74 protein-coding genes, 2 tRNA genes and 1 pseudogene (1 of these 77 only partly in view) are annotated in these 52,020 nt (G+C 69.3%); 52 read left to right on the top strand and 25 right to left on the bottom strand.

What is annotated here, in order from left to right; translation table 11 throughout:
* From VGL30_RS00575 to VGL30_RS00530, 10 genes are all read left to right on the top strand, one after another.
* On the top strand, positions 1-755 hold the 3' portion of the coding sequence (locus VGL30_RS00575; RefSeq protein WP_331535683.1) for an LL-diaminopimelate aminotransferase. Its footprint begins 466 nt before the window's first position; 755 of the gene's 1,221 nt are visible here — the last part of the coding sequence; the start codon falls outside the window, past its left edge; it ends in the stop codon at positions 753-755.
* The gene (locus VGL30_RS00570; protein ID WP_331535681.1) at positions 752-2,053 is read left to right on the top strand and encodes a homoserine dehydrogenase; all 1,302 of its coding nucleotides are present in this window, start codon (positions 752-754) and stop codon (positions 2,051-2,053) included. Before VGL30_RS00575 ends, VGL30_RS00570 begins: the two co-directional genes overlap by 4 nt.
* A gap of 38 nt (positions 2,054-2,091) precedes the next feature.
* On the top strand, positions 2,092-3,045 hold the full coding sequence (gene glpX, locus VGL30_RS00565; protein ID WP_331535679.1) for a class II fructose-bisphosphatase: 954 nt from the start codon (positions 2,092-2,094) through the stop codon (positions 3,043-3,045).
* Between the two features lie 15 nt (positions 3,046-3,060).
* Positions 3,061-4,860, top strand: coding sequence for a single-stranded-DNA-specific exonuclease RecJ (gene recJ / locus VGL30_RS00560; RefSeq protein WP_331535677.1), 1,800 nt, complete (start codon positions 3,061-3,063; stop codon positions 4,858-4,860).
* Between the two features lie 128 nt (positions 4,861-4,988).
* The gene (locus VGL30_RS00555) at positions 4,989-6,215 is read left to right on the top strand and encodes a glutamate carboxypeptidase (RefSeq protein WP_331535675.1); all 1,227 of its coding nucleotides are present in this window, start codon (positions 4,989-4,991) and stop codon (positions 6,213-6,215) included.
* Positions 6,216-6,272: 57 nt separating this feature from the next.
* Positions 6,273-6,347 (top strand) — tRNA-Glu (locus VGL30_RS00550).
* A gap of 249 nt (positions 6,348-6,596) precedes the next feature.
* Positions 6,597-7,211 (top strand): cold shock domain-containing protein, encoded by a 615-nt coding sequence (locus VGL30_RS00545; RefSeq protein WP_331535673.1) that lies wholly within the window; start codon positions 6,597-6,599, stop codon positions 7,209-7,211.
* A gap of 26 nt (positions 7,212-7,237) precedes the next feature.
* Positions 7,238-7,732 carry a DUF192 domain-containing protein gene (locus VGL30_RS00540; protein ID WP_331535671.1) on the top strand — a complete coding sequence of 165 codons (495 nt, stop codon included), beginning with the start codon at positions 7,238-7,240 and terminating at the stop codon, positions 7,730-7,732.
* Positions 7,729-8,142, top strand: a complete 414-nt coding sequence (locus tag VGL30_RS00535; RefSeq protein ID WP_331535669.1) for a PaaI family thioesterase — start codon at positions 7,729-7,731, stop codon at positions 8,140-8,142. The genes VGL30_RS00540 and VGL30_RS00535 overlap by 4 nt, the downstream gene beginning before the upstream one ends.
* Before the next feature lie 73 nt (positions 8,143-8,215).
* Positions 8,216-8,292 (top strand) — tRNA-Pro (locus VGL30_RS00530).
* Between the two features lie 33 nt (positions 8,293-8,325).
* Here VGL30_RS00530 and VGL30_RS00525 read toward each other — a convergent pair.
* The 19 genes from VGL30_RS00525 to VGL30_RS00435 all read right to left on the bottom strand — a co-directional run bounded on the left by VGL30_RS00525 (position 8,326) and on the right by VGL30_RS00435 (position 18,967).
* Positions 8,326-9,387, bottom strand: a complete 1,062-nt coding sequence (locus tag VGL30_RS00525) for a tyrosine-type recombinase/integrase (RefSeq protein ID WP_331535667.1) — start codon at positions 9,385-9,387, stop codon at positions 8,326-8,328.
* Positions 9,374-9,574 (bottom strand): hypothetical protein, encoded by a 201-nt coding sequence (locus VGL30_RS00520; protein ID WP_331535665.1) that lies wholly within the window; start codon positions 9,572-9,574, stop codon positions 9,374-9,376. Before VGL30_RS00520 ends, VGL30_RS00525 begins: the two co-directional genes overlap by 14 nt.
* 79 nt (positions 9,575-9,653) lie before the next feature.
* Positions 9,654-10,304 carry an HNH endonuclease gene (locus VGL30_RS00515; protein ID WP_331535663.1) on the bottom strand — a complete coding sequence of 217 codons (651 nt, stop codon included), beginning with the start codon at positions 10,302-10,304 and terminating at the stop codon, positions 9,654-9,656.
* Positions 10,301-10,540, bottom strand: a complete 240-nt coding sequence (locus tag VGL30_RS00510) for a hypothetical protein (RefSeq protein WP_331535661.1) — start codon at positions 10,538-10,540, stop codon at positions 10,301-10,303. The genes VGL30_RS00515 and VGL30_RS00510 overlap by 4 nt, the downstream gene beginning before the upstream one ends.
* A complete protein-coding gene (locus tag VGL30_RS00505; protein ID WP_331535659.1) occupies positions 10,537-11,046 on the bottom strand; it encodes a hypothetical protein in 510 nt (169 codons plus the stop codon). Before VGL30_RS00505 ends, VGL30_RS00510 begins: the two co-directional genes overlap by 4 nt.
* Complete coding sequence (locus VGL30_RS00500) at positions 11,039-11,323, bottom strand: hypothetical protein (RefSeq protein ID WP_331535657.1); 285 nt, start codon at positions 11,321-11,323, stop codon at positions 11,039-11,041. Before VGL30_RS00500 ends, VGL30_RS00505 begins: the two co-directional genes overlap by 8 nt.
* A 152-nt stretch (positions 11,324-11,475) precedes the next feature.
* On the bottom strand, positions 11,476-11,712 hold the full coding sequence (locus VGL30_RS00495) for a hypothetical protein (protein ID WP_331535655.1): 237 nt from the start codon (positions 11,710-11,712) through the stop codon (positions 11,476-11,478).
* A gap of 322 nt (positions 11,713-12,034) precedes the next feature.
* A complete protein-coding gene (locus VGL30_RS00490; protein ID WP_331535653.1) occupies positions 12,035-12,355 on the bottom strand; it encodes a hypothetical protein in 321 nt (106 codons plus the stop codon).
* Positions 12,355-12,843: an NADAR family protein gene (locus VGL30_RS00485; RefSeq protein WP_331535651.1), complete on the bottom strand. Its 489-nt coding sequence runs from the start codon at positions 12,841-12,843 to the stop codon at positions 12,355-12,357. Before VGL30_RS00485 ends, VGL30_RS00490 begins: the two co-directional genes overlap by 1 nt.
* 32 nt (positions 12,844-12,875) lie before the next feature.
* Positions 12,876-13,550, bottom strand: a complete 675-nt coding sequence (locus VGL30_RS00480; protein WP_331535649.1) for a hypothetical protein — start codon at positions 13,548-13,550, stop codon at positions 12,876-12,878.
* Between the two features lie 175 nt (positions 13,551-13,725).
* Positions 13,726-14,220 carry an ASCH domain-containing protein gene (locus tag VGL30_RS00475; RefSeq protein WP_331535647.1) on the bottom strand — a complete coding sequence of 165 codons (495 nt, stop codon included), beginning with the start codon at positions 14,218-14,220 and terminating at the stop codon, positions 13,726-13,728.
* An 89-nt stretch (positions 14,221-14,309) separates the two neighbouring features.
* Complete coding sequence (locus VGL30_RS00470; protein ID WP_331535645.1) at positions 14,310-15,212, bottom strand: hypothetical protein; 903 nt, start codon at positions 15,210-15,212, stop codon at positions 14,310-14,312.
* 5 nt (positions 15,213-15,217) lie between these two features.
* Complete coding sequence (locus VGL30_RS00465) at positions 15,218-16,900, bottom strand: ParB/RepB/Spo0J family partition protein (RefSeq protein WP_331535643.1); 1,683 nt, start codon at positions 16,898-16,900, stop codon at positions 15,218-15,220.
* Positions 16,897-17,487 carry a 3'-5' exonuclease gene (locus VGL30_RS00460; protein WP_331535641.1) on the bottom strand — a complete coding sequence of 197 codons (591 nt, stop codon included), beginning with the start codon at positions 17,485-17,487 and terminating at the stop codon, positions 16,897-16,899. The genes VGL30_RS00465 and VGL30_RS00460 overlap by 4 nt, the downstream gene beginning before the upstream one ends.
* Positions 17,484-17,891: a hypothetical protein gene (locus tag VGL30_RS00455; protein ID WP_331535639.1), complete on the bottom strand. Its 408-nt coding sequence runs from the start codon at positions 17,889-17,891 to the stop codon at positions 17,484-17,486. The genes VGL30_RS00460 and VGL30_RS00455 overlap by 4 nt, the downstream gene beginning before the upstream one ends.
* Entirely contained in the window at positions 17,892-18,047 is a 156-nt protein-coding gene (locus tag VGL30_RS00450; RefSeq protein WP_331535637.1) for a hypothetical protein, read from the bottom strand.
* Positions 18,044-18,313 (bottom strand): hypothetical protein, encoded by a 270-nt coding sequence (locus VGL30_RS00445; RefSeq protein ID WP_331535635.1) that lies wholly within the window; start codon positions 18,311-18,313, stop codon positions 18,044-18,046. The genes VGL30_RS00450 and VGL30_RS00445 overlap by 4 nt, the downstream gene beginning before the upstream one ends.
* Entirely contained in the window at positions 18,313-18,579 is a 267-nt protein-coding gene (locus VGL30_RS00440; RefSeq protein WP_331535633.1) for a hypothetical protein, read from the bottom strand. The genes VGL30_RS00445 and VGL30_RS00440 overlap by 1 nt, the downstream gene beginning before the upstream one ends.
* Before the next feature lies 1 nt (position 18,580).
* The gene (locus VGL30_RS00435) at positions 18,581-18,967 is read right to left on the bottom strand and encodes a hypothetical protein (protein ID WP_331535631.1); all 387 of its coding nucleotides are present in this window, start codon (positions 18,965-18,967) and stop codon (positions 18,581-18,583) included.
* Between the two features lie 261 nt (positions 18,968-19,228).
* Here VGL30_RS00435 and VGL30_RS00430 point away from each other — a divergent pair, with 261 nt between their 5' ends.
* Positions 19,229-19,696, top strand: a complete 468-nt coding sequence (locus VGL30_RS00430) for an HIRAN domain-containing protein (RefSeq protein WP_331535629.1) — start codon at positions 19,229-19,231, stop codon at positions 19,694-19,696.
* 9 nt (positions 19,697-19,705) lie between these two features.
* On the opposite strand, the gene VGL30_RS00425 is transcribed toward VGL30_RS00430, so the two are convergent.
* Entirely contained in the window at positions 19,706-20,299 is a 594-nt protein-coding gene (locus VGL30_RS00425; RefSeq protein ID WP_331535627.1) for a S24 family peptidase, read from the bottom strand.
* Positions 20,300-20,465: 166 nt separating this feature from the next.
* On the opposite strand from VGL30_RS00425, the gene VGL30_RS00420 reads away from it, so the two are divergent.
* From VGL30_RS00420 to VGL30_RS00390, 7 genes are all read left to right on the top strand, one after another.
* On the top strand, positions 20,466-20,660 hold the full coding sequence (locus VGL30_RS00420) for a hypothetical protein (protein ID WP_331535625.1): 195 nt from the start codon (positions 20,466-20,468) through the stop codon (positions 20,658-20,660).
* Positions 20,661-20,874: 214 nt separating this feature from the next.
* On the top strand, positions 20,875-21,261 hold the full coding sequence (locus tag VGL30_RS00415; RefSeq protein ID WP_331535623.1) for a hypothetical protein: 387 nt from the start codon (positions 20,875-20,877) through the stop codon (positions 21,259-21,261).
* Positions 21,258-21,980, top strand: a complete 723-nt coding sequence (locus tag VGL30_RS00410) for an ArsR/SmtB family transcription factor (RefSeq protein WP_331535621.1) — start codon at positions 21,258-21,260, stop codon at positions 21,978-21,980. The genes VGL30_RS00415 and VGL30_RS00410 overlap by 4 nt, the downstream gene beginning before the upstream one ends.
* 30 nt (positions 21,981-22,010) lie before the next feature.
* The gene (locus VGL30_RS00405; protein WP_331535619.1) at positions 22,011-22,685 is read left to right on the top strand and encodes a hypothetical protein; all 675 of its coding nucleotides are present in this window, start codon (positions 22,011-22,013) and stop codon (positions 22,683-22,685) included.
* A gap of 7 nt (positions 22,686-22,692) precedes the next feature.
* Positions 22,693-24,768, top strand: a complete 2,076-nt coding sequence (locus VGL30_RS00400) for a DNA cytosine methyltransferase (protein WP_331535617.1) — start codon at positions 22,693-22,695, stop codon at positions 24,766-24,768.
* Complete coding sequence (locus tag VGL30_RS00395) at positions 24,765-25,013, top strand: DUF3310 domain-containing protein (RefSeq protein WP_331535615.1); 249 nt, start codon at positions 24,765-24,767, stop codon at positions 25,011-25,013. The genes VGL30_RS00400 and VGL30_RS00395 overlap by 4 nt, the downstream gene beginning before the upstream one ends.
* Positions 25,006-25,509, top strand: coding sequence for a hypothetical protein (locus VGL30_RS00390; protein WP_331535613.1), 504 nt, complete (start codon positions 25,006-25,008; stop codon positions 25,507-25,509). The genes VGL30_RS00395 and VGL30_RS00390 overlap by 8 nt, the downstream gene beginning before the upstream one ends.
* A gap of 13 nt (positions 25,510-25,522) precedes the next feature.
* On the opposite strand, the gene VGL30_RS00385 is transcribed toward VGL30_RS00390, so the two are convergent.
* Positions 25,523-25,816: an addiction module antidote protein gene (locus VGL30_RS00385; protein WP_331535611.1), complete on the bottom strand. Its 294-nt coding sequence runs from the start codon at positions 25,814-25,816 to the stop codon at positions 25,523-25,525.
* A 1-nt stretch (position 25,817) separates the two neighbouring features.
* Entirely contained in the window at positions 25,818-26,108 is a 291-nt protein-coding gene (locus VGL30_RS00380; protein ID WP_331535609.1) for a type II toxin-antitoxin system RelE/ParE family toxin, read from the bottom strand.
* An 80-nt stretch (positions 26,109-26,188) separates the two neighbouring features.
* On the opposite strand from VGL30_RS00380, the gene VGL30_RS00375 reads away from it, so the two are divergent.
* From VGL30_RS00375 to VGL30_RS00235, 29 genes and pseudogenes are all read left to right on the top strand, one after another.
* Positions 26,189-26,422 carry a hypothetical protein gene (locus VGL30_RS00375; protein WP_331535607.1) on the top strand — a complete coding sequence of 78 codons (234 nt, stop codon included), beginning with the start codon at positions 26,189-26,191 and terminating at the stop codon, positions 26,420-26,422.
* Positions 26,419-27,144: a hypothetical protein gene (locus VGL30_RS00370; RefSeq protein ID WP_331535605.1), complete on the top strand. Its 726-nt coding sequence runs from the start codon at positions 26,419-26,421 to the stop codon at positions 27,142-27,144. Before VGL30_RS00375 ends, VGL30_RS00370 begins: the two co-directional genes overlap by 4 nt.
* Complete coding sequence (locus VGL30_RS00365) at positions 27,141-27,287, top strand: hypothetical protein (protein ID WP_331535603.1); 147 nt, start codon at positions 27,141-27,143, stop codon at positions 27,285-27,287. The genes VGL30_RS00370 and VGL30_RS00365 overlap by 4 nt, the downstream gene beginning before the upstream one ends.
* Entirely contained in the window at positions 27,280-27,633 is a 354-nt protein-coding gene (locus tag VGL30_RS00360) for a hypothetical protein (RefSeq protein WP_331535601.1), read from the top strand. The genes VGL30_RS00365 and VGL30_RS00360 overlap by 8 nt, the downstream gene beginning before the upstream one ends.
* Before the next feature lie 57 nt (positions 27,634-27,690).
* Positions 27,691-27,954 (top strand): annotated as a pseudogene (locus VGL30_RS00355) (DUF2312 domain-containing protein); the annotation flags it as partial.
* Between the two features lie 42 nt (positions 27,955-27,996).
* Positions 27,997-28,215, top strand: coding sequence for a DNA translocase FtsK (locus tag VGL30_RS00350; protein WP_331535700.1), 219 nt, complete (start codon positions 27,997-27,999; stop codon positions 28,213-28,215).
* Entirely contained in the window at positions 28,212-28,466 is a 255-nt protein-coding gene (locus VGL30_RS00345; protein WP_331535599.1) for a hypothetical protein, read from the top strand. Before VGL30_RS00350 ends, VGL30_RS00345 begins: the two co-directional genes overlap by 4 nt.
* Entirely contained in the window at positions 28,466-29,374 is a 909-nt protein-coding gene (locus VGL30_RS00340) for a hypothetical protein (RefSeq protein ID WP_331535597.1), read from the top strand. Before VGL30_RS00345 ends, VGL30_RS00340 begins: the two co-directional genes overlap by 1 nt.
* Positions 29,371-30,393, top strand: a complete 1,023-nt coding sequence (locus VGL30_RS00335; RefSeq protein ID WP_331535595.1) for a helix-turn-helix domain-containing protein — start codon at positions 29,371-29,373, stop codon at positions 30,391-30,393. The genes VGL30_RS00340 and VGL30_RS00335 overlap by 4 nt, the downstream gene beginning before the upstream one ends.
* Positions 30,393-30,923, top strand: a complete 531-nt coding sequence (locus VGL30_RS00330; protein ID WP_331535593.1) for a hypothetical protein — start codon at positions 30,393-30,395, stop codon at positions 30,921-30,923. The genes VGL30_RS00335 and VGL30_RS00330 overlap by 1 nt, the downstream gene beginning before the upstream one ends.
* A 186-nt stretch (positions 30,924-31,109) precedes the next feature.
* Positions 31,110-31,961: an AAA family ATPase gene (locus VGL30_RS00325; protein ID WP_331535590.1), complete on the top strand. Its 852-nt coding sequence runs from the start codon at positions 31,110-31,112 to the stop codon at positions 31,959-31,961.
* Positions 31,962-32,087: 126 nt separating this feature from the next.
* Entirely contained in the window at positions 32,088-32,570 is a 483-nt protein-coding gene (locus VGL30_RS00320; protein WP_331535588.1) for a hypothetical protein, read from the top strand.
* Position 32,571: 1 nt separating this feature from the next.
* On the top strand, positions 32,572-34,245 hold the full coding sequence (locus tag VGL30_RS00315) for a terminase large subunit (protein ID WP_331535586.1): 1,674 nt from the start codon (positions 32,572-32,574) through the stop codon (positions 34,243-34,245).
* Position 34,246: 1 nt separating this feature from the next.
* Positions 34,247-35,611, top strand: a complete 1,365-nt coding sequence (locus VGL30_RS00310) for a phage portal protein (protein WP_331535584.1) — start codon at positions 34,247-34,249, stop codon at positions 35,609-35,611.
* Between the two features lie 8 nt (positions 35,612-35,619).
* Positions 35,620-36,447 carry a S49 family peptidase gene (locus tag VGL30_RS00305; protein ID WP_331535698.1) on the top strand — a complete coding sequence of 276 codons (828 nt, stop codon included), beginning with the start codon at positions 35,620-35,622 and terminating at the stop codon, positions 36,445-36,447.
* 114 nt (positions 36,448-36,561) lie between these two features.
* Complete coding sequence (locus VGL30_RS00300) at positions 36,562-37,878, top strand: phage major capsid protein (RefSeq protein WP_331535582.1); 1,317 nt, start codon at positions 36,562-36,564, stop codon at positions 37,876-37,878.
* 61 nt (positions 37,879-37,939) lie between these two features.
* Complete coding sequence (locus tag VGL30_RS00295; protein WP_331535580.1) at positions 37,940-38,389, top strand: hypothetical protein; 450 nt, start codon at positions 37,940-37,942, stop codon at positions 38,387-38,389.
* A gap of 55 nt (positions 38,390-38,444) precedes the next feature.
* On the top strand, positions 38,445-38,675 hold the full coding sequence (locus VGL30_RS00290; RefSeq protein ID WP_331535578.1) for a hypothetical protein: 231 nt from the start codon (positions 38,445-38,447) through the stop codon (positions 38,673-38,675).
* 8 nt (positions 38,676-38,683) lie between these two features.
* Positions 38,684-39,268: a head-tail connector protein gene (locus tag VGL30_RS00285; RefSeq protein WP_331535576.1), complete on the top strand. Its 585-nt coding sequence runs from the start codon at positions 38,684-38,686 to the stop codon at positions 39,266-39,268.
* Between the two features lie 6 nt (positions 39,269-39,274).
* The gene (locus VGL30_RS00280; protein WP_331535574.1) at positions 39,275-39,649 is read left to right on the top strand and encodes a hypothetical protein; all 375 of its coding nucleotides are present in this window, start codon (positions 39,275-39,277) and stop codon (positions 39,647-39,649) included.
* A gap of 78 nt (positions 39,650-39,727) precedes the next feature.
* Positions 39,728-40,141 carry a hypothetical protein gene (locus tag VGL30_RS00275; protein WP_331535572.1) on the top strand — a complete coding sequence of 138 codons (414 nt, stop codon included), beginning with the start codon at positions 39,728-39,730 and terminating at the stop codon, positions 40,139-40,141.
* A 3-nt stretch (positions 40,142-40,144) separates the two neighbouring features.
* Positions 40,145-40,486, top strand: coding sequence for a phage head closure protein (locus tag VGL30_RS00270; protein ID WP_331535570.1), 342 nt, complete (start codon positions 40,145-40,147; stop codon positions 40,484-40,486).
* Positions 40,479-40,931 (top strand): HK97-gp10 family putative phage morphogenesis protein, encoded by a 453-nt coding sequence (locus VGL30_RS00265; RefSeq protein WP_331535568.1) that lies wholly within the window; start codon positions 40,479-40,481, stop codon positions 40,929-40,931. The genes VGL30_RS00270 and VGL30_RS00265 overlap by 8 nt, the downstream gene beginning before the upstream one ends.
* A gap of 3 nt (positions 40,932-40,934) precedes the next feature.
* The gene (locus VGL30_RS00260; protein WP_331535566.1) at positions 40,935-41,201 is read left to right on the top strand and encodes a hypothetical protein; all 267 of its coding nucleotides are present in this window, start codon (positions 40,935-40,937) and stop codon (positions 41,199-41,201) included.
* Between the two features lies 1 nt (position 41,202).
* Positions 41,203-41,613, top strand: a complete 411-nt coding sequence (locus VGL30_RS00255) for a DUF3168 domain-containing protein (protein ID WP_331535564.1) — start codon at positions 41,203-41,205, stop codon at positions 41,611-41,613.
* Positions 41,614-41,724: 111 nt separating this feature from the next.
* Complete coding sequence (locus tag VGL30_RS00250; RefSeq protein WP_331535562.1) at positions 41,725-42,141, top strand: phage tail tube protein; 417 nt, start codon at positions 41,725-41,727, stop codon at positions 42,139-42,141.
* A gap of 1 nt (position 42,142) precedes the next feature.
* Positions 42,143-42,583 carry a hypothetical protein gene (locus VGL30_RS00245; protein WP_331535560.1) on the top strand — a complete coding sequence of 147 codons (441 nt, stop codon included), beginning with the start codon at positions 42,143-42,145 and terminating at the stop codon, positions 42,581-42,583.
* 47 nt (positions 42,584-42,630) lie between these two features.
* A complete protein-coding gene (locus VGL30_RS00240) occupies positions 42,631-42,807 on the top strand; it encodes a hypothetical protein (protein WP_331535558.1) in 177 nt (58 codons plus the stop codon).
* Positions 42,808-42,870: 63 nt separating this feature from the next.
* On the top strand, positions 42,871-43,329 hold the full coding sequence (locus VGL30_RS00235; protein WP_331535556.1) for a hypothetical protein: 459 nt from the start codon (positions 42,871-42,873) through the stop codon (positions 43,327-43,329).
* 14 nt (positions 43,330-43,343) lie between these two features.
* Here VGL30_RS00235 and VGL30_RS00230 read toward each other — a convergent pair whose 3' ends face one another.
* The 3 genes from VGL30_RS00230 to VGL30_RS00220 form a co-directional block, all read right to left on the bottom strand.
* On the bottom strand, positions 43,344-43,559 hold the full coding sequence (locus tag VGL30_RS00230; protein ID WP_331535554.1) for a hypothetical protein: 216 nt from the start codon (positions 43,557-43,559) through the stop codon (positions 43,344-43,346).
* 86 nt (positions 43,560-43,645) lie between these two features.
* Complete coding sequence (locus tag VGL30_RS00225) at positions 43,646-44,011, bottom strand: helix-turn-helix domain-containing protein (RefSeq protein WP_331535552.1); 366 nt, start codon at positions 44,009-44,011, stop codon at positions 43,646-43,648.
* A gap of 11 nt (positions 44,012-44,022) precedes the next feature.
* A complete protein-coding gene (locus VGL30_RS00220) occupies positions 44,023-44,325 on the bottom strand; it encodes a type II toxin-antitoxin system HigB family toxin (protein ID WP_331535550.1) in 303 nt (100 codons plus the stop codon).
* A gap of 135 nt (positions 44,326-44,460) precedes the next feature.
* On the opposite strand from VGL30_RS00220, the gene VGL30_RS00215 reads away from it, so the two are divergent.
* From VGL30_RS00215 to VGL30_RS00195, 5 genes are all read left to right on the top strand, one after another.
* Entirely contained in the window at positions 44,461-48,531 is a 4,071-nt protein-coding gene (locus VGL30_RS00215) for a hypothetical protein (protein WP_331535548.1), read from the top strand.
* A complete protein-coding gene (locus VGL30_RS00210) occupies positions 48,531-49,580 on the top strand; it encodes a hypothetical protein (protein WP_331535546.1) in 1,050 nt (349 codons plus the stop codon). The genes VGL30_RS00215 and VGL30_RS00210 overlap by 1 nt, the downstream gene beginning before the upstream one ends.
* 3 nt (positions 49,581-49,583) lie before the next feature.
* Positions 49,584-50,459 (top strand): hypothetical protein, encoded by an 876-nt coding sequence (locus VGL30_RS00205; protein ID WP_331535544.1) that lies wholly within the window; start codon positions 49,584-49,586, stop codon positions 50,457-50,459.
* Entirely contained in the window at positions 50,460-51,164 is a 705-nt protein-coding gene (locus tag VGL30_RS00200; protein ID WP_331535542.1) for a hypothetical protein, read from the top strand. It abuts the gene before it with no gap.
* Positions 51,165-51,186: 22 nt separating this feature from the next.
* Positions 51,187-52,020 (top strand): hypothetical protein (locus VGL30_RS00195; protein ID WP_331535540.1); only part of this gene is annotated, 834 nt, incomplete at its 3' end.

The raw sequence follows: 52,020 nt of genomic DNA, 5'->3' as shown, positions 1-52,020 counted from the left end.
TCAGCGCCGCGATGCGCCATTCCACGCCTGCGCCCAGCGTGCTGATCCTGTCCTACCCCTCGAACCCGACGGCCCAATGGGTGGACCTCGACTTCTACAAGGACGCTGTGGCCCTGGCGAAGAAGCACCAGCTGCTGGTGCTGTCCGACATCGCCTATTCGGAGATCTACTTCGAGGACAACCCGCCGCCGTCCATCCTGCAGGTGGAGGGGGCGCGGGACATCGCCGTCGAGGTCAACTCGCTGTCCAAGACCTACGCCATGGCCGGCTGGCGCGTGGGCATGGTGGTGGGCAACGAGCGGATGTGCGCGGCGCTGGCCCGGGTGAAGTCCTACCTGGACTACGGCGCCTACACCCCGATCCAGGTCGCCGCCGCCGCGGCGCTCAACGGCCCGCAGGACTGCGTCGCCGAAATCCGCGCGATCTACAAGTCGCGCCGCGACACCCTGGTCTCCTCCATGCAGCGCGCCGGCTGGGACATTCCCGCCCCGCCGGCCTCCATGTTCGCCTGGGCCCCGCTGCCCGAGCCTTTCAAAGAGGCGGGCTCCATGCTGTTCACCAAGCTGCTGGTGGAGGAGGCGGGCGTCGCCGTCTCGGCGGGCGTCGCCTTCGGCGAATACGGCGAGGGCTGTGTGCGCATCGGCCTGGTGGAGAACGAACAGCGGATCCGCCAGGCGGCCCGCAACGTGAAGCGCTTCCTGGCGCGCGCGCCGGAGCTGCTGGCGCGGCCCCACAACGCCATGGCCGCCCAATGAGCGTACCGCCCGGCGGCAGGGTCTGGCGCGTCGGCGTGGCGGGGCTCGGCAACGTCGGCGCCGGCGTCCTGGGCTTCCTGGCGGAGCGGCCGGACTTCGCCCCGGCCGGCGGGCGCGTGGTGGTGAGCGGCGTCTCCGCCCGCTCGCGCTCGCGGCCGCGCCCGGTCAACATCTCCGGCCTGGCCTGGTTCGACGACCCCGTGGCGCTCGCCGCCTCGCCGGACACGGACATCTTCGTGGAGCTGGTGGGCGGCTCCGACGGCCCGGCCAAGGCCGCCGTCGAGGCCGCGCTGAAGGCGGGCAAGCCGGTGGTCACCGCCAACAAGGCCCTGATCGCCGAGCATGGCGCGGAGTTGGCCGCCCTGGCGGAGGAGCAGGGCGTTCCCCTGCTGTTCGAGGCCGCCGTCATGGGCGGCACGCCGGCCGTGAAGATGCTGCGCGAGGCGATGGTCGGCGACGAGGTCCGCTCGGTGGCCGGCATCCTCAACGGCACCTGCAACTACATCCTGACGGAGATGCAGAACAAGGGCGGCGCCTTCGCCGACGTCCTGGCCGAGGCCCAGCGCCTGGGCTACGCCGAGGCCGATCCCATCATGGACGTGGGCGGCTTCGACGCGGCTCACAAGATCACCATCCTGGCGGCGCTGGCCTTCGGCTGCGCCCCCAACTACGCCGCCGCCGAGATCGAGGGCATCGAGCAGGTGGCCCTGGTGGACATCCAGCTCGCCAAGGACCTCGGCTACCGGATCAAGCTGGTCGCCTCCGCCGACCGCACCGAGGACGGCGTGCTGGTGCGCGTCCATCCGACCCTGGTGCCCCTCGACCATCCGCTGGCGCTGGCCGGCGGGGCGCTCAACGCGCTGTTCATCGAGGGAACGCGCATCGGCCGGATCTTCATCCAGGGGCCCGGCGCGGGTTCCGGCCCCACCGCCGCCGCCGTCGCCGCCGACATCGCCGACGTGATGGCCGGCGCCGTCCGCCCGGTCTTCCAGGCGCCCGCGCGGGCGCTCTCGCCCTTCACGCCGGTCGATCCGGCCCGTAGCATCGGCCGCGCCTACCTGCGCTTCCTGGTCAGGGACGAGCCCGGCGTGATCGCCGCGGTCTCCGAGACGCTGGCCGAGGCCGGCGTCTCCATCGAGAGCTTCCTGCAGAAGCCGGTCGAGGACGCCGCGGGCGTGCCCATCGTGCTCACCACCCATTCCGTCGCCGAATCCGTGCTGAAGGCCGCCATCGACCGCATCGCCGAACTTCCGGCCGTGATCGACCGCCCGCGGCTTTTACGCATCGCACGCATCTGAGAATCCGGGGATGTTCCCCCCGCTAAGGAGACCGATCGATGAGTTCCGAAGTGCTTCACGGCGGTCTGGTGCTGGACGCCGTCCGCGTCACGGAGATCGCCGCCATCGCGGCCTGGAAGCTGGCCGGCCGCGGCGACGAGAAGGCCGCCGACCAGGCGGCCGTCGACGCCATGCGCACGGCGCTCAACGACCTTGAGATCGACGGCGAGATCGTCATCGGCGAGGGCGAGCGCGACGAGGCGCCCATGCTCTACATCGGCGAGAAGGTGGGCCGCGGGAAGGGCCCGAAGGTCGATATCGCCCTCGACCCGCTGGAAGGCACCACGCTCACCGCCAAGGCCATGGCCAACGCCCTGGCCGTCATGGCCTGGGCGCCCAAGGGCACCCTTCTGAACGCCCCAGACACCTACATGGACAAGATCGGCTGCGGGCCGGGCTACCCCCAGGGCGTCATCGACCTCGACGCCAGCCCCGCCGACAACGTCAGGGCGCTGGCCAAGGCCAAGGGCGTCGATCCCACCGAGATCACCGTCTGCGTGCTCGACCGCCCGCGCCACGCCGACATCCTGGCCAGCCTGCGCTCCGTGGGCGCCCGCATCCACCTGATCACCGACGGCGACGTGGCCGGCGTGATGAACACCGCCGATCCCGAGACCGGCGTCGACCTCTACCTGGGGCAGGGCGGCGCGCCGGAGGGCGTGCTCGCCTGCGCGGCGCTGAAATGCGTCGGCGGCCAGTTCCAGGGCCGGCTGGTGTTCCGCAACGCCGACGAGAAGGCCCGCGCGGCCCGCATCGGCATCACGGACTTCGACAAGAAGTACGATCTGCACGAGATGGTGCGCGCCGACGCCATCTTCGCCGCCACCGGCGTCACCAGCGGCGCGCTGCTGGACGGCGTCCGCGTCGCCGACGGCTTCGTCCACACCCACACCCTGGTGATGAACTCCGCCACCCGCACCGTGCGCGAAGTCCGCATGAAGCGGCCGGTGTGATGAAGAGGAGAAGCCTTGCCTGACGGCTCGCCCGCCACCGGCTACCTAGGCGTCGCGCGCTCGCTCACCGGCCGGCGCTGGCGCGAGCGGGCGGCCGATCCGGAGACGGCGCGCCGCCACCAGCTGGACCTCGGCCTTTCCGAGCCGCTGGCCGGCGCGCTGGCGTCCCGCGGGGTCGAGGCGGGGGAAGGCGAGGTCTATCTCAACCCCACCCTCAAGGCGCTTTTTCCCGACCCCTCCAGCTTCGCCGACATGGACCGCGCGGCCCAGGTGCTGCTGGACGCGCTCGAGCGCCGGCGGCCGATGGTGGTGTTCGCCGACTACGATGTGGACGGCGCCTCGAGCGCGGCCCTGCTGGTCCGCTGGTTCCGCGCCATGGGCGCCGACCTGCCGATCTACGTCCCCGACCGGGTCGCCGAAGGCTACGGTCCGTCGCCCGCGGTCTTCCGCCGCCTGCGCGAGCAGGGCGCCGAGGTGGTGGTCACCGTCGACTGCGGCGCCGCGGCCCACGACGCCATCGCCTGCGCCGCCGAGATCGGCCTCGACCTGGTGGTCGTCGACCACCACCTGATGCGCGACGAGATCCCCGTCTGCGCGGCGCTGGTGAACCCCAACCGGCCCGACTGCGCCTCGGGGCAGGGGATGCTGGCCGCCGCCGGCGTCACCTTCGTCCTGCTGGCCGCCCTCAACCGCGAGGCCCGCCGCCGCGGCCTGTTCGAAGGCCGCGGCGAGCCCGACCTGTTCCGCTGGCTGGACCTCGCCGCCCTGGGCGCGATCTGCGACGTCACCCGCCTGGCGGGCTTCAACCGGGCGCTGGCGGCGCAGGGCCTCAAGGTCATGTCCGGCTGGGCCAACCCGGGCCTGAAGGCGCTGATGGAGGTGGCCAAGGCCTCCGGCCCCGCCAGCGCCTTCCACGCCGGCTTCGTGCTCGGGCCGCGGATTAACGCCGGCGGCCGCATCGGCCGCTCCGACCTGGGCGCGCGGCTGTTGTCCACAGACGATCCACAGGAAGCCCACAGCCTGGCCGTCGAGCTCGACGCCCTCAACGCCTCGCGCAAGGAGGTGGAGCGCGAGGTGCAGGAGGCCGCCGTCCGCCTGATCGAGCACGAGAGCAACCAGGCCGACGCCTCCATGCTGCTGGTCGCCGCCGACGGCTGGCACCCCGGCGTGATCGGCATCGTCGCCGGCCGCCTGCGCGAGCGCTACCGCAAGCCGGTGATCGTGGTGGGGATCGACCGCGCCGCCAACGTCGGCAAGGGCTCCGGCCGCTCCCAGCCCGGCGTCAACCTCGGCCGCGCCGTCCAGGCCGCCTATGACGCCGGCCTGCTGCTCTCCGGCGGCGGCCACGCCATGGCCGCTGGCCTCGCCGTGCGCCCCGACACGCTTCCGGAGCTGCGCGCCTTTCTCTGCGAGCGGCTGGCCGAGGAGCAGGCCATGGCCGCCGCCGAGGACGCCCTCGACGTCGACGCCCTGGTCACCACCGCCGGCGCCGACCGCGCGCTGCTGGCCGAGTTCCAGCGCATGGCCCCGTTCGGGTCCGGCAATCCCGAGCCGGTGTTCGCCATCGCCGACGCCCGCATCGAACGACCCATGGCCCTGCGCGGCGGCCACGTTCGGGTGACGCTGACCGACCGCAGCGGGGGCAAGCTCAAGGCGGTCGCCTGGCGCTGCGAGGACACCGAGCTCGGCCGCCGGCTGATGTGCGAGGGCGGCGGCGTGCACGTCGCGGGCCGGCTCAAGCCCGACGACTGGCAGGGCCGCGTGAGCGTCGAGCTCGAGATCGACGACGTCGCCGACCCCCGGCGCGAGGGGTGAGGATGATCAAGCCGATCGCGTCAAACCCCGCTCATCCCGGCGAAAGTCGGGACCTAAGCGGACTCGCAGCGATCCTTGGCGGCTCAGCTTGGGTCCCGACTTTCGCCGGGATGAGCGGTTGTTGGGCCATGACCCTCGCAGTCCTGATGCTTGCGACGCCCGCCCAGGCCGCCCCCAGGCCCGCGCCCCGCGACGCGCAGGTCTGGGCCGCCGCGCAGGCCGCCAGGGCCGCCCAGCTCGACCTCATCAAGGCCGCGGTGAACATCGATTCCGGCACCGGCGACGTCGAGGGTGGCCGCAAGGTCGCGGGGCTTCTCGTCCCGCGCCTGCAGGCCCTGGGCATGACGGTGGAGACCATTCCCGCCGAGGCGCCGGGCCTGGCCGACAACGTCGTCGCCACCCTGCAGGGGGCCGGCAAGGGCCGCATCCTGCTGATCGGCCACCTCGACACGGTCTTCGAGCCGGGAACCGCCGCCCGGCGACCCTTCCGCATCGACGGCGACAAGGCCTACGGCCCCGGCGTCTCCGACGAGAAGGGCGGGGTGGTGCAGGCGATCTACGCCCTGCAGATCCTCCACGACCTGAAGTTCCGCGACTTCGGGACCATCACCTTCCTGATGGAATCCAGCGAGGAACGCGGCTCGCCGGGAACCCGCCGGCTCATCGACCGGCTGGTCCGCGCCCACGACGTGGAGCTCAACCTCGAGCCCGGCGACGCGCCCGACGCGATCACCGTCTGGCGCAAGGGCAGCGCCACCTACCAGATCGCGGTGAAGGGCCGCGCCGCCCATGCCGGCGTCGCCCCGCAGGACGGCCGCAACGCCGCCGTCGAGCTGATCCACCAGCTCGCCGCCATCGAACAGTTCCCCCGTTCCGGCCCCGGACTGACCGCCAACCTCACCATCCTCAAGGCCGGCTCGCGCGACAACATCATCCCCGAGGACGCGATGGGCCGGGTCAACGTCCGGGTCCGCGACAAGGCCGACTTCGACCGCGTGGAGGCCGCCCTCCAGGCCGCGGCCGCCACCACCGTGGTCCCCGACGCCACGGTCGCCGTGACCCGCGAGAGCGCCTATCCGCCGCTGCCCGACAATCCGCAGACCCAGGCGCTGGCCGCCCGCGCCCAGGCGATCTACGCCCGCCTGGGACGCACGCTCGCCACCGGGGGCAACGGCGGCGCCTCCGAATCGGCCCTGGCGGCGGAGGCCGGCACGCCCGCCCTGGACGGCCTGGGCCCGGTGGGCGGCGGCTTCCACGCCGAGCGGGAATTCCTCGACCTCGCCACCGTGACGCCGAGGCTTTACCTCCTGACCCGGATGATGATGTCCTTGGGCGCAGATCCGCCCGCCAGATAGCCGCTCTGGCCATTGCGCGGCTCCGGGAAGGCGGATATAGAGCCGCCCTCGCGCCGCGGTCCCTTCGTCTATCGGTTAGGACGCCAGGTTTTCAACCTGGAGAGAGGGGTTCGACTCCCCTAGGGACTGCCACGCGAGATCCCCCCCACATCTGCCGCCGGTCAGGCTGCGCGGCGCCTGTCGCTGCAAAGGTTTTGCGCAGGCGAGCCGCCGTTCGCGGCGCCCAGGTCCGCCGCGCCGGGCCTCGCCGGAAACTCGCGAAATCCCGCCTTGCTGTCGCCCAAATCGTAAATCCCCGATTGACGGAACGCTGTTTCCAAAGACAAATGTTAACTTGGCCCTATTCCGATTGGTCGGCGGGGAGTGCGGGCCGAGGGGCAAATGGCTGGTTTCGAATTGGAAGGGCTGGATACGCACGCCGAAACGGTGCGGATCAGCGGTCGCGTGAAGTGGTTCGACACGGGCAAGGGGTACGGCTTCATCGTCCCCGACGACCCGGCGCAGACGGACCTCAAGGACGTTCTCCTGCATGTGACGTCCCTGCGCAACTGTGGGCGCGAGAGCGCGCTCGAGGGCTCCACGATCGTCTGCGACGTGGTCCGAAGGCCCAAGGGCTGGCAGGTCTGCGAGGTGGTCGAACTGGACGAGACGTGCGCCCCGCCGCCGACGGAGCGCCGCCGCCATGAGGGCGAGGGCGTCGGCCAGGGCTTCCGCCGCGAGGGGTTCGACCGCGGGTTCCAGGCGGTCCGCGGTACCAAGCGCCCGGTGCCGGCCCGCGGCCCGCTCGAGCGGGCCAAGGTGAAGTGGTTCAACCGCTCCAAGGGCTACGGCTTCGTGGTCCGCGAAAGCGAGCCAGGCGACATCTTCATCCACATCGAGACCCTGCGCCGCTCCGGCATCGAGGATCTGCAGCCGGGCGACGACGTGCGGGTGCGGTTCGCCGAGGGCCCGAAGGGTCTGGTGGTGGCCGAGGTGGAGTCGATTGGGCTAGCCTAGGCGCTCCCTTTTCCCCGGAGTCGCCCGTGTTCCAACCCAGATTCGCCCGGCGCGCCGCCGCCGCGTTCGCAGCCCTGGCGGCGTCGATGCTGCTGGCCGGCTGCGCCACGGCCAAGCCCGCCGCCTGTACGCCCCAGCCCGCGCTCAAGACCGAGCCGATGGACCTCGTCACCAGCCGCGGGCGCACCCGGCTCGTCGTGGAGATGGCCGAGACCCCGCACCAGCATGAGGTCGGCATGATGTGCCGCTCGGCCCTGGCCGCCGACCGCGGCATGCTGTTCGACTTCCACACGCCGCACGAGGTGGCTTTCTGGATGCACAACACCCTGATTCCGCTGGACATGGTGTTCATCGGCGCCGACGGCCGCGTGTTCTCCATCGCCAGCGCCCGGCCGCGCGACGACACGCCCGTGCCGGCCGGCGGCCCGGTGCGCGCGGTCCTGGAGATCCCCGGCGGCCGCGCGGCCCAGCTGGGCCTTCTGCCCGGCGACCGCGTCTTGCACCGGATCTTCCCGAAATGACCGAGCCGGGAGCGCAAGCCCAGCCGCCCGACGGCTTCGAGCCCGCCGTCTCCCGCGCGCCGTTCGCGCAGCACAACGGCCCGTTCTTCGACCGCGCCAGCCCCGAAGGCCTGCCCCAGCGCGCCTTCCACGTCCTGCGCCGCCACACCAACGGCCTGGGGGTCGTGCACGGCGGCATGCTGGCGACCTTCATGGACGGCGTGCTGGCGATGTCGCTCCCCCGCGGCGGGGTGACCGTGAACCTGTCCCTCGACTACCTGCGCATGGCCCGGGCCGGCGACTGGATCGTCGGCGAATCGCGCCTGCTGCGCGCCGCCGGCGATCTGGCCTTCGTGGAGGGCCGCGCCTTCGTCGGCCCGCACGACGTCGTCCGCGCCTCCGGCGTCTTCAAGCTGATGCGGCGGGCCTGATCCCGGAGGGCGGCGCTCGCGTTCCGTTTGCAGGACGGCGGAAACCCTTCTATGTCAGCCCTTCCGCAGGTCCCGGGGTGTAGCGCAGCCTGGTAGCGCATCTGCTTTGGGAGCAGAGGGTCGGAGGTTCGAATCCTCTCGCCCCGACCAGCACTTAGCTGGAATTGGACCTGGCGGTTTTGATCATGGTTTTGCATCCTTCGTTCGCGAGGCGTGCTCGTCCATGCGGCGGATGCGGTCGAGCAGCAGCTCGTCCTTCTTCACGTAGCGGTCGATCAGGGTCTCCACGTAGTCCTCGGACCAGCCCATGACCTCGGCGATCTCGCGGATCGTCAGGCCCGATCCGTAGAACTTGGTGGCGGCCGTGCCGCGCAGGTCATGGAAGTGCAGGTCGTCGATCCCGGCCTTGTCGCAGGCCTTCCCCCAGCTGGAGCCGAACCCGGTGCGCCACGGCTGGCCTTCGGTCGTCACCAGGTAGGTCGTGGCGGCCTTGCGTTTGGGCAGGGCGTCCAGGTACTCGCGCAGCTCGGCGTAGAGCGGAATGATCACAGCGCGGCCGGGGCGCCCATTGCGGCCCTTGTTCGAGCGGATCTCCAGGCTGTTGGGCTTGCGGTGCGCCGGGCCCAGCCGCAACAGCACGGACCGGCGCAGGCCCGTGAGCCCGGCCAGGGTCGCGGCCTCGACGATCTCTTTCGAGGCGCTCTCCGCCAGCTTGGCGAGGTCGGCCGCGCGCCAGATCAGGCCGCTGCGGTCGCTGTCGTAGATGCCGACGATGCCGGCGCAGACGTTGTTGAGCAGCTTGCCCTCGGCCTGACCGAAGCTCAGCAGCCGCGAGAGCACCTGCACGCCCATGTCGGCCGCGCGCGGGGTGGCGGCGTGGCGGTCGCGCCACTTGGTGATGATCGGCCGGATCTGCGGGCGGTCGAAGTGCTCGATGCGCAACTCGCCGAATTCGGTCTGGATGCGGTCGAGCCAAGTGGTCCAGCTGGCCTTGGTCTTGGCGCTGATCGGCTTGGGCCCGCGGCCGTTCCAGGCGTCCGAGGCGCGGAACATGGCGCACAGCCCCGAGAGGCGGCTCCTGTCGCCGGTCTTGCGGCTGTCGTGGGCGTTCCTGAGGTCGGCGAGGAATTCGGCGCTGCCGGGCTCACCGCGCAGCCTGGGGGCGCCCTTGCCCCTCCATGCGTAATAGTAGGTGCGGCCCTTCGCGCGAACGACGTAGACGCCCTTGAGGTCAATCATAGCCATGCCGCTTGCCCCACTCCGCCAGCTCGTCGTCGAGCGGGGCGGTCGGGGCCAATTCGTTGCCGTTCGCCGGCAGCACGTCAACACTGCCGTCAGGGCGCAGGCGGAAGCCGCCGAAGGGTACGCCCTCAGCCTCCATCGCCTTTTTGGCGCGGCGCATCTGCGCCTGACTGACGGCGGGCTTGTTCACGGCAGGATTCGCCAGCCCACAGCCTTGAGGGCGCGGACGGTGCGCTCGACCTCGGATTGGGTGAAGGCGGCCTTGCGGGTCACGGGCGTTTCCGAAGCTGCCGCGCGCGGTGCTCGACCTTCGCCAGCGTCAGCAGGGCGGGCTTCATCTCCAGGGCCGCGCCGTCGTAGGCCGGGCGCCGCTTGTGCGGACCGCCGTTCAGGGCCGGGAGCAGGGCGCGGGGCACGAGCTCCCAATTGGCCGGATCGGTGTTGGTCCGGTCGCTGTCCAGGGCCTTCAGGCAATAACCGTCCGGCACGGCGCCGCGGGCGGCCTCCCACAGCCAGACGTGCTTGAGCACATATCGCCGCTCGTAGCCGGTATAGGGGTTCGTCTCCTTGACGCTGATCTCGATGTAGCCGTCGACGGTGACACGCTCGTGGCCGGCCCACTTGGTGTTGTGAGGCAGGCCGCCCTTCTTGAACTGCGTCTTGCGCGCGTTGGGGTGACTACCGCCCGTCCCGGGCGCGCAGGCCTTGCCTTTGTTCGCCGGGGCCGAACCCTTCTCGAAGCAGCCGGTCCGCCCGGTCTTCCAGCCCCTGCGCTTGCGCGGGGCGTGGAGGTTCGGCGCCGACACGTCACGCCCGAACGCCTCGCAGAACGCGCGGTGATAGTCGCCGATCGGCAGAAGCCGGTTGGCCTCCAGCCAGGCCATCTCGGCGGCGCTATAGCTGATCCAGTGGCCCTTCACGGCTTGTCCGCCCCGATCATCGGCAGGTGCGGCCGGAAACGCTCCCCGTGGGTGGCGAGGATGGTGACCGCCTTCAGCTGCAGGTCGGCGTTGCGGACGATCTGCTCGGCGACGTCGACGATCGCATCCGTGCGGCTGACCTCCTGCGCGATCTGCTCGGCGGTGAGGCTCTCGTCCGACAGCCGCTCGAGCTGGGCGAACAGGTGGTCGTTGAGGTCGGCGAGCTTGTTCTTCACCCCGCCCCCCCTTGCTGAGATTGGTCGGCTGCTTGAGAGTCGAGACGGGCGTCGCCGTAGCCCCGGGATGGCCCCTGTTCTCCCTCTCGTGGCTCGTCTTGGTCACGGGGCGGAGGGCTTCGCTGTTCCTGAGCCTGCGCCAGCTTGGCGTGGAGGATCGCAGAAAGGATGGCGAGGGCGGGTGTGGCGGGACTTTCGCCGGCGCCCAGCACTTCGTCTGACCCGAACAGCAACTGCGCCCCATACAGCGCCTCAGTGCCGCGCAGCTGGCCCTTTCCGACAAGCCACCAGCACCCGAGCAGCACCCGTTCAGCCAGGGCGAGAGCGGCGTCTACGGAGGCGGTAAGTGGCGGCAGATAGTTGAAGTCATCGCCGCACGGCTTCGGGTTTATCTCAACGCTGTAGGTTACGGTGATGCGCATGGCGCGAGCGATGTCGGCATCCAGCTCTAGACATGGTCCCGTCGCCGCCTCAACCCGCTCGATGAGACCTTGAAGATCAGACATTGCGGTCGTCCGCTCCCTCTATCGCCGGGCGGGGGTCCTCTTGGTCACGGGGGCGGAGGGCTTCGCGAGCGCGCCTAAAGTCGCCGTAGGTCAGGCCGAACTTTATCGCGCAGGTTTCGTTGTCGGGCGCGCCGCAGCCCTTGAAATTTTCCGCGATGGTCGCGAACGGCTCCAGCGCCTCCCGCATCCCCTGCTCGCGGATGTTGGCGGCTTGGAGTTGGGCCTCGGCGGGGTGGGGCGGATATTCGTCAACCGGGAAATGGGCAACGATACTCACGCGCTCCGCTAGCGAGAACCGATCATCCTTTGCCTGCCGCACAAGCCATCGAACCCATCCTCGCGCTACGTCGCGATCCTCCTGAACTGCGTGAAACTTCGCAGCTAAGGCTCGCCGGGCTTCGGCCTCCAGCCGTTCCGCGTGATCACCCATTACCAATCGCCCCCATCGTTCGGGATACTGACGCTATCGAGAAGGTAAGCCGGGTCCACGGCCTCGTGACCGCCACCGCCGCCGTGAATATGTTCGCCGTCAGGGCCGGCTCGCATGATGTGCAAGTCGCCGGACCCGGCGAATAGCCAGATCGACTTCGGCCAGGACTTGGCGAGGCGTTTTAAGGCCCTGATCGCCCGCCGCTCTTCTGGCGTCGGCTCGATGTCATCACCCATCGGACCGGTCTTCCAGCGTGGCGGTCCCGCTTGTTGCTAAAGCGTGCCGTTCGCGTGCGATATCGCGCTCTTCCTCAGTGCAGTCGCTGCGGTGCTCGGGGCAGGCGTAGAACGCACCCTCTCCAGTCGGCGAGCCGTCGTCGCGTGCATAGACGAAACCCCACCCGAAGCGCTTCATGGTGGCGTAGTCCGTGTCTGGAATTTCGTTTTCGCATGGGCATCGGGTGGCGTGACCCTCAGGCCAACATTGAACACCGTTGGCCCTGGCCTTCTGTGCGGGGTCAGGCGTCATGGTCGGCTCCGGGGTGGTGGGGTTGGGGCTTCACGAAACCTCTCCGTCGGTGATGTAGCCATGCCAGCCGGAGCATTGACCGTCACCGCGCTTGTGGGCCGGCGTGTTGAGGCTTGGCGTGAGCGAGAGGGTGTCCCAGTCGCGGTGCGGCCCCTGCGTCGCCGTCCAGATCCGCTCCGAGCACTTGTTGCCCTGCGCATCTGTCCACTCAACGTCGCCATGCGGTCTCGACCAGATGGCGTGCCGCAGGCGCAGCTTGCGACAGGTCGGGCAGAGGAATGTGAACCGCTGATAGCCGCGCGCGTTCGGCGACCAGTTTTCCATGATCGGCTCAAGTTCGGTCAGGCGCATCACCCCTCCTCCCGAGGCGCTGAGGTTTTGAGGAGGGCGGCTCCTGATTGCTCCTTGGCGGATCGCAACTCTGAACGTAGCTCCATCCAGAGTTTTCCCAACATATTGAGGCCCGTTTTGTCTTCGCCCCAACCCCAGTAGTCGTCGCGCCAGGAATCCTCGATCAGTTCACGGTCGCCGGTCGCCAGGAGTTTGCGGCGGACGTACTCGTGCTGGGACGCCTTTTGGCGCAAGATTTCCAGCATAAAGCCCACCTTCACTTCGTCCCAATCAGGCCGGCGGCAGTGCTTCATCTCCTGAGCAGTCTTGAAGGCCTCGTGCGCCGATGGTGCGCGGCGGATACGGCGTCGAAGCGGGATGTTCTCGTCGCCGGGGAATTTTAGCCAATGGTAGAGCGCTTCCGACGTATCGAAGCGCAGCCCGTCCCACATCAGCGTGAACGCTGAGAAGTTCGACAGCACGTAGAAGTCTTGCTCGTAGAAGAACACCTGAGCGTCCGTGTCGAGTTTGTGAGTTTCCATCACCCCTCTCTCCGAGGCGCTGAGGCTTTGCGAACGGGTGTCCCCGCTGTTTTCACACCCGGCGGGGACTTGATAGCCGAGCATCCGCAGATTGTGCAGCGGGTCATCTCCCGCAGCGCGCTATTGCGCTCGTCCTCCAGCTCGGCGATGCGGTCTTTGGCCGCTTGGAGTTCGGAGGCGGCGGCTTCGGCGCGAACCTCTGCAAGCCTGCGCAGCGCATACTCGGTGGCGCGAGCAATGGAGGCCTCGTCAGCGACCTCGTTCAGCTTGACGAGCTCGTCGCCACCGCGTTCGCGCAGCCCTTCTAACCAACCACGATGATGGGCGTCGGTTGCGGCTTCATCGTCGTTCCGATGGCAGCTATCAACCAAGCTGAGGGCGGCGATGTCGTCGGCGGAGAGCGTGCGGCCTTCCTTGAAGCCATAGACCTGCATCGTCGCGTCTTCGAGGGCGTCCCACTCCTCCTCGGAGCGGTCGATCATTTCGTCGATCTTCGGCTTTAGTAGCTCGGCGATGCGGTCCTGATCTGTGTGGATATAGAGCGGCTGCACAAGGTTCCCCGCGCCCTCGGCTTCTCGCCGTGCCTGCGCTTCGGAGTGGCAGAGTATCCACCCATCCGCGAAGTCTTTGACGCGCCATGCAACTGGCGACAGAGGGGGGTTGTCCGTTGTCATGGCTGGGGGCTTCTGGGTTGGGGATGGGGTAACGGCTCGGTCTTCCCTGCGAACGCCGTTCGCGCCTGGCTTCCCGCTGCTGTGATGGTGACCACCGCCTCCCAGCGCTTGGGCGCGTCCGCAGGGTCACGCATATGGGCCCGGCCTCTCGGCGTCCGCCCGGGGGTCTCGTCCATCACGCCCACCCGACGCGCGCGCAGATCTCGAGATGATCCAGCCGCCGGCCGACCCGTGCGTCGAGATCTTCCGGCGGCGTCCAGTTGAACAGTCCCTGTCGCCCGATGGCCGGGATCGGCTCGCCAAGCGGCCGGACGTCGGCGAGCGCCCAGGCGAAGCGGCCGGCGGTATAGTCGCCTGACGCTTCGTCGGCGCGCGTGATGTGTTCGACGACGGCGTCGGTGCGGCGGCAGGTCCGCAGTCGCGCGATCGCCACCACCATGCCCAGCGGGCATTGCTCCCACCAGGCCTGGCCGATGGCGCGGTGGCAGAGCCGCGCCGGCGCGCCGGCATAGTCGATGGTCTTGGCGGCGTGGATCGCGATCGGGCCGCGGTGCTCGGTGGACCAATGGCGTGTCTCGTGGGCCTTGAGCCCGAGCGCGACGAGGGTCGCCCATGGCTGCCAAAGGGAGATCGCCTTCATGGTCCGGGTGTCGCCGAAGAGGTCGCTCACGTGGTGTTCCTGTGGTTCGGGGTCTTGGCGCAGGGGGCGGCCCGGTGGGCGCGAGGCCGAAGGCTACGAGCCCCACCGGGCCGCCAGGCTCAGCCGGCGGCGCTCATCAGCTCGAGCAGCTTCTCGGACTGACGCACATAGGACTGTCTGCGGGCGCCCCAGTAGGCCGCCACCACCGCCGCCGCCACCACCACCACCGCCGCCGCCTCCGCCGCCGCCGCCGCCGCCGCCGCCGCCACCACCGCCGCCGCCTCCGCCGCCGCCGCCTCCGCCGCCGCCGCCTCCGCCGCCGCCGCCTCCGCCGCCACCGCCTCCGCCACCACCGCCTCCGCCACCACCGCCTCCGCCACCGCCACCGCCACCGCCGCCGCCGCCGCCTCCGCCGTCGCCGCCTCCACCGCCGCCTCCGCCGCCGCCGCCACCGCCGCCGCGTCGAGCGCGTCGAGCGCTTTGCGGCGGACCGCCCAGGCGCCGTCGCGGATCGCCCGCGCTTCGGGGAGCAGGGCGCGGAAGGCGGCCCGGTCGAACGGGGCGCCGCGCGCCAGGGGTTCGAACAGCGCCAGCAGGCGCCCGCGAAGGGCCTCGACGTCCGGGTTGGTGGTGGCCGGGACCTCGCTGGTCAGCAGCCACTGGACCATCCGCCAGGGCACCGCCGACAGGTCCGCGCCGGGCCGGGCCGCCGCCAGGAACCGTTCCGGCCAGCTTCGGGCCTCCTCGACGGGCAGCCCCTCGAAGATCCGGTCCTCCAGGTGCGCGAGGGCGCGCGGAAGGCCCAGCTCGGTCTCATAGGCGGCATGGCTGCCGCTGTGCAGGGTGCACCCGACGGCGCAACCCTTGCCGTCCTTCCAGTAGCCGTAGCCCTGGACCAGCTGGTCGGCGGCGGCGTGCTCGCGCACCCGCTTGAGGTAGGTCTCCTTGATGGCGAGGTCGCCGTGGAAGGCGACGAACGCCGGGAATTGCAGGGCGGCGGTCTGGTGTTCGGTCTCGCTCATGGGGGTCAGCTCCAGGTCTTGTGAGAGTGGCCGCAGGCGGCGTTGAGGGCGAATGCGATCAGCTCGGCGCGGGCCGTGGCCAGGGCGTCGGGAAGCTCGCGGTCGTGATCGCAGACCGCAGCGTCATGGCCCTCGGCCCCGCTGACGCAGCCGGCCTCGACCGTGTTGGCGCGGAACGGCCCGGCGATGCCGGCGGCGTCGGCCAGGTCTCGGAAGTGCAGCTGGCCGTTGTTGCCGAACAGCCCGGTCGCTATGCCCGCGCGGACTTTCGCTAGAATCTCCGCAGCTTCGGCGGCTTGCCTCGCGTCCTCGTCATCCTCCCCCTCGGGCATCCCCTCCGCCGGCGGCGTTAAACCGGCGGAGGGGCGCTCGGGCGCCGACGGGGATGCAGGCCGTGGCGCGGGAGCCGGGGAAGGGACTGCGGCAGGAATGTCGTCGCCACCGGCGGCCGCAGGGGTCGGGGTGTTGAGCCAGTCCGTGGCGTAGCGGCCGGATTGTTCGGTCTCGCGGATTCGCTCCGACGGCCAGCCCATGGCGGCCAGGGCGGCGAAGTGGGCGTCGGCGTGGATCTCCGGCGCGAGGTGCGCTTCGGCCAACAGACGGCAGCCCCTCGGCGTGACGCTCGCCCCGATATGGCCGTCGCCCATTGACGTCATGGCCAGACCGGCCTTGATCAGGTTTCCCCAGTCGCGGTCGAGATAGATCTGTTGAGTGGCATCGACGGACCCCGCGAAAAACCCGGAGCCTGTGGCCGAATACTTCGCGCGAACCTCAACGAGCCGCAAATATTCCGTTGGGCGAAGGTCGGGTTTGAGCGCCGCCGGCGCGGGGGCGCGCTCCGTCAGCTGTTCGATAGGCTCGACCACCTCGGCCTGCGGCTCCGGCGCCGCCGCCTTCGGGGTGCGCACCCGCTCGCGCGCCTGTTCCCAGGTGATCAGCCCGCCCTCCAGGTCGGCGAGGTCTTCAGGCGGCAGCTCGGCCAGCACCTGCAGGCGCACCTGCACGTGGCGCTGCGTGCGCCCGACCCGCCGGGCGATGTCGGCGGTGCCCATTTCGTGCAGCTCCATCAGCCGCCTGAAGGCCTGGGCTTCCTCCAGCGGCGGCAGGTCGCGCCGCGCCAGGTTCTCCATCACCGCCTCGGTCAGCGCCTGGGCGTCGTCCAGATCGCGCACCGCGCAGGGCAGGGGATAGTCGGCGCCTACATCGCCCTGCTCGATCAGCCGGCCCACGGCCCGCCAGCGGCGCTCGCCCGAGACGATGCGGAACGGGGCGCCCGGCTCGGCCGGCGGGCGGACCGTCAGGTTCTGCTGGATGCGCCCCGCATCGAGGATGGCGGAGGCCAAGGCGGCCTCGTCGTCCAGGTCGAAGGTCTTGCGCGGGTTGAGCCGGTCGGGCGCCAGTTCGGCGTGCACGAAGGTGCGGAACCCGGCCGGCGCGGCCGGGGCCTCGGCGCGGTCGAGGGCGGCGAGGGTGCGATGACCAAGGTCGATCAGCACGGGGATGGCATGGCCCGGCGCCCCATCGATGTCGATCAGGCCCTCACGCTCCAGGGCCTTGAGGGACTTGCGCAGGTTGTCGGCGTCGCGGCCGATCAGCCGCGCCAGCCCGCCGACGTTGCCGAAGCCGCCGGCCGACAGCGCCCGCAGCACCTCGGCGTTCTGCACCGCCAGGGCCGTCAGCACGGTCATGCGGCGGCCTCAGGGGGTTTCACCAGGGTCGGGGTCTGGCGCTCGCGCAGGATGGCGTAGGCGCGGGCGACCGCATCAGCCTGGGCCTTGGCGTCGTCGAGGGCGTTGTGGTGCGTGCCGCCGTCGCGCTCGGGCTTGACGCCGGCCAGGTCGAAGATGGTCCGGGTGCAGCGGCTATCGTAGAACTGCCAGGGCGGCTCGATCCCGCAGACCCGGTAGGCGGCGCTCAGCAGCGGCTCGTCGAAGTTGCCGCCATGCCCCCAGAAGCGGGTCCCGCCGACCCGGCGCCAGAAGGCGCTGAACGCGTGCAGGGCCGCGACCATGGGCATGCCGGGGACCGTGAGCGCCTGGCGGGCGGCCTCGCTCCGCCCCAGCCACCAGAGGACCGTTTTCGCGTCGAGCGTCAGGCCGCAGCGCTGCGCGTCGGCCGGGTCGATCACCGCATAGAAGGTCTCCCCGGCGACGCTGCTGACGGGATCGAAGGCGACCGCGCCGATGCTGACGATGACGGAGCCGGGCTGTACGCCAAACGTCTCCAGATCGACCATCACGTGGTTAGGGCGCGGCGGGGCGATGATGTCGTTCACGCGCGATCTCCAGGCCTGCTCGGGGTTCGGTCTTCCGGTCCGGCCTCGACCGCATCGCAGAAGGCGTGGATGACCACGGGGATGGCGGCGGCCTTGCGGCGCGGCGCCAGGTCGCGGACCGCCTGGCCGGCCAGATCCGCCAGCACCAGCGCCTCGTCGGTGCAGGCGCACTCATGGGCCAGCACGCCGGCGGCGAGCGGCCGCACCGCCGCCAGCCGCTGCACCGCCGTGGCGAACACCTGCAGCTCGCGTTCCGCCAGGCTCTCGCCCGCCACCGCGGGCTGGTTACGCCGGACCGCCTCCAGCAGCCGCGTGGCGGCCTGGGCCTCCAAGGACAGGCCCGCCGCGAGCGAGGGCCTGCCGGCCCGGCCGGGGGGCGGGGGAAAATCGTAGAGGACGCCCATCTAGGCCGCCCCGGCCGGGGCGTTGGCGCTCGCCCGCACGTCGGCCGCCACCATCTCCATCTGGGAGGCGGCGGCGAACAGGTCGCCGGCCTTCAGCTGGTCGGCGGCTTTCAGCAGGCGGCGAAGGCAGTCGAGGATGGCGTGCGGGTCCATCATGCCGCCCTCCGCGCCGCGCCGGCCGCGGCCAGCGCGCCTTGCAGGGCGACGAGCGTCACCCCGGGCCCGGCGGCCGTGGCGAACCAGTCGTCCTCGGCCTCGCACTTGACCGCCGCAAAGCCCCGGTCGCGGCCCGGCTGGTAGGCCGTGACCGGCGCCAGGCTCACCGGCCGGCCCTGGGCCAGCTCGGCCACCCGGGCGGCGAGATCGGGCAGCAGGTCGAACTTCTCCGGGATCGCCCCGACGATGAGGGTCAGCAGCCGCATCAGACCGGCCCTCCGACGATCGGTGCCAGCATCAGCCCCCAGGTCGCCAGGGCGATCAGCCCCAGCGCGAACAGGTAGGCGAGGCCCCAGAGCGTGCTGGCCGCCGCGACCATGAAGGCGAACGCCTGGCGGGGCGGCCAGCGTTCGTCGCCGCGGACATCGGGCCGGAAGCCGACCCCGGCCAGATCGATCTGGCCGCGGGCCAGGGGGCGGCTGCGGATCGGGCGCAGATAGGCCCGGGAGATGGCTTGCGGGTCGGACGGCATCTCAGCCCCCGATCACATGGTTGACCAGCAGGATGACGACCGCCACGCCCAGGGCGCCGATGGCCAGCGCCGCGCCGATATCCTTGCGCCGCTCGCCGACCGCCCGGGCGATCCCGGCCCGCTGTTCGAGGGCGAGGGTCAGCCGCTGCAGCGCCTGTTCGGCGGCGTCCGCGCGGGCGTCGGCGATGTCGCGCCCGACCTGCAGCACGTCCAGTTCGGCCTGGAACACCTGGCCGACGGCGGCCTGGAATTCGGCGCGGTCCTGATAGACCGTGGTCGCCCCCCGATGGGTGACCGCCACCTGGTCGCTGGCGGCGCGGGCGTACAGCACCCGCTCGGCCGGGAAGGGGTGGAGGCTGGCGAACGGCGTTCGCATGGGCTCGGACATGGGCATCCCCCCGCCCCGCACCCAGACCCGGTTGAGAAGGGTCTTAGGGCGCATCCAACCTGAGCTCCGATCGGGATTGATCGGGGTCCGGTGCGGGGCACGGAGCGAATGTAGCGGACTAATCGTCGCTATTGTCAAGCATATCGGGACATATAATCCGTAAATTGTTTCACGTGGAGCAGCGACTCAGCGTGACCAATCGCCAAGAATCGATCGCTTGAGATCGCAATCTGAGGGCGCACAGTGCGTCTGGAGGTGGGCATGGTCTGGATTTTGGTGGCGGTCGCTGCAGCGATCTTGATTTTCGTCGTCGTGCAAAATCAGCGGCGTCCGGTCGCCGCAGTAGGTGGCGGGCTGACGGTTCGTTTCCCAGGCGATGGCGACTACGAAACCGACATCGTCGGCGAGTCGAATTATCAGACCGACCTGGAGGCGATTTGCGGCGGGCGATCGAAGGAAAGCCACGAGTTCGAGTGCGAAGCGATGCTAAGGCGTGAGCCGGATAATCCCTATGATCCCAATGCGGTCTGTGTGTGGGTCCAAGATCGCCGCGTCGGCTATCTCGCGCGACCGCTGGCCGCGGCGTTCAGCCAGATGGCGGCGGCTCGCGGGGTCACCGCGGTCGTCTGTGACGCCCTGATCGTGGGCGGCTGGCGAGACGCCAAGGGCGAGAGCCACTTCGGCGTCAAGCTGGATCTCGTCGAGGATGACCTAGACGATGAGGGTTAGGTCCGCCGTCTACAGCGTCAGGATCGCGTGGATCGCGCGCACTGAGGAGGCGTCATAGCGCACCTCCTTTTCTGGATTGTACTGCGCGACGAAGACCTGGCCATCCCGCTCCCGCTTGTAGGTCTTCAGGACGGCCGTGCCATCGTGGAATTCCAGGATGGCGTCCTGGTCACGCCCAGGCGGGACGCCCCGCTGCACCAGCTTGCGCTCGCCCGGCCAAATCCTTGGTTCCATGCTGCTGCCGATCGCCTGCACCACGAAGAACTCGCCCTTCAGCGACATGCCGCGCGGAAGATCGACCATGTCGAGGATTTGGCCGTCGTTGAGGGCGAACCGCTCGCCGTCTGAGCCCGCCGCGAAACCGTAGAGAGGCACGCGCATGCGGTCCGCCCAGTCGCCGGCGTTGGGATTGTCGTTCTGCGCATCGGTCAGGAACGCCTCGACGACTTGCAGCTGATCGACGCGCAGCGGGCCGCCCTTCTTCAGCGTGCGAGCGAGCTGACTGCGGTCCATTTTGAGGCGTTCGGCGAGGCGAGTGCGTGTGCCGCGGTCGGTGCCTTCGAGCCGCTGAGCCACGGATTGCCAGTCGAGGAGATCTTGCATGTGACGCAAGATCGCCCCGTCCGCAGTCACATAGCTATTGACGGATAGACCCAAATCACCCCAGCCCAAGCGACATATTATCAACGACGGATAGTCGCTAATGGGACAAATAATCCCAATCAGCAATGGTGAAGCTCCACTTTCCCCTTCGAGGAGGGTCCGGAGGGTGCTGGGCGCAGTTCGTTTGGCGCGCATTTGCAATCGCGGCACCGATGCGATTCGCAAGTGGGATCGCGCCAAATCGAAGGGCGGGACCGGTGGATTGGTCCCGGCTGAATTCCAAGCGCGGATACTTCGTGTGGCGGAGGTCGAGGGCCTGCCGCTGACGGCGCGCGACTTAATCGCGGAGCCGATCGAGTGAGCCGGACGCACGCGCCCCGCCTCTGGATGTGCAGCATCAGACAGCCCCATCGGATCTCGTCTGCGGCCCCCCGCAGACACGTGTGCGTCCCCTCCCTGCAAGTTATCCGGGCACTTACGGCCCGTGACTTCAACTCTAGCTTGGGGTTCCGGCCGGAGTCTCGGATAAGATTCACAAAACCCGACGCGCCGTCGGTTCGCGGCGGCCGGGGCGCATGAACCGCCTGCGCCCCAGCCCGCCGCCGCTCGTCCGGCCGCGCGAGCTGCGGCTGGACTGGCGTGGCTGGCTGGCGGCGGCGCGGGCCCGGGCGGCGGCGGCGCTGGACGGCGCGGGCCTCGACAAGCGCGAGGAGTTCGACCTGGTGCACGGGGCGGTGCGCACCGCGCAGACCGTGTTCCCGGTCGCCGACGCGCCCGCCCAGGGCATGGCCCGGGCGTTCGCGGCGCTGGCCAAGACCTTCGTGGAGACCACCGACCCGGCCCGCCGCGCGCAGATGGCGCCGGCGCTGGAGCGGCTGGCCGCGGCGCTGGACGACATCCTGGACGAGCCGGCGATGGCGGCGGCGCGGGCCGCGCGGGTGCAGCAGGGGGAGCGGGAATGACGGCGGCGGCGATTTCGAAGTTCGACGGCGCGGCCGGCTTCGGCCCGACCGCGCGGCCCGACCGGCTGAACGCCGCCGATCCCGCGCTGCGGGCGTTCGTCGCCCTGCAGCGGCGGCGCGGGGTGAGCTGGGACGGCCTGGCCCGGATGCTGGGCCGGCCGGGGGCCGACGTGCGCGCGGCGTTCGAACCGGCCCCGGCCGCCGCCACCGGGGCTGCGCCGCCGATCGCCGCGGGCGCCCCGCCGCGCCCGCCGGCCGCCGGGCCGCCCCAGGGCCGGGTGAACCTGGGCCCCGGGCGCCTGCGGGTGCTGCAGGCCCTGGCGGACGGGGCCCGCCGGCGGCCGGAGGTGGCGGCGGCCTCCGGCGTCTCGGAGACGATGATCTCGCAGCACATGACTTGCCTGCTCGCCGCCGGGCTGGTGACGCTGCTGGGCTACGGCGTCTGGCAGGCGAGTCCGCAGGGCCTGCGAACCCTGCGCACCGCCGCCCGCGCCGCCGCCAAGGCGCCGCCGCGCGTGAAGCGCCAGACCCCGCGCACCCAGGTGCTGGCCGCCCTGGCGGCCGGCGCGCGCACCCCCCCGCACGGCCGGCGAGGCCTGCGATCCCCCGTGCACCCGCACCGCCATGGAACGGGCGCTCTATCGCCTGCGCCTCGACGGGCTGGCCGAGCGGGCCGACCGGTCGTGGGCGCTGACCGCGGCGGGGCGGGCGGAGCTTGAGCGGCTGAAGCATCAAGGGGGAGAACTGTCATGAGCTGGACGAAGCTTGCGCCAATTGCGAAGACCACGGGCCGGCCGATGGCCAGCGCCACGATCGTCGTCCTCAAGGACGGCGTTCCGAAGATCTCCCTGATCCTGTCGGCGTCACTGAAGGACGAGTTCGGCGATCCGACCCGCGCCGACGTGCTGGCGGGCGAAGGCGAATATGCCGACTGCGTGCGGCTGGAATTCCGGCCCGACGGGGATTTCGACGTGCGCGGCTTCGTGCATGGCGGCGCGCGGATCTTCCTGCCTGTTCCGGACGGCCTGCCGCGCCGCGCCTGCGCCAACGCGCCCTGCGCCGTGGTGGAAAAGCAGGTCCGCAACCACGATGTCCTCATCGCCGCGGGCCAGCCGGCCGAATTTGACAGCGTGGTCCTGCGCCTGCCGGTCGAGGACTGGACGCGCGTCGCCCCGCCCGCCAACCGTGGGACCGCGCCAGCCCCCCCCCCACCCGCTCCCACAGGCCCGCCCAAGGTCGGCAACGGCGCCCCGCTGGATGTCGCCGAGTACCTGACCGGCAAGGGGGTGAAGTGCGCGCGGCTGGCCGGCGAGCGGTTCCAGCTGAACGGCGAGGTCGTGCAGTTCGGGGCGGTCCTCAAAGCGGTCAACGATCATCGCGCCGGCGCGGGCCTCGATCCGCTCGCACGCACCCAGGTTCGGTGAGGGCGGCATGAGGGGCGCTCACCCGACTGACGAACTGATCATCGACCTGTTCGCCGGCGGCGGCGGGGCGTCGACGGCGATCCTGAACGCCACCGGGCGCCATCCGGACGTGGCCGTGAACCACGACCTCGACGCGATCGGTATGCACGAGGCCAACCACCCGGCGACGCGGCACTTCCACTGCGACGTGCGCGAGGTTGATCCGGTCGTGGCCTGCACCGTGGACGGCGTGCTCCAGCCCGTCGGCTTGATGTGGGCGTCGCCCGACTGCACGCATTTCTCCAAGGCCCGCGGCGGCATGCCGGTCGAGAAGGGCATCCGCAGCCTGGCCGACGTGGTCGTGGACTGGGCGCGCGCCGTGCGGCCGCGGCTGATCCATCTCGAGAACGTCGAGGAGTTCCAGGACTGGGGCCCCGTGCTGGAGAACGGCCAACCCTGCCCGGAGCGCAAGGGGCTGGACTTCCGGCGCTGGGTCAAGGCGCTGGAGGACCTGGGCTACGTCGTCGACTGGCGCGAGCTGGTCGCCGCCGACTATGGCGCGCCGACCACCCGCAAGCGGCTGTTCCTGATCGCCCGCTGCGACGGCGAGCCGATCCGCTGGCCGGCGCCGACCCATGCCAGCCGCGCCAAACTGGCCAAGGGCGAACTGTTCGGCAGCGCGCTGAAGCCGTGGCGGTCTGCCGCCGAGATCATCGATTGGTCTCTGCCGATCCCCTCGATCTGGGACCGCAAGAAGCCTCTGGCCGACAAGACTCTCGCCCGGATCGCCAAGGGCGTCCGCCGCTTCGTGATCGAGAGCCCCAAGCCGTTCATCGTGCCGCTAACCCACAGCGGGCCGGGCCGGGTGCACGACCTGGCGGACCCGCTGCGCACGGTCACCGGGGCCAACGGCGGGGAGTTCTCGCTGATCGAACCGACCCTGGCTGTCGCCGGCGCCAGCGTCGGCGTGGGCGGCCGGGCCGGCCAGAGTCCGCCGCGCGGGCTGGACGACCCGTTGCATACCGTGATGGCCAAGGGTGACCGCGCCATCGCGTCCGCCATGCTGGTGCCGCGCTACGGCGAGCGGGAAGGGCAGGCGCCGCGCTCGCTCGACATCGGCGCGCCCTATCCGACCGTGGTCCCGACGGGGAACGGCGGCGACCTGAGCGTCGCCTACCTGAGCCGGCAGTTCGGCTCGACCGTCAGCGGTCGTGACCTCGACGAACCCGCGCCCACCGTCATGGGCGGGCGGGCCGCCGGCGGGAAGTCCGGCGTGGTCGCCGCGCACCTGTCGCGCATGGCCAAGGGCTCGGTCGGCGGCGATCTTGCCGACCCCGCCAAGACGCTGCTGGCGCACAGCAAGGATGCGATCGTCGCAGCGCACCTCTCCAGCATCGCCTATGGCGACGACCGTCCGCGGGCCGGGCTGCGCGCTTCCTCCCCCGAGGAGTCCGTGGGGACGGTCACCGGGTCGAACGACAAGACCGTCGTCGCCGCCTGCCTGGAAAAATATTACGGGACCGGCGCCGCCGGGGCGGACGCTGAACAGCCGCTGCCCACCATCACCGACCGGATGCGCTTCGGTCTGGCCGGCGTGTTCATGGAGCAGGCGAACACCGGCATGGTCGGCCATCCCATGGAGCGCCCGCTCAGCACCATCGTGGCCGGCGGCGGCGAGCACGTCGGCTGGGGAACAACTCAACGCCTGATCGAAGTCCGCCTCGCGGAGATCGAATCCGAGGCCGGCCCGCGCCGCCGCAAGGTGCTGGAGTTCCTCTGGGCCCACTTCGGGCCGCCCAGCGAGGACGAATGGGCCGACCCGATCGCCACGGCCATGGGCCGGCTGCGCCTGGGCCTGGTGAGGATCGCCGGGGCCGTCTGGCAGATCGTCGACATCGGCATGCGCATGCTGGTCCCGCGCGAGCTGTTCAACGCACAGGGCTTCCCGCCCGGCTACATCATCGACCGCACGGCCGACGGCCGCCCGATCACCAAGACCTCGCAGACCGCCAAGGCCGGCAACAGCGTCAGCCCGCCGATGGCCGAGGCGACGCTGCGGGAAAACCTGACGTGGATGACGCTGCCCGATCGGAGGGCCGCATGACGCCCGAAGACGAAGCCTTCTGGCGCGATGCGCCTGAGCGCGTGAATCACCCGCGCCACTACAACGCCCATCCCTCTGGGGTGGAGTGCATCACGATCGTCGAGCACATGAGCTTCAACGTCGGCAACGCCATCAAGTACCTGTGGCGCGCCGATGAGAAGGGCGCGCCGATCGAGGATCTTGAGAAGGCGGCCTGGTACATCGCCCGAGAGATCGCCAAGCGCAAGGCGGCCTCCCATGCTTGAGCGCCCCATCCTGATCCGCGCCATCCTCCTGGACGGCCTCGATGAAGACGGCAACGCCCGGGTGCAGGTCAACTACGCGCCCGGCACGGCTTCCGCACATGGGCGCACGCGGTTCGTCGACCCGGCGGCGATCGTCGAGCTGCCGCTGTCGCGGGCCTGGCTGGACATCTTCGCCGAGCGTCACCGCCAGGTGCGTGTGGAAGGCTGGACGCCGGACCTCGACGACGAGCACCACGGCGGCGGCGGCATGGCCCGCGCGGCGGCCTGCTACGCCTATGCGGGCAGCTTGGATCACCCCACGCGCCGCGAGCGGGTCGTGCAGGCGCTGTGGGACAGGCGCGGCTCGGAAGACGGACGGCCGATCAAGCTGCTGTGGCCCTGGGCCATGCGCTGGTGGAAGCCGAAGGACCGCCGCCGCGACCTGGTGCGCGCCGGCGCCCTGATCATCGCCGAGCTCGAACGGCTCGACCGCGCCCGCGTAGGGGCGGGCGCATGAGCGCCAAGATCTCCTACGCCGCCTCGGCCGGCGCCACCGTCAGCTTCAGGTGCAGGGCGGCGATCACCTTCAGGAAGGTGTCCAGCGTCGGGTTGCCCTCGGCGCTGAGCGCCTTGTGCAGGGCCTGGCGCGACAGGCCGGTCTGTTCGGCCAGGGTGGACATGCCACGGGAGCGGGCGACGGTTCCGAGGGCGTGGGCGATGTCGGAAGGGTTGCCTTCGGCGAACACCGCCTCCAGCACGCCGGCGACATCGTCGGGGGTTTCGATCAGGTGCGCTAGGTCAAGCGGCAGGGTCTTCAGGGCCATCTCAAATCTCCTTCGCCAGTTTCAGCGCCCGCGAGATGTCGCGGTCCTGAGTGGATTTGTCTCCGCCGCAGAGCAGGACGATGACTTCGCTGCCGCGGCGGACGAAATACAGCCGGTAGCCCGGCCCATAGTGGATGCGCGCTTCGCTCACGCCTTCGCCGACCGGCTTCGCGTCGCCGAGCGAGCCGTTCTGCATCACGATCATCCGGGCGACGATCCGCTGATGCGCCTTCCGGTCCCGCAGGCCTGCGAGCCATTCGGCGAAATCCTCGGTCTGGCGCATCTCGATCATGTGTCAACTGTAGTTGACGACATGGCGCGTTGTCAACTGAAGTTGACGGCTTGCCCGCCCCTGCACGGGGGTGCGCGGCCATGAACAAGATCACCTACGTCAGGGTCGGCGGCCCGCCGGCCGACTGGCAGAGCATCGAAGTCGTCGACCTCGACACCGGCCAGCTGGTCGAGGGCGTGATCGAGGTCGATTCCGACTGCGGCTGGCTGGTGCGCCGCGCGTCCCCGGCCTGGTCCGCGGCCTGGCAGACGGGCGCCGCCCCGGCCCCGGAGCGGATCAAGGGCCGGTTCTACCTGCGGCGGAGGCGAGTATGAAGCCCGCCGGATCCTCCGCCGTCATGGCCGCCCGGGCGCCGGAGCTGGTGGAGGCCGACGACTCGCGCCAGGCGCTGCACCGCAAGCTGGAGTACTTCCCGACGCCCCCATGGGCGGCCCGGGCCGGCGGCGAGCTGATCGCGCGTCTCGACGCCGGACCCTGGCAGGCCTGGGAGCCGGCCTGCGGCGAGGGCCACATGGCCCATGGGCTGGCCGACGACTTCGCCCGCGTGCACGCCTCCGACATCCACGACCATGGCTGGGACGGCCAGCATGGGCCGCCGCTCGACTTCCTGGGCCGCGATGCCGACGTCTTCACCGAGGCCGACTGGATCGTCACCAATCCGCCGTTCGGCCTGGCCGCCGAGTTCGTGCAGGCGGGCCTGCGACGGGCGCGCCGCGGCGTGGCAGTGCTGGCCCGCACCACCTGGTTCGAAAGCGCTGAGCGCTATCCGCTGTTCTTCGGCGAGACGCCGCTCTCGGTGTTCGCGCCGTTCTTCGAGCGGGTGCCGATGGCGCTGGGTCGATGGGAGCCGAAGGGCTCCACGGCCACGGCCTATGCGTGGTTCGTCTGGATGAAGCCGTCGACGAGCCGGGACTCCACCACGCCCATCGTCAAGCCCATCCCTCCCGGAACGCGCCACCGCCTGACCCGGCCCGACGACGCCCGGCTGTTCGGGGCCAAGGCGGGCGCGCCGCTGTTCGACGAGGTGAGCGGATGATCTGGCTGATCCTGATCCCCGTGCTGTTCCCCTCGCTGTTCCTCGCCGTCGTCGGCATGCCGCGGGCCGAGCTCGCCGACGCCGGCTTGCCCGAGCGGGACGAAGGCTGGTTCGACGTTCCCGGCGAGGGGCCCGATGCCTGAGCGCCTCCCCGCCACCCGCATCCCGCCCGACCGGGTCGTGCACGGCCACAACCCCTTGCTGTGCCCCTGGTGCGGCCAGGACATGGGCGCGGCCACCCTGACGCTCGAGGCGCTGCAGCTGGCCCACCAGGAGCCGCGGGGCCTGGCCTTCGCGCACCGGGACGTGGACGGCGTGGCGGACGATGCGGCGCTGGCCGCCGACTGCCCGCAGTGCGCCCGGCCCGTGCTGGTCGCCCTGCAATGGTTTCACAGCGCCGGGCGCGTGGTGCGCCTGCTGGGCGCGCGGACCCCGGCCGACGCCGCCTGGCTGGCGGACCGCTCGGCGGCCGAGCCGGCCGACACCTGATCGATCCCCCAGGCCCGCCGGGGGACCGGGGCGGGCGCCGTTATGGAGGAAGCCCTTATGGCTGACGGAGGCTCGAATATCGACGTGCTGAACAGCACAGCCCAAGGCCAGCTGAAGTCCATTATTGAGCGCGTCGAGCGCCTGGAAGTGGAAAAGGCCGAGGTCGCCGAACAGATCAAGGAAGTGTTCGCCGAGGCCAAGGGCAACGGGTTCGACGTGAAGATCCTGCGCCGCGTGGTGCGCCTGCGAAAGACCGACAAGGCTAAGCGCCAGGAGGAGGACGCCATCCTCGACCTCTATCTCGCAGCATTGGGCGAGTTGCCGCTGTTCGAGCGGGCGGCGGCGCCGTCGAGCGACGCGATCGTGACGGCGCAGGACGTGATCGACGTGGCGCACACGCTGTATCGGGAGGCTGTGGCGCTCGTGCTGGAGAACCGCAACGCCTCGACCTCCTTCGTCCAGCGCAAGCTCCAACTGCCCCACAAGACGGCCCTCGTGCTGATGGACCTGATGGAGGCGCAGGGCGTGGTCTCGCCGGCCGACTTCAAGGGCAAGCGCCAAGTGTTGGCGCTGGCCCCATGAGCAAGCGCCACGCGCCACGCCCGCCGGACCTGTTCGGCGAGCGCCAAGACGACCGGGTCGAGCGGGTAAACCTGATCGATATCGCCCTGCACCTGCACCACCAGACGGGGAAGGCCTGGCTGCTGTCCGACGACGGCGACGTGAAGTCCGCCAAGTGGCTGGCGTTCTCCATGGGCCAGCGGGGCGAGGGCCGGGACGACGGGGTGTGGACGATGGCGGTGTGGAAGGCGAAGGAGCTGGGCTGGGTCTGATGGGGGTTTCGGGGGCGTACGATCTTGGGGCTTGGTCCGACGGCCTGGCCGAGTGGGTTGATGGCGATACGGCGTTCCTGTCGGTCGCCTTCACCTGGAAGCTGGACGAGGCCTATGCGCGGGCGCTGTGGCATCGCGCGGCCGGCCGCAAGGTGCGGGTCGGCGGCCCCGGCGTGTTCACCCGCAAGCACTACCTCGCCGACGTCGCCGAGATCGGCGGCTCGATTCCGGACGCCTTGGTGCGCCACAATCCCATGGCCACGAAGGCCAGCGAGGGCTGCCCGGTCGGGTGCTTCTTCTGCATCGTCCCGGCGATGGAGGGGCGCGAGTTCACGTTGCTGCCGGAGTTCGTCCCGCGGCCTGTGCTGACGGACAACAACCTGTCCGCCCTGCCGGCCGAGTATCAGCAGTTCATCGTCGACCGATATGTGGGCGCCGGCGTGCCGTTGCTGGACGCCAACAGCGGGTTTGAGCCGAAGACCTTCGACGAAGAGGTGTTCGAGCGCTGGCGGCCGATCAATCGCGGCCCATGGCGCTTCGGGTCGGACGAGGCGCTGGAGCGGGCGGATGTCGAGCGGGTGCTGGGGATGCTGCGCCAGCGCGGCGTCGGCGCCCGCCGGATCCAGGTCTATACGATGATCGGCCATGAGCCGTTCGACGTCTGCATGGAGCGCCTCCGCCATGTGATCGAGCATGGCGGCGAGCCCTACGTGCAGCCGATCATGAAGCTGAACGCCCTGCGCAAGGAGCCCTGGGTCCGCCACGACTGGACGCCCCTTAAGCTCCGCCAGGTGCAGCGCTGGGCGAACCGGCACATCTGGCGCACCTCGCCGTTCGAGGACTACCGGGCTTCTGAGAAGTCCCGCGGCGCGCCGATCGACGATCTGCAGGGGAGCTTCGCCCTGTGAGCACCGACGCCACCACCTGGGCTAAGGCGCAGAAGTGCCCTTCGGCGCGCGCCAAGGCCGTGCTGATCTGTCTGGCGCCATACGCCGACGCCGAAGGCATGGCCTGGGCTGCAATCGACGTCCTGGTGATAGAGACCGAGCTTAAGATCGCGCGGACCGTCCAGCGCGGGCTGGCCGACCTGAAGGCCGCCGGGCTGATCGAAGAGACCGGCGAGACCAAGGTCTTCAAGGGCAGGATCTATCCGATCTATCGGCTGCCGCTGGAGCGCGGTCCGGCCAACACCCGCGAGCGCCTGGCCATGGACCGCGCGGAGCTTGGGGTGACGCCAGTGTCACCCCATGGGGCTTGGGGTGACACCACAGTCACCCCGCGGGGTGACACCGGAGACGCGCTTGGGGTGACACCCATGTCACCCAAAGAGAACCAACAGAATCTCCAACCTAACTCTCAGGGCGCGAGCGCGGGCGAGCCCGAGTGGCGCGCAGGGTTCGAAGCCCTCAAGGCCGCGGTCCCGGCGCTGATGGTCGCCAACTCGAACCTGGACCAGGCGCTGCAGGCCTACATCGAACTGGCCCAAGGCGGTCAACCGGTTGAGAAACTTGCGCTTTATGCGGCCAGGATGGCGGTCCATCCGACGACCCTGAAGCGGGATTTCGCCCCGGTCGGGCTCGAAAAGTGGCTGCGCTGGGGCCGCTGGGAGGGCTGGACGGACGAAGCCCTGGCGAAGAGCGGGCAGGGTTCGGCTGCCGGCAGCGCCGCCGGCTCGACGCGAACGCCGTTCGCCGATCCCCACATTCGAGCCGCTCTGGTGGCCATGTCCAGCGGGGCCTCGGTGGCCAGCTACCTCGACCCCTGCGGCTGGGATCCGGCCGGGCGGACGATCACGCCCAGGACGACGATGGCGCGCAAGTGGCTGGCCGAGAAGCTGCGGCATTGGGCGGGACCGAGTGAGGCGCCGCTCCTGGCGGCGCCGGCGCAGGCGGGCGCCGTGAACAGATCAGTCGAAGGGGTGTCGTGATGGCCAACGCCGCGTTGTCGAACCGGGCCCGCAGGCAGTTGCTCAAGACCATCGCGCCGGCCCCGCGCCATCCCAGGGTGGGCGAGGCCGGGCAGGGGGTGCGGGTCAGCGCCGACCCCGCTCCGCCGGCGGACCGCGACGGCCTGGTGTGGCTGGGGGAGAAGAAGCGGCTGACCCCCGATCAGCTGAAGGCGGCGTTCCACTACCGCGACGCCTTCCGCGACGCCGGCGAAGTGTCGCTGAAGTCGGCGCTGGACGTCGGGGTGGGCGGCGGAGGCTATGGGCCGGCAACCCCGTCGCCCCTGGTCAGCCTGACCACAGCGCGGCGCGCGCTGCTGGTGATCCGCTACCAGGTGCTGCGGGGGCAAGTGGACATGCTGACGGTGATGGACGGGGTGTGCGGCGCGGGCCACACGCTGCGCGGCCTGGCCGGCGGCGACAAGCACCGGGCGCGGGACCTGGAAATCCTGCTGAAGGCGGCGCTGGACCAGGTGGTCGCATTCCGATGTGTCGCGACAAGCGGGGCTTGACGAACGGCGCCGAACCAGCGGACTAATCCTCCACCGCCCGAATCGCGACCGCAACGCCGCCCCCGCCTCCCAGTGAGGCCCGAGGGGGTCGCCAGGGGCCGTCGGCGCGGAACCTCAGACATCATCGTATCCTCCCAGGCATCCGAGGCTTAGCCGTTGGGCTATCTCACCAACCTGCAGCCGACCTTGGGCGCGCTGCCGCCGCGCATCGCGCGCACGGCCGACGCCGAGGGCCACAGCGTCACGGTCGAGTTCTGGCGCAGCTGGTACAAGCTGGCGCGCTGGAAGCGGCTCAGGCTTCGGGTCTTTCTCAGGGATCTCTACACCTGCCAGCGCGCAGAGTGCGGGCGCCTGATCGGCGACACCTCGCAGCTGGTGGCCGACCATAAGGAGCCGCACCGCGGCGATGCGGTGTTGTTCTGGGAAGAGGACAACATCCAGACGCTGTGCGCCCCGTGCCACAACCGCTTCAAGCAGTCGCAGGAGCGTGCGGACCGGATAGGCGGTCTCCCGTCAGGCTCACGCCACGCCAGTCCGGGCAGGATGGCGCGGCCGGATTGGTTCCGTCGCGTGCACGTTCCGCTGACCGTGGTGTGCGGACCGCCGGGCGCCGGCAAGTCCACCTATGTCCGACACCATGCCGGCCCGGACGACCGGATCATCTGCTTCGACGAGATCGCCACCCAGCTGATCGGGCGGACCGGGCCGATGCGGACGCAGGCGGCGCTGAGCGTCGATCAGATCGCGGACATCCTGCGCGTGCGCAACGAAGCGCTCGGCGACCTGATGCGGGTCAAGGCCAAGGCGATCTGCCCAGCGGCCTGGCTGATCCTCACCGAACCCAAGGCCGAGCATCGGACATGGTGGGCCGAGACGCTGGGCGCCCGCATCGTGGTGATGCCGACGCCCGCCGCCCTCTGTCGCGAGCGCATTGCCCACGACGCTGCGAACGGCGACATCCGCGGCGAGGGCGCGCGGCGCCTCATCGACGAATGGTGGCGCGTCTACCGCCCCGCCGAGATCGACGTCATCGGCTGACCCCCGAAATGCGACAGGTGAGAACCGATCGCACTTGACACCTCGCGACGGGGTGGGGGGGTCGAATCCCTACGAAAATCGCGAGCTAGGGGACCGGCGGCCCCGTCATTCACGGATTTTTTTCTGATGACTGAGGATTCCCCGGCCAAGGGCCCGGCGGTTGATCTGCTCGGTGATCCCTGGACGCCGCCGCGCGATCCGCGTGGGCGCAAGCGTCATAAGCGAAATCCGCAAGTCGCTGAGAAGGTTGCAGTTCTCAGGTCGACAGGATCGACGGTTTCGGATATCGCCAGCCGCTTGGGGATCAGCGAACCGACGCTGCGGCAGTATTATTTTCGGGAGCTACAGCAGGGGAGCGTGCTGGCCCGCCAGGTGCTGACCGAGGCGCTGTGGAAGCGGGCGCTTGAAGGCAGCGCCGCGGCGGCCAAGCTGGTGCTGCAGGAAATGGAGAAGGGCGACTTCATCGCGCCGGTCGCTGCGGCGGCGCCCACGGCGTCAGATCCGAAACTGGGCAAGAAAGAGCAGGCGGCTGTCGCCGCACAGTCGGCCGGCCTCGACACCGCGTGGGGTTCCGACCTGCAGCTCGCCGCCCCGCCGACCGTGAACTGACTTGTGGTCGACAGCCTGCCCTGACTGGGAGGACCGGCTGCTTTCCGGCCGCTCGCTGGTCCCGGACTTGCCGCTGTTTCCCGACGAACGGGATCGGGCGCTCAGGATCTTCAACCGCCTGCGGGTTCCGGACGTCGTCGGTCGCCCGGCCATGGCCGACGCCGGCGCCGAGTGGTTCCGCGAACTGGTCGCCGTGGTGTTCGGCTCGTTCGACGTCGAGACCGAGCGGAGGATGATCCAGGAGGTCTTCCTCCTAGTCCCCAAGAAGAACGGGAAAACCAGCTACAGCGCCGCGCTGATGCTGACGGCGCTGATCGTCAACCGGCGGCCCGAGGCGGAATACCTGCTGATCGCGCCGACGATGAAGATCGCCGACACCGCGTTCAAGCAGGCGAGGGGGACGATCCGGGCCGACCCCGAACTGGTGAAGACCTTCCACATCCAGGAGCACGCCCGGACGATCACCGATCGCCGCAACGGCGCGCTCCTCAAGATCATCGCCGCCGACACCGACGTGATCACCGGCCAGAAGGCGACCGGCATTCTGATCGACGAAATCCACGTGCTGGCGAAGAAGCCGAAGGCCGCGGAGGTCTATGTCGAGATCCGGGGATCGCTGGCCGCCCGGCCGGACGGCTTCCTGATCCAGATCACCACCCAGAGCAAGGAACCCCCGGTCGGGGTCTTCAAGGCCGAGCTGGCGATCGCGCGCGACATCCGTGACGGCCTGATCAAGTTGCCTCGGCTGCCCGTGCTCTTCGAGCTGCCGCAGCGTCTCAGCGAGGACGACGGCTGGAAGGACCAGGAGACCTGGCCGCTGGTCAATCCGAACCTGGGCCGCTCGGTCGACGGGAGCTTCCTCAGCAACGCCCTGATCGCCGCCGAGCGGGAAGGCAAAGAGGCGCTGGCGCTGCTGGCCTCGCAGCACTTCAACGTCGAAGTGGGCCTGGCGCTTCGGAACGACCACTGGCCGGGCGCCCGCTACTGGCAGGCCGCGACTGACGAGACCTTGACCCTCGACGAACTGCTCGCCCGCTGCGAAGTGATCGTGGCCGGCGTCGACGGCGGCGGGCTCGACGACCTCTACGGCTTCACGCTGATGGGGCGCTGCCGGGAGACCAAGCGCTGGCTGTCGTGGTCGCGCGCGTGGGTGCAGCCGGAAGTCCTCGACCTGCGGAAGGACATCGCCTCGATGCTCCGCGACCTGGAGAAGGCGGACGAGCTCAAGATCTGCGAGTTCACCACCCAGGACATCGAAGAGATCGTCGAGATCATCGGCCTGGTGCAGGCCGCCGGGCTGTTGCCGGAGAAGGGCGCGATCGGGCTGGACGCCCAGGGCGTCTCGGCCCTGGTGGATGGCCTCCTCGACCTCGGCCTCGCGCCCGAGCAGCTCGCCGCCGTGCCGCAGGGCTACAAGCTGATGGCCGCGATCAAGGGCGCGGAACGGAAACTGAAGGATCGGACCATCGTCCCGTCGGCGCAGGCGCTGATGACCTGGTGCGTCGGCAACGCCCGGGTCGAGCCCCGCGGCAACGCCATCCTGATCACCAAGCAGGTGGCGGGCCTGGCCAAGATCGACCCGCTGATGGCGTTCTTCAACGCCTTCGAGCTGATGAGCCGTCACCCGGAGGCCGCGCAAATGCAGCTCACAGCCGAATCGATCCTGGTCGTCTGACGTGAACTTCATCCAACGTGGTTTCCGCTGGGCGGCTGAGGCCGCCGGTGCGATCCCGAGCGACCCGATGGACCCCCGCTTCTGGGGAGGCAACTCGTCCGGCGTCACCAATGCCGGCGAGTGGGTGGGCCCCGACCAGGCGTTCCAGCTCGACGTCGTCCAGTCCGTACTGGGGCGGCTGTCCGGGACCGTCTCAACGTTGCCGCTCATGGTGTTCGAGCGCATCGCGATCGCGGCCCCGGCGGCCGATGACGACGCCGACGACGGCGTCGAGGAGGACGATGATCCGGATGGCCGCCGCCCGGCGCGGGAACATCCGTTGTTCCGCCTGCTCCACAAGCAACCGAACCCGCGGCAGACCTCGCAGGAGTTCCGCGCCGAGCTGGTGATCCACCTGGCCTTCTGGCGCAACGCCTACTCGCGAATCGTGTCGGATCTCGACGGCGCGGTTGGCTCGCTGGAGCCGATCCACCCCAGCCGTATGGTGGACATCAAGGAGCGCGACGGCCGCGTCTTCTACAAGTTCACAGTCCCGGGCTCCGCCGAGTACCTGACGCTGCGGGACGACCAGATCTGGCACATCCGCATGGCTCCGCTGACGACGGATGGTCTGCGGGGCCAGTACATGTGGGAAACCAGCCGCGAGACGTTCGGCCGGGCCCTCGCCGTCGAGAAGTTCGGATCGCTGTACTTCCGCAACGGCGGCGGGGGCGGCGGCATCCTTGAGCATCCCGGCACCTTCAAATCGAAGGAAGATCAACAGAACTTCCTTGAAGCTTGGCGCTCGGGCGGATCCGGACTCAACCGTCACTCCGATCGCCTGTTGCTGCAGGGCGTGAAATATACCCGCCAGACGGTCAATAATGACGAGGCGCAGTTTCTAGAGACCCTGAAAGAGGTCTCCGTGAAGCTCTGTCGGTTGTGGAACATGCCGCCGCACATGGTCGGCATCCTCGATCGAGCGACGTTCTCGAACATCGAGCAGCAGTCCACCGAATACGTCGTCTACACGCTCGCGCCCTACCTGGAAGCCATCGAGCAGTCGGCGGAGCGGGACCTGCTGATCGGTCCTGATCAGGACCGCTACTTCGTCGAGCACAACGTCGACGGACTGCTGCGCGGCGACTGGAAGACACGGTGGGCCGGCTACGCGCAAGGCCGCCAGTGGGGCTGGCTCAGCGTCAACGACATCCGCCGGCTGGAAAACATGCCGCCGATCGACGGCGGGGATTCGTATCTCGTTCCGACCAACATGGTTCCGGCCGACCAGATCCCGCCGCCGGCAGACGACGCACCGGCCGACCCTACGCCGCCACCTGCTCCGCCGGCGGCGGCTCCGAAACCCAAGCCACCATCCAGGAAGTAGGGTTGACCATGCCCGATCTCTCGACCCTGCTTTCGACGGCGGCGGCCCAGCTCCTGCTGGGGCTGTATGCGTCGGGCGAACGGCTGTTCGCCATCGATGAAGACCGGCTGGGGCACCTGGCCAAGGCTGAAGCCCAGGCCCGCGGGCCGTCGCATATCGCCATCCTGCCGCTGCATGGCGCCCTCGCCGCACGCGGTAGCGGGTCTATGGAGACCTTCCGCAACCGACTGAGCGCGGCCGCGGCGAACCCCGAGATTGGAGCGATCGTAATTGACGGCGACAGCCCCGGCGGCACCGTAGCCGGAACCGCCGAGACCGGCGCCGCCGTGAAGGCCGCCGCGCAGGTCAAGCCGGTCGTGGCGCTGGCCGACACGCTGGTGGCCTCCGCCGCGTACTGGATCTGCAGTCAGGCCTCACAGATCTGGATGACGCCCTCGGCCGAAGTCGGCTCCATCGGTGTGATCGGCGTGCACTTCGACGTCTCGTCGCTGCTGGAGACCAACGGCATCAAGCCGACCCTGATCAAGGCTGGCAAGTTCAAGGCCGAGCTGACCCCGTTCGAGCCGCTGACGCCGGAGGCGCGCGACAACGTCCAGGCGCAGGCCGACGCCAGCCACGCCGATTTCATCCGCGCCGTCGCCGAGGGCCGGAAGACCAGCATCGCCAACGTGGCGGACAATTACGGGCAGGGCCGGGTTCTGGGCGCCAACCGTGCTCTGGACCTGGGAATGGTCGACCGGATCGGCTCCATGGCCGACGTGCTCGCCAGCCTGCGCACCTCGACCGGGACCGTCCGCAGGCGGATGGCCCGCCGGACGTCGCTCGCCTTCGCCTGACACCCGCCTGGGCCTCTGGGCCCGGACCTTCACCGCTTACCACCATCTCCGCCTGTGCTCCGCCGGGGCCACAGGAGACGGAGCTCCTTTGCCTCGGCTTTACGGAGATCTTCGATGCCGAAGAATCTAAAGGAACTCCGCCAAGCCCGCGCGGACAAAGCCAAGCGCGGCGTGGCGGCCACTACCGAGTTCAACACGCTGAACGCGAAGGACGACCGCACCACCGAAGAGGAAGCCAAGATCGGCGCGCTTGGCGGCGAACTGGACACCCTCGAAGCCGAGGTTATTCAACTCGACAAGGACATCGTGGCCGAGGAAGCTTCGGCCCGCCGCAGCGGCCTGTTCTCGTCCGCCGCCCCGGCCGCTACGCTCATCCCGGCAAGCTCCACCGCGCGCACCGAAGAAGCCGACCCCGCCTTGACCGGCGGCTTCAAGAGCATGGCTGACTTCGCCGGCGCCGTCGTTCAGACCACGCTCGGCCATCACGACGTTCGTCTCGGCGCCACCACCTCGACCTACAATCAGAATGCTGGGGCGTCGGGTGAAGGCTACCTGGTCCCGCCGGAGTTCTCCAAGCAGGTCTGGGACATCGCCTTCGAAGACACCGACCTTCTGGGCATGGTTGCGCCTGAGCCGACGATGTCCAACGCCGTGTTCAAGCCGAAGGATGAAACCACACCCTGGGGCGCGGTGGGCGTCCAGGCCGTCTGGCGCTCGGAAGGCGCGCAGATGACCGCCACCAAGGTCAACGTCACCGGCGAGATGATGACCCTGCACGAGCTCTACGCCTTCTGCGCGGCCTCGTCCGAGGTGCTCGCCGATGGCCCGATGCTGCAGGATCGTCTGACCCGGCAAGCCGGCAACGCGATCAAGTGGCAGGCCTCGGACGCGATCATGTGGGGCAACGGCGTCGGCAAGCCCACGGGCTTCATGACGGCCCCATGCCTGATCACGCAGACCAAGGAGTCCGGCCAGGCGGCCGCCACCGTCGTGCTGGCCAACCTCTCCAAGATGGCGTCACGTGTCCTGCGCACCGGCGGCAGCCCGATCTGGATCATCAACGCCGACGTGATGCCGCAGCTCGTCGGCCTCACCTTGGGCAACGTTCCGGCTTATCTGCCGAACAATCAGCCCATCGTCGGCAGTCCCTGGGGCGGCTATCTGCTGGGCTACCCGGTGCTGTGGACCGAGCACGCCCAGACCCTGGGCACGGTCGGCGATATCGTCTGCGCCAACATGTCCGGCTACTACGCTGCGACGAAAGGCGGCGGGGTCGATTTCGCCACGTCGATCCACCTCTACTTCGACCAGAACCTGACGGCCTTCCGGTGGACCTTCCGCGTGGCTGGCCAGCCGTACCTGTCGGCGGCGGTCTCGCCCGCCCACGGCTCGACCACCAAGTCCCACTTCGTCGCCCTGCAAGCCCGCTAAGCGCCCGGCGGCCCCCAGCGGGCCGCCGGCCCTCGCCCCCTATTCGAAAGGAACTCCGGTCATGTACCCGAGCCTCAAGCCTTCTCAACGGGCGGCGATCGTCGCCGTCATCAGCCCGCAATCGGCGTCGTCCGTCCAGTCGTCCGGCTGGGTCGACGCGTCGAAGTTCCAACACCTCTTGGCGACGATCGTCGTCGGCGCCCTTGGCGCCTCGGCCACCGTGGACGCCAAGCTGCAGCAAGCCACCGACTCTTCGGGGACCGCCGCCAAGGATATCACCGGCAAATCGATCACTCAGCTGCTGAAGTCCACGCCCGATGACAACAAGCAGGCGGTGATCAACCTGCGGCAGGAAGAACTCGATATCGCCAACAACTTCAATTACGTGAAGTTGATGATCACCCCGGCGGTGGCGGCCAGTCTGATCTACGGCCAGCTCGAGGGCTTCGATCCCCGCTATGGCCCTGCGGACGGCTACGCTGCGACCACGGTCGCCCAAGTCGTCGCCTGACCCTGGAGGCGCGGTCCTTCGGGGCCGCGCCGCATCTTCAGCAGCGAGCGAAATCATGCCCATCCTGAACCTGGCGTCGCGGTTCCTGTACGACGTGGGCGGCGATTGCCGCCTGTTCGCGGCGGGATCGCAGAACCTGCCGGAACCCTACGCGTCGGCGGCCATTGCGGCCGGCTTGGCGGCGCCGGCTGCGGCGCCCGCCGAGGAACCCGCGCCGGCTCCCGCTCCGAAGCCCGCGCCGAAGGTGGCCGAGTCCCCGGAACCGCCCGCTGCGGCTGACGCCTGAGCTGCCGCATGTCGGTTCGCGTCATCACGCCGCCCACGGAGACAGTGACCGCGGTCGACGAAGCGAAACTGCATCTGCGGATCGACGCGTCAGACGAAGATGATCTCGTCGACGCGCTAACCTGGGCGGCCCAAGGCCAGATCGAGGCGACGACGCAGCGGCGCTACTGCGCGCAAGTCTTGGAGTGGGTGCGGGACTGCTGGGGTGACCAGATGGTTCTGCCGGTGGCGCCGGGGACTGACTGCAGCAAGATCACGGTCGTGAGCGTCAAGTATGTCGATACCACCGGGGCGCTGCAGACGCTGGATCCCAACCTCTATTGGGTTCGCCCGCACGGTCCGACGCTGGCTGTTGTCCGGCGCTGGTTTACGATCTGGCCCTGGCTCGGCGACGGCGCGGAGCGGGTGGTCATCCGCTTTTCGATCGCCAGCACCGCAGGCGACGCCCCGTTCACCGTCAAGGCCGCCGCCAAGCTGCTGATCGGCCACTTCTATGCTCACCGCGAAGCCGTCGTCGGCGTCGACAACCGCGACTCCTCCGCCCCCCTCCCCATCGGTGTCGAGCAGTTGCTCAATGCCGAACGCTGGGACTGACCCGCCATGTCCGACCACCACCCTGACGCCCCGGTCCGCGAGGTCCTGGCGGCGCAAGCCCTCGCCATCGACCGCCTCACCCAAACCCTCAGAAGGATCTCCGACGCCATGACCGTTCAGTCCGAAGCCGCTCTCGCCGCTGTTGGCGCCCTGGTGGCGGCCGCCCATACCGCAGCCGGCGAAATCACCCAGTTGAAGGCCGACAAGGCCGCGCTGCTCACCGAGAACGAGGGCCTGAGGGCCGCGGCCGAAGATCCGGCGGCGATGAAGACCATCATCGACAGCGCCAAGGCGGCCACCGTGGAGCTGACCGGCGAAGCGCCGGCGCTCCAGGGCCAGTCGGGCGAAGACCCGCAGCCCGAGCTGCAGCCCGAGGGCTGAGCCCCGCCGCCATCCATCCTGAAGGCAAGGCGAACGCCGTTCGCCTTGCACCCCCTCATCAAATTCTAGGAGACCATCATGGCCGACATCGTGGTAACCGCTGCCAGCGTCCTACCGGGCGCAGGCGCCGTCATCGCTCAGGGCACCGCCGGGGAAACCATCACCGCCGGCCAGGCCGTGGCGCTGAACAGCGCGACCGGGCTCTACATGAAAGCCGACGCCGACAACGCGACCGCGGCGTTGCGCGTCGCGGCCGGCATCGCACTGTGCGGCGCCTCCAACGGCCAGCCGATCTCGGTGCAGACTGCGGGCAAGGTGACGCTGAACGCCGCGCTGACGGCCTCCGAGCCGTTTTTCCTGAGCGCGACGGCTGGCGGCATCTGTCCGAAGGCCGATATCGCCACCGGCATGTACACCCAGCTGATCGGCATGGCGGACTCCACCACGGTGCTGAACCTCGGCTTCTGCTCCAGCGCCGCGGCGCACGCCTAAGCCATGCAGGCCGGCGACCTGGCCTGGCGGCTGCAGATCCTCCGCAAAGCCGTCACCCAGAACGCCCTCAACGAAGACGTCGAGACCTGGCCGGTGCTGGCCACGGTCTGGGCGTCCAAGGCGGACGTCAGCGATGGCGAGCGGGTGCGGGCCGAGGCGGTCTGGGCCAGCATCACCACCAGGTTCGTGATCCGGCGCTCGACGCTGACGGAATCGATCACGCCGCTGGACCGCGTCCAGTGCGATGGCCGGCCCTACAACGTGGTCGGCAAGAAGGACGTCGGCCCACGGCGCGAAGCCTTCGAACTGACCGCGGTGGCGCGGGCGGAGATCCCCAGTGGCTGAGCTCTTCAAGGTCGAGGGGCTGAAGGAGCTCGATGACGCCCTGTCTCTCCTTCCGGAGGCGACGGCGAAGAACATCCTGCGCCGGGTCGGCCGCCAGGCGCTGGAGCCGGTGGACGAAGCCTGGCGGGCCAACGCGCCGTACCTGACCGGCGCCCTCGCCGACAGCGGCGCGATCGGCTCGAAGCTCTCCCGCCGGCAACGCGCACTGCACCAGTCGGAGTCGACGGTCGAGGTGTTCGCCGGCCCGGGTCCGAACCCGCAGGCGATCCAGGACGAGTTCGGCAACCAGCACCAGCACGCCCAGCCGTTCCTCACCCCGGCCTGGGAGGGCAACAAGGCCAAGGTGCTGGACATCGTGAAGCAGCTGCTGCGGGTCGAGATCGACAAGGCCGCGGCCCGCGCGGCGCGCAAGGCGGCGCGGCTGATCGCGAAGAACGGAGGGTGAGCGATGACGCAGATAACCGTGACCTTCTCTCTGGAAACCGAGCTCATGGCGGACGTGCTCGACGCCCTTCAAAGGGCGGCGCATGCCATCGTCCGTCGCCACGGCGCGGCGTTTCGCAGGCTGGATCGGAAGATCAGCGCGATCGTAGAGGGCGTCTCGCCGATCGACGCTCCAACGCTGCAATACCTGGGCGATGGCCGGTTCGTGCTGATCCCGCCCCGGCAGCTCATGGATATCGTCAATGAGGCGCACAGCCTCGGCGTGATCTGACGTGGAAGAGCTGCTGGTCGCCTACCTCCTGGCCAACGCCGGGCTCGCGGCGCTGGCCGGGACCCAGATTAAGTGGGCGGTGCTGCCGCAGGGCGGGACCCTGCCGGCGGTGGCGATGATCGAGGCCGGGGCCAGGCGGACCCGCTCGCTCGACGGCCGCGACAAGCTCACCGGCTACCGCATCCGGTTCAGTTGCTGGGGCGAGACTTTCGCCTCCGCGGTGGCCACGAAGCGGGCGCTGATCGTGGCGCTGGACGGGCTGCGCGCCGCGCCGTTCCGCGGCGTCGATCTGCAGGGCGACATGCCGAGCCTGGTGGACGCCGCCACGGATGGTCCAGCCGCCAGCAACGGCTCCGACATCTTCCACCGCGCCGGCTTCGACGCGCTGATCTGGTTCGAAGACCAGTTCTGAATCCCTGAATTTCCCGCCGGCCCAGGCCTGGCGAGGCGCCCCAACCCGCCCTTCGGCAAGGCGAAAGGCCCGTCGCGATGACGCGCCCATCCTTCAAATGGAGCCTCCACCATGACGACGGCCATCATCGGCTATGGGTCTACGTTCTCGGTCGAGACGGCCCCCGGCTCCGGCAGCTACACCGCGCTTGGCGAAGTGACGGACATCACGCCGCCGAACAACCAGATCGACCAGATCGAAGCGACGCACATGGCCTCGCCGGGCCGGGTGAAGGAGTTCATTCCGGGTCTGACCGACCTTGGCGACATGACCGTGGCGATGAACTACGTGCCGTCCAACGCGACGGACACCTTCCTGCTGGCGTGGCGCGCGGACGGCACCACCCGCGCCTGCAAGATCACCTACCCCAACGCCCACACCGACGTGTTCCAGGGCTTCCTGAAGGGCTACGCGCCGACCCTACAGACCGCGGCCAAGGCCTCGGCCACGCTGACGGTCCGCGTCGCTGGCGCCGTGACCCGCGTCTAGCATGGTCAGCTCGCTCAAAGGTGAGACCGGCTTCAGTATCGAGGGTCAGGAGTTTGTCCTGGTCTTCGACGTCTATGGCCTGTCGGCAATGGAGGGTCGCCTGGAACTGAGCGCCGGCGAGGTCGTCGCCAAGCTCAGCCAGAACCCGCCGCTGAAGCTGATCGCCGCGGTGCTGTGGACCGGCTTGCGCGAGCGCCACCCGAACATCACCGAGGAGGACGCCATGGCGTTCATCCCGCACATGGGGACGATCATCAAGGCGGTGACGCTGTGCATCAACGCCATCTCCAGCGTGTTCCCGACCGCCGGGGAGGGCGATGACGCGGACCCTCGGAAAGCGGCGGCCGATGGGACTGGCTCGGGCTATTCCGCACCTGGTGCCGTCTCCGCGTCGGTCCGCCGGACGCGTTCTGGAAGCAAACCCCGCGCCTCCTCGACATAGCCCTGACCGCGGCGCTGGACGCCATGGACGATGACCGGCGGCAGGGGATGACCGAGGCATATTATTCCGGCGTCATCGCCAAGTCGGCGAAAACCCCGCCGCTGGAGGATTTCCTGCCGAAGAAGCGGGCGGAAAAGGCCAGGCCTCCTGCCGAGCCCAAGACACCGGAGCAGCTGCAGGCGGTGATGTTCCAGTGGGCGTTCGCGACCGCCACGCTGCAGTGAGGGAGTGGACAACCGCAAGCGGTGCATTACCTATAGGCGATGCGCTGCTGGGCTGTATTCGGATTGGTGCTGCTAGGAATTTCACCAGAGGCCGCTGCGGCTAGCAATGCTCTGCGCATTGAAAGCCGCGTCTATGAGGCGGAAGGCGAGCCTTCCGGCCTAGCCCGTCGCGCCGTTGTCTGTATCGGGCAGATCGTCAAGCCTGGCCTAATCACAGCGCCCACCATTGTCGCGACGGACATTGCGGGCGGGACGGTCGTCGCCAATAGTTCGTTCCATTTTGATGATTTGCATTTCTTCTCGACCCCTTACACCGTCCGCTCAACGATGACGTTCGAGGCGAAGTCGGGACGCTTCCGTATCGTTCACACCGATACGGCGGTGCTGGACGAATCCGCGCTAGATCTCGGATGGGCGCCGGCCTACCAAAACGTCAAGCTTTACGGCGCCATAGAGGGCCGTCTCCAGAGCCTCAGTGGTCAGGTTGCCGCTTGCGTGAAGGCCGTGCCCGCCGACTGGTGAGACGCCCGGCGGCCCTAGGGGAAACCGGGTAGCGTCGGCATCGCGGTGGCTTGCTGATCGGCCGCGTGGACGATGAAGATGGCCATCCCCAGGCACCCGATGAACGTCAGCAGGCCGATCAGCTTGACGGCGGACTTCTCCGCCTCCGGCGCCATAAGCGCGATCTGAAATGAAATGCAGCCCAAGGCGACAACGCCCGCTGCGCAAATCCAGATCAAGATCTCCAGCATCTGCTCTCGCCTCTCCGTGACTGGGCGGCCCGGTCGCTACGAAATAGGTGTAGTCGCGGGTCGTCTTGGTTTTTGGGTATTTGCCGTCACGCGCGCTCCATGTCGCCGACCAATGCGGCGGCCGGGATGCGCCATTCGCGGGCCAGCAGGCGGATATTGTCGAGCGTCAACTCACGCTTTCCGTTCATGATCTCGGAGGCGCGAGAACGGGATCCAAGCAGGCCGGCCAGGTCCTTCTGGGTGCGGTCGCCTTGCTCCATCATGAACTTGAGCATGTCCAGTGGAGCGACGCGGGTCGCCGGATAGATCTTTTCCTCGTACTTGTGGACAAGGACCGCGAGGATTTCGAGGCGGTCGCCATCGTCGGTCCCGACCTCCGCGTTCCAAAGGCGGTCGATTTCGCGCAGCGCGGCTTCGTGGTCCGCATCGCTACGAATGGGTTGGATTTCCATAGCTGTGCTCCTCAGAACTGGGCGACGGTGGCGGCGTCGATGCGGTCGTATTCCGCATGCGTGCCGATGAACTTCACGAACGCCCACTGGCGCCCGAAATTGAACGAAACGATCAGGCGGTAGTCTCCGCCCGATATTTGAAACCGCGCACGGTCTCCATTGATCGCCTTCGAATTGGCGAAAGCGCGGACCACTTCGTCCATCGTGGCCCACTCGCCCGCCCGAAGAGCAACGATCCAGCGATCAACCGAACTCGTCACCACCGGATGCTTGGCGGCGTAGCGGCGAAGGGTGCGTTCGGTGACCAAGTGCATGAACACTTTATACCCTGTTCCCAATTTTGGAACAAGCGATTTGTTCCAAAACGTGGAACGTCTGGGCTGTGCGGGTGACCCACCGTCCCATCCCCAACCAACGCGCGCACCGACGCAATTTCCTGGGAGCGGCGAATGAGCGTATCCGACGCGGCCGTGATCGGCGCCCTGCGGGTCAGCCTGGGCCTGGACTCGGCTCAGTTCGAAGCCGGCCTCAAGGGCGCGCGCGAGAAACTGGGCGGGTTCAAGCACGACATCGAGAAGATCGACCTCGGCGGCGCTCTGAAATCCGTCTTCGACACCTCGCGGGTGAAGTTGTTCGAAGAGGGCGCGGTTCAGCTCCGTGTATTCGGCAGCGCGCTGGAAAAGCTGGGCGGGATCGGCATCGCGGCCGGCGTGGCGATCGGCGGCGCAGCCTTGGCCTTCGAGGAGGCGAAGAAGGCGTTCGAGTCCGGTGACGCAATCTACAAGGCGGCGGAGCGTCTTCACGTCACGACGGACGCCCTGCAGGAGTTCAGGCTCGCCACCCGCGCGGCGGGCGGCGACATGGCCGGGGCCGACGCCGCCATCGGGGACTTCAGCGTCACGCTCGGCAAGGCGTCGGCGGGGCTGCCCAAATCCTTGCGGGCGTTCCAGGAACTGTTCGGCAAGAACTTCACCGCCGACGATGTGAAGCGGCTCGGCGACACCGGCGAGGCGCTGCAGACCATCACCGACAAGATCGCGAAGCTGGGCAGCAACACCCAGAAGGACGCGGTCATTCAGCAGCTCGGCCTGGAGGGCATGAAGCCGCTGATCGAGGGCGGCTCCGAAGCGATGGCGCATTTCCTCGAGGAGGCGAAGGCCTCCGGGCAGGTGATGGACAGCGGGGTGCTGAAGCACGCCCATGAAATGAACGATCAGTTCGAAAAGCTGACCGGCCGGATCGGCGTCGACCTCAAATCCGCGTTCGTCGAGCTCGGCCCCGCCCTGCTCAAGATCGTGGGCGCTGCGGCCTCGCTGGCCGACGAGATCGCCAAGATCGTCGATGCTCTGTCCAGCATCGAGAACAAAACGACGGCGGGCCTCAAGTCGAACATCGTCAACGCCTCGCAGCAACGCGACGACCTGGTGGCGAAATTCGGTCCCGAGACCTTCAAGGCGTCGCCGCAGCGCCGTGGCGTCCAGGTCACCTTCGACAGCCTGAGCAAGATCATCGAGGAGTCCGGCGCCGAACTGTCCGTCCGGGCCAAGGACCAGCCGGCGGCGAGCGGCACGGCCAACCTGATCGATACGACCAAGCATCATCAAAAAACCGACCAGTCCGACACGGCGATCGATGCAGCGGTGAAGGCGGAGCTTGCGGCCCGGCTCGCCCTGACCGGCGACATCAACGAGATCGCCCGCATCAAGGGACTCGAGATCGACGCCGAGACCCGGGCCGCGCGCGACCGGCTCGCCCAGCAAGTGAAGTCCGGCAGCGTGAAGCCCGCTGCGGCGGCGAAGATCTCCGATCTGATCCAGGCCACGGACGACGAGAAAAAGCAGGCCCTCGCCCGCGAAACGGTGACGAAGCTCGATCAGCAGGAGATCGCCCAGCGCCAGACGACGGCCAGCTATACCGACAAGATCGCATCGATCACGGCGGGGCTGGCCTCGAGCGCCGCCGCGCGCAACACCATCGAGACCAGGCGCCTGGCCAGCGACCAGGCCGACGAGACGGACCGGGTCTCGCGGGAGACCGCCGAAAGGGTCACCGCCGGCGAAATCGACGAAGCGGAACGCCAGCGCCGCCTGGCGCTGCTCGCCCAGGCTCAGAGCGCCGAGCAGGACGCGCAGGCGCAGCAGAACCGCCGGCGCCTGTCCGACGAAGCCGCCGCCAAGGACAAGGACGCCCTCGCCCTCCAGACGGACATCCTCTCCGCCCAGGCCGCGTTGACCCAATCCGGCTTCGCGCGCGCCGTCATCGAGCAGAAGATCCTCCTCTTGCAGCAGGAAGAGGAGCGCCAGCACGTCGAACTGGTCGCCAACCGGGGGCTGGAGCTCGGCTACTCGGCCGAGGAGGTGCGGGCCGCGAAAGACCGGCTGGCGGCCCTGCCGAAGATCCAGGCGGATCAGCGGCGGCTCGCCGCGCAAAATATCAGCCTCGTCGATGCTGTAAGCGAGGCCATCAACGCGGTTGGCAACTTTAAGTCGGCCATCTCCAACCACGATTGGGCTGGGATCTTCAACAGTCTCCAGCAGACCATTGAACTGATCAGGTCGTCGTTCAAGGCGAACGGGTTGCTCGGCGGCCTCGCCACCGCCGGAACAGTGGCCGGATCGCTGATTGGTGGGAGAACCGGTAACGCCATCGGTGCAGGGGCCGGCATCGCCGGGCTCGGCATCGCCGCAGGCGGCTATCTGGCGTCCAGCGCCCTGGGGGCTTCTGCCGCCGCCGCCGTTGGTCAGGCCGCGTTGCTGGGCACCAGCGCCGGCCTCGCGCCGCTGGTGGGCACCCTTGCGGCGGCGCTGCCGGTGATCGGTATCGTGGCCGGCGCGGCGGTGCTGCTCTCGTCGCTGCTCGGCGGCAAGCCGACCAACGCCGGCGCCGGCATCGACCTGACCACGGGCGCGCTCAGCGGCGACAAGCGTACCTCGGAGACTGAACAGGCCGCCAAGACGGCGGCGGACGCGATCCTGCAGGGCGAGACGGCCCTGAAGGCGGCCGGCATCACCCTCGGCCAGACGATCACCGGCCTGGTGGTCGGCACCCGCGACCAGTCGCAGATCTACACCTCGGCCGGCAAGACGCTGAAGACCGCGGTGGGCGACGGCGCGGCGGCGGTAGAGGCGGCGCTGAAGGCCACGCTGGAGGGCGCGACCTACGTCGACGACACCCAGAAGAAGCTCGTCGAGTCGATGCTGGCGACCGGCAAGAGCTTCGACGAGATCAACACCGCTCTGCAAGGCTTCGCCGCCGCCCAGACCCTGAAGCAGGCCCTATCCGACGCCATCCTCCAGATCACCGATCCGCAGGCCTACGACCTTTCCCAGGTCCAGAAGAACATCGACGACCAGGCCAAGCAGTTCCAGGCCGCCGCCGACGCGGGCTACATCACCGCCGACGCCCTCGCCGGCCTGACCACCCAGCTGGCGACTCTCAAGGGCCTGCAGATCGACCAGGTGATGGCGAAGTACGCCAGCGCCATCGACCAGGCCGCGCAGAGCGCCGTCGACAACGCCCGCGGCGTCCTGCAGACCGCCTATGACGCCCAGGCCTCGGCGATCCAGGGGTCCATCAACCAGTTCCAGTCGCTGGCCGACGCGCTCGCGGCCTACCAGGACACGCTGACGGGGCAGGGGGCCACGCCCGCGGCCAATTTCGAGCAGCTGAAGCGCGACTTCCAGAACACCTCGAGCCTGGCTGCCCAGGGCGATCCGGGTGCGTTGGGCAGGCTGCAATCGGTCTCCGACGCCTATCTGAGGGCCGCCCAGGCCGTCGAACCCACGGCGGAGGCCTACGCCAAGGATCTTGCCGCGGTGCGCCGGTCGGTCTCCGACGCGCTGAAGGCCGACGAGGCGCAGATCAATTACCAGAGGGCCCAGCTCGACGCCCTGAACAAGGAAGTCGACGGCCTGCTGACGGTGAACACCAGCGTGCTGTCGGTGAGGGACGCCGTGGTGGCGCTGCAGGCCGCCCTGGCGGCGCTGGGCTCCAGGGGGGCCGCCGCCGGCGTTCCCGCGTCCTTCGGCCAGCCGGGCACGGCGCAGTTCGCGGTGAGCGCCCTGGCGGCGCTGGGCCCGACGGCCGCCGCCGGGCCGTTCGACGCGGGCAAATACCTCGCCGACAACAAGGACGTGGCCAAATACGCCGCCGACCACGGGCTGGATCCTGCAGCCTTCGCCGCCCAGCACTACGCCGGCACCGGCCAGTTCGAGATCGCCGCCGGCCTGCGCAAGTTCGCCGGCGGCGGCCAGTTTAAGGTCGGCGGCGTCGGCGGCGTGGACAGCCAGCTGGTGCAGTTCATGGCCAGCCCGAACGAGACGGTGACGGTCGCTAATCCGGGGCAGGATTGGGGCGGGACCGGGAGTGCGGCGATGGCCGGAGCGATCGCCCAGCTTTCCCAGCGGATCGCGGCCAACGAGACGCACGCCGCCAAGACCGCCAGACGCATCGACGACCTGTTCCTTCTGATGCGCCGGGTGACCCGCGACGGGGATTCGCTGGTGACGGTCGCCGCCTGATGCGCGTCCTGCCGCCGCTCACGATCACCGACGCATTGCTGACCTCGTCCACCGTCCCTGAACTCGCCCCTGCGGCCTATGCGGGCGGCACGACCTACGCCCTGGGCGATCAGGTCAGCGTCGCCGCCGGGCTGATCCTCACCGTCTACCAGTCGCTGCAGGCCGGCAACGTCGGCCACACTCCGGCCTCCTCGCCGACATGGTGGGTGTCGCTGGGCACGACTTACGCGCCCTGGAGCTCCGGAACGACCTACGCTGTGGGCGATGTCGTGCTCGATGCGACGAACCACGTCGAATACACCAGCCTCGCCGCCTCGAACCTCAACCACGCCGTGACCGACACGGCCTGGTGGTTGTCGGCCACCTCAAACCGCTGGCGGATGTTCGATCTGCTGCGCAACACCGGCGCCACCGGTCCGTCGCCGATGACGGTGGTGATCACGCCCGGCCAGCGGATCGACTCCGTTGGCCTGGTCGGTCTGGTCGCCGACAGCGCAACCGTCACCCTCACCGTCGCCGGGATGACCGTCTATTCCAAGACGATCAACCTGTCGTCGCGCAACACCACCAGCTGGTACACCTACTTCTTCGGCGCGTTCACCTTCAAGTCCGTCGTCGGCCTGTTCGACCTGCCGCCCTACACCAACGGCGTGGTCTCGGTGACCCTGACACGGGCCGGCGGCCTCGTTACCTGCGGCGGCTTGCTGGTCGGGACCTCGGTCTATCTGGGCCGCACGCTCTACAACCCCGACAATGATGCGCTGAACTTCTCGACCATCGACCGAGACCTGTTCGGCAACGCCACGCTGGTGCAGCGCCGGACGGTCCCCAAGGTCAACGTCCAGATCCGCGCGACCAAGGCCAGCGTCAACAGCGCCATCGCCCTGCGCACGCTGCTGAACGCCGTGCCAGCGCTGTGGTCGGGCCTCGACGACAGTGAGGACGCCTATTTCGAGCCCCTACTGATCCTGGGCGTCTACAAGCGGTTCACCGTCAACATGGACCTGCCCGACTACGCCCTGATTACGTTGGAATTAGAGGAAGTGTAGCCCGTGCCGACGCTGACCACGCCTCCCTCCAGCAGCGATCCGACCACCTTCGACGCCCGCGGTGACGCCTTTCTGGGCGAGCTCCCGGCCTTCGAGGTGGAAATGCTGGCGGTCGGCGCCCAGGCGACCGCCGACGCCGCCACGGCTTCTGCCGCCTCCGCGTCCGCGGCGGCCAACGCCACCATCGCCAGTAACGCCGCCTCGGCCGCCGCGGCCAGCGCCACGACGCAGACCACCTCCGCCACCAGCCTGACGATCACCAACGGCGCCTCGCGGACCTTCCTGGGCGTCTCGGGAAGCCTGACCCTGGTCAAGGGCATGTACATGCTGGCCGCCTCCTCGGCCAATCCCGACACCTACTGGATGTCGGGCCGGGTGCTGAGCTATTCCGGCACGACGCTCGTGGTCTCCATGGACAACGCCTATGTAGCGAACCTGGGGGCGGCCAGGGCCGACTGGGTCATTTCCCTCGCAGTGGCCGGCGGGCGCCCCTCCGCGGTCCCGGCGGATGTCTATGCGGCCACGGCCGGCGTGTCCCTGGACCCGGCCACGCTGATCGCGGGGACGGCCCCGCAATCGGTCACCTATGCCTCGACCATCGCCTGGGACGTCGCCACCAAGGGCTATTCGATCAAGGCGACGCTGACCGGCGACATCGTCATCGGCGCGCCCTCGGTGCTGCGCGACGGGATGACCTATCGCATCAAGCTGAAGCAGGACGGGGCCGGCGGCCACGCCCCGACCTTCAACGCCATCTACAACTGGGGCGACGCCGGCGTGCCGGACGTCAATACCGGCGCGAATGTCGTCTCGATCTTCGCGGGCGACTATGACGCCGACGACGGCGTGATCTACATGAACCATCGCCGCGGGGCCTAGATGTTCCCGTTCTTCCAGCCGTGTCTGCTCGCGGGCGCCGGCTTCACGCGGCCATCGACTCCCGTCGCCGGCGGCGCCCGCAACAACGCCACGGAGAGCACCGCGCTCAATCTCGCCGGCGCGGCGGTCGGCGATTACATCCTGTTCTTCGCCGTCGCGGCTGCGGCGACGATCTCCGGCGGCGACGGGGCCTGGGAAATCGCCAGCACGCCGATCCGCAAGCTCAGCAAGCGGCTGACGGCGGCCGATCTGGCGGCCGGCGCGCTCACCTGCGGTTTCTACCCGTGGGCGTTCGCCGTCTACCGCAAGCCTCGCGGGCATCAACAGGCGGCTACCGCCACCGTCGCCAACGCCGACCTGGTCGTCCCCGGGTTTAGCAAGAGCAGCCACTCGGCCGGCGTCGTCGCGGCCGTGCACACCTCGGGGCCGTTTACGGCGCTGGCCGCGCCAAGCGGATGGACGGCGCGGCAGACCGCGGCGGATGGCGGCGGGTTCGCCTACGACGTGATCGCCATCTACGACCTGCTGTCGCCGGGGATCTACGTCAACGGGACGTCGGTGACGTTCACTCCGGGCACGGGCAAGGCGCTGACCGGCTGCCTGGAGGAGCTACTGAACTCCGGCTCAGGCGGCGGCGCAGGCCCCGGCGGTCCGGAAGGGACCACCGACTTTTCCGAAGCCGGCAACCCACTGATGGGCGTCTAACGTTTCCACTCTGAAAGGCTCCATGATGAAGCACCTCCGGTCCCTCGGAGCGCGGGCGCTTGCGTGTCTGGCGCTCGCCTTCGCCAGCCCGGCGCTGGCCGACAACCAGACCGCCAAGAACGCCAGTTCGACGACCTTCTCCTTTTGCACGAAGACGGTGGCCGGCGTCGAACACTACTGCCATGTGGCGGAGGGCTACACCGGCTCGGCCTATGTGCCGTTCCTGGTCGACTCGGCCGGCCGGCTGAACATCAACGTCAATGGCTCCGTGACGGTCGTCGGCGGCGCGGCGAGCGGCTCGCCGCCGTCCGGCAACCCGAACCTGATCGCCGGCTCGGACGGGACCGCCGTGCACACCATCGGAGCGTACATCCCAGGCGACGCCTTCTCGACCGCGCCCTACGGCATCGCCACCACCGGCCGCAACATGGTCTACAACGGGACCAGCTGGGACATGCAGCGGGCCGCGGCGCACGGCTATAACGCCACGGGGATAGGCCTGACCGCCGCCGCCCTGACGGCCGAGTTCGACGACGTTTCGCCCACCACCGTCACCGAGAACCAGTTCGGCACGGTGCGGATGAACGCCGACCGCGCCTTGTATGTGGCCAGCGATCCGGCCGCCCCGATCGTCATCGCCTCGACGGTCGCCAACCCGGCCTCCACCCTCACCCGGCCGGCCGACACCACGCCCTACGCCGCCAACGACCTGGTGGCCTCGTCCACCACGGCGGGCTCCGTGACGGTCCCCAGCTTCACCGCGACCCGGGTCGCCGCCGGCTCCTTCCGCGTGGCCGAGCTGCGGCTGGCCAGCAACCACACCACCGGCCTTTCCGGCGTGCAGGTGACGGTGCGG

It is taken from the genome of Phenylobacterium sp. (assembly GCF_036502675.1).
Classification (GTDB): domain Bacteria; phylum Pseudomonadota; class Alphaproteobacteria; order Caulobacterales; family Caulobacteraceae; genus Phenylobacterium.
Note: the sequence above shows the minus strand (reverse complement) of the source record. Positions and strands in the feature narration are given on the sequence as shown.

What these genes read in the sequence shown, in the direction of transcription:
- VGL30_RS00275 (WP_331535572.1), top strand. Translation starts at nt 39,728, where the DNA reads ATGGCCGACATCGTGGTAACCGCTGCCAGCGTCCTACCGGGCGCAGGC.
- VGL30_RS00260 (WP_331535566.1), top strand. Translation starts at nt 40,935, where the DNA reads ATGACGCAGATAACCGTGACCTTCTCTCTGGAAACCGAGCTCATGGCG.
- VGL30_RS00410 (WP_331535621.1), top strand. Translation starts at nt 21,258, where the DNA reads ATGACGGCGGCGGCGATTTCGAAGTTCGACGGCGCGGCCGGCTTCGGC.
- VGL30_RS00240 (WP_331535558.1), top strand. Translation starts at nt 42,631, where the DNA reads ATGACCGAGGCATATTATTCCGGCGTCATCGCCAAGTCGGCGAAAACC.
- VGL30_RS00320 (WP_331535588.1), top strand. Translation starts at nt 32,088, where the DNA reads ATGACTGAGGATTCCCCGGCCAAGGGCCCGGCGGTTGATCTGCTCGGT.
- VGL30_RS00290 (WP_331535578.1), top strand. Translation starts at nt 38,445, where the DNA reads ATGCCCATCCTGAACCTGGCGTCGCGGTTCCTGTACGACGTGGGCGGC.
- VGL30_RS00445 (WP_331535635.1), bottom strand. Translation starts at nt 18,313, where the DNA reads ATGCGGCTGCTGACCCTCATCGTCGGGGCGATCCCGGAGAAGTTCGAC.
- VGL30_RS00300 (WP_331535582.1), top strand. Translation starts at nt 36,562, where the DNA reads ATGCCGAAGAATCTAAAGGAACTCCGCCAAGCCCGCGCGGACAAAGCC.
- VGL30_RS00375 (WP_331535607.1), top strand. Translation starts at nt 26,189, where the DNA reads ATGAACAAGATCACCTACGTCAGGGTCGGCGGCCCGCCGGCCGACTGG.
- VGL30_RS00210 (WP_331535546.1), top strand. Translation starts at nt 48,531, where the DNA reads ATGCGCGTCCTGCCGCCGCTCACGATCACCGACGCATTGCTGACCTCG.
- VGL30_RS00225 (WP_331535552.1), bottom strand. Translation starts at nt 44,011, where the DNA reads ATGGAAATCCAACCCATTCGTAGCGATGCGGACCACGAAGCCGCGCTG.
- VGL30_RS00330 (WP_331535593.1), top strand. Translation starts at nt 30,393, where the DNA reads ATGGCCAACGCCGCGTTGTCGAACCGGGCCCGCAGGCAGTTGCTCAAG.
- VGL30_RS00220 (WP_331535550.1), bottom strand. Translation starts at nt 44,325, where the DNA reads ATGCACTTGGTCACCGAACGCACCCTTCGCCGCTACGCCGCCAAGCAT.
- VGL30_RS00370 (WP_331535605.1), top strand. Translation starts at nt 26,419, where the DNA reads ATGAAGCCCGCCGGATCCTCCGCCGTCATGGCCGCCCGGGCGCCGGAG.
- VGL30_RS00200 (WP_331535542.1), top strand. Translation starts at nt 50,460, where the DNA reads ATGTTCCCGTTCTTCCAGCCGTGTCTGCTCGCGGGCGCCGGCTTCACG.
- VGL30_RS00450 (WP_331535637.1), bottom strand. Translation starts at nt 18,047, where the DNA reads ATGATGGACCCGCACGCCATCCTCGACTGCCTTCGCCGCCTGCTGAAA.
- VGL30_RS00360 (WP_331535601.1), top strand. Translation starts at nt 27,280, where the DNA reads ATGCCTGAGCGCCTCCCCGCCACCCGCATCCCGCCCGACCGGGTCGTG.
- VGL30_RS00570 (WP_331535681.1), top strand. Translation starts at nt 752, where the DNA reads ATGAGCGTACCGCCCGGCGGCAGGGTCTGGCGCGTCGGCGTGGCGGGG.
- VGL30_RS00385 (WP_331535611.1), bottom strand. Translation starts at nt 25,816, where the DNA reads ATGGCCCTGAAGACCCTGCCGCTTGACCTAGCGCACCTGATCGAAACC.
- VGL30_RS00305 (WP_331535698.1), top strand. Translation starts at nt 35,620, where the DNA reads ATGCCCGATCTCTCGACCCTGCTTTCGACGGCGGCGGCCCAGCTCCTG.
- VGL30_RS00430 (WP_331535629.1), top strand. Translation starts at nt 19,229, where the DNA reads ATGGTCTGGATTTTGGTGGCGGTCGCTGCAGCGATCTTGATTTTCGTC.
- VGL30_RS00215 (WP_331535548.1), top strand. Translation starts at nt 44,461, where the DNA reads ATGAGCGTATCCGACGCGGCCGTGATCGGCGCCCTGCGGGTCAGCCTG.
- VGL30_RS00250 (WP_331535562.1), top strand. Translation starts at nt 41,725, where the DNA reads ATGACGACGGCCATCATCGGCTATGGGTCTACGTTCTCGGTCGAGACG.
- VGL30_RS00495 (WP_331535655.1), bottom strand. Translation starts at nt 11,712, where the DNA reads ATGGGTGATGACATCGAGCCGACGCCAGAAGAGCGGCGGGCGATCAGG.
- VGL30_RS00395 (WP_331535615.1), top strand. Translation starts at nt 24,765, where the DNA reads ATGACGCCCGAAGACGAAGCCTTCTGGCGCGATGCGCCTGAGCGCGTG.
- VGL30_RS00455 (WP_331535639.1), bottom strand. Translation starts at nt 17,891, where the DNA reads ATGGGCGTCCTCTACGATTTTCCCCCGCCCCCCGGCCGGGCCGGCAGG.
- VGL30_RS00295 (WP_331535580.1), top strand. Translation starts at nt 37,940, where the DNA reads ATGTACCCGAGCCTCAAGCCTTCTCAACGGGCGGCGATCGTCGCCGTC.
- VGL30_RS00270 (WP_331535570.1), top strand. Translation starts at nt 40,145, where the DNA reads ATGCAGGCCGGCGACCTGGCCTGGCGGCTGCAGATCCTCCGCAAAGCC.
- VGL30_RS00480 (WP_331535649.1), bottom strand. Translation starts at nt 13,550, where the DNA reads ATGACAACGGACAACCCCCCTCTGTCGCCAGTTGCATGGCGCGTCAAA.
- VGL30_RS00380 (WP_331535609.1), bottom strand. Translation starts at nt 26,108, where the DNA reads ATGATCGAGATGCGCCAGACCGAGGATTTCGCCGAATGGCTCGCAGGC.
- VGL30_RS00345 (WP_331535599.1), top strand. Translation starts at nt 28,212, where the DNA reads ATGAGCAAGCGCCACGCGCCACGCCCGCCGGACCTGTTCGGCGAGCGC.
- VGL30_RS00465 (WP_331535643.1), bottom strand. Translation starts at nt 16,900, where the DNA reads ATGACCGTGCTGACGGCCCTGGCGGTGCAGAACGCCGAGGTGCTGCGG.
- VGL30_RS00440 (WP_331535633.1), bottom strand. Translation starts at nt 18,579, where the DNA reads ATGCCGTCCGACCCGCAAGCCATCTCCCGGGCCTATCTGCGCCCGATC.
- VGL30_RS00280 (WP_331535574.1), top strand. Translation starts at nt 39,275, where the DNA reads ATGTCCGACCACCACCCTGACGCCCCGGTCCGCGAGGTCCTGGCGGCG.
- VGL30_RS00230 (WP_331535554.1), bottom strand. Translation starts at nt 43,559, where the DNA reads ATGCTGGAGATCTTGATCTGGATTTGCGCAGCGGGCGTTGTCGCCTTG.
- VGL30_RS00505 (WP_331535659.1), bottom strand. Translation starts at nt 11,046, where the DNA reads ATGTCTGATCTTCAAGGTCTCATCGAGCGGGTTGAGGCGGCGACGGGA.
- VGL30_RS00365 (WP_331535603.1), top strand. Translation starts at nt 27,141, where the DNA reads ATGATCTGGCTGATCCTGATCCCCGTGCTGTTCCCCTCGCTGTTCCTC.
- VGL30_RS00390 (WP_331535613.1), top strand. Translation starts at nt 25,006, where the DNA reads ATGCTTGAGCGCCCCATCCTGATCCGCGCCATCCTCCTGGACGGCCTC.
- VGL30_RS00415 (WP_331535623.1), top strand. Translation starts at nt 20,875, where the DNA reads ATGAACCGCCTGCGCCCCAGCCCGCCGCCGCTCGTCCGGCCGCGCGAG.
- VGL30_RS00470 (WP_331535645.1), bottom strand. Translation starts at nt 15,212, where the DNA reads ATGAGCGAGACCGAACACCAGACCGCCGCCCTGCAATTCCCGGCGTTC.
- VGL30_RS00555 (WP_331535675.1), top strand. Translation starts at nt 4,989, where the DNA reads ATGACCCTCGCAGTCCTGATGCTTGCGACGCCCGCCCAGGCCGCCCCC.
- VGL30_RS00340 (WP_331535597.1), top strand. Translation starts at nt 28,466, where the DNA reads ATGGGGGTTTCGGGGGCGTACGATCTTGGGGCTTGGTCCGACGGCCTG.
- VGL30_RS00435 (WP_331535631.1), bottom strand. Translation starts at nt 18,967, where the DNA reads ATGTCCGAGCCCATGCGAACGCCGTTCGCCAGCCTCCACCCCTTCCCG.
- VGL30_RS00285 (WP_331535576.1), top strand. Translation starts at nt 38,684, where the DNA reads ATGTCGGTTCGCGTCATCACGCCGCCCACGGAGACAGTGACCGCGGTC.
- VGL30_RS00425 (WP_331535627.1), bottom strand. Translation starts at nt 20,299, where the DNA reads ATGCAAGATCTCCTCGACTGGCAATCCGTGGCTCAGCGGCTCGAAGGC.
- VGL30_RS00525 (WP_331535667.1), bottom strand. Translation starts at nt 9,387, where the DNA reads ATGGCTATGATTGACCTCAAGGGCGTCTACGTCGTTCGCGCGAAGGGC.
- glpX (WP_331535679.1), top strand. Translation starts at nt 2,092, where the DNA reads ATGAGTTCCGAAGTGCTTCACGGCGGTCTGGTGCTGGACGCCGTCCGC.
- VGL30_RS00245 (WP_331535560.1), top strand. Translation starts at nt 42,143, where the DNA reads ATGGTCAGCTCGCTCAAAGGTGAGACCGGCTTCAGTATCGAGGGTCAG.
- VGL30_RS00545 (WP_331535673.1), top strand. Translation starts at nt 6,597, where the DNA reads ATGGCTGGTTTCGAATTGGAAGGGCTGGATACGCACGCCGAAACGGTG.
- VGL30_RS00400 (WP_331535617.1), top strand. Translation starts at nt 22,693, where the DNA reads ATGAGGGGCGCTCACCCGACTGACGAACTGATCATCGACCTGTTCGCC.
- VGL30_RS00490 (WP_331535653.1), bottom strand. Translation starts at nt 12,355, where the DNA reads ATGCGCCTGACCGAACTTGAGCCGATCATGGAAAACTGGTCGCCGAAC.
- VGL30_RS00535 (WP_331535669.1), top strand. Translation starts at nt 7,729, where the DNA reads ATGACCGAGCCGGGAGCGCAAGCCCAGCCGCCCGACGGCTTCGAGCCC.
- VGL30_RS00405 (WP_331535619.1), top strand. Translation starts at nt 22,011, where the DNA reads ATGAGCTGGACGAAGCTTGCGCCAATTGCGAAGACCACGGGCCGGCCG.